Origin of the sequence: Streptomyces sp. NPDC059169 (assembly GCF_042755225.1) — a bacterium.
Classification (GTDB): domain Bacteria; phylum Actinomycetota; class Actinomycetes; order Streptomycetales; family Streptomycetaceae; genus Streptomyces.
The window spans coordinates 262,841-320,511 of the sequence record NZ_JBHZCF010000003.1 but is presented as its reverse complement, the minus strand read 5'-3'; the positions used below and the strand labels follow the sequence as shown (position 1 = coordinate 320,511).

46 protein-coding genes and 2 pseudogenes (1 of these 48 cut by a window edge) are annotated in these 57,671 nt (G+C 71.2%); 26 read left to right on the top strand and 22 right to left on the bottom strand.

The features are described from left to right. From ACFXOM_RS07620 to ACFXOM_RS07605, 4 genes and pseudogenes are all read left to right on the top strand, one after another. Window positions 1-43, top strand: partial view of an NAD(P)H-dependent flavin oxidoreductase gene (locus tag ACFXOM_RS07620; protein WP_384944871.1) — the end only. It extends 1,067 nt beyond the left edge of the window; only the last 43 of its 1,110 coding nucleotides appear in the window; its start codon lies off the left edge, out of view; the stop codon is at window positions 41-43. After that, entirely contained in the window at window positions 40-1,617 is a 1,578-nt protein-coding gene (locus ACFXOM_RS07615; protein WP_385037329.1) for an acyl-CoA synthetase, read from the top strand. The genes ACFXOM_RS07620 and ACFXOM_RS07615 overlap by 4 nt, the downstream gene beginning before the upstream one ends. A 55-nt stretch (window positions 1,618-1,672) precedes the next feature. Next, window positions 1,673-1,771 (top strand): annotated as a pseudogene (locus ACFXOM_RS07610) (ion transporter permease); the annotation flags it as partial. Between the two features lie 465 nt (window positions 1,772-2,236). Next, a complete protein-coding gene (locus tag ACFXOM_RS07605; protein ID WP_385037326.1) occupies window positions 2,237-3,742 on the top strand; it encodes a fatty acyl-CoA synthetase in 1,506 nt (501 codons plus the stop codon). 99 nt (window positions 3,743-3,841) lie between these two features. Here the strand turns inward: ACFXOM_RS07605 and ACFXOM_RS07600 are convergent, their stop codons facing one another. Both ACFXOM_RS07600 and paaK read right to left on the bottom strand, forming a co-directional pair. After that, the gene (locus ACFXOM_RS07600) at window positions 3,842-6,187 is read right to left on the bottom strand and encodes a bifunctional serine/threonine-protein kinase/ABC transporter substrate-binding protein (protein WP_385037323.1); all 2,346 of its coding nucleotides are present in this window, start codon (window positions 6,185-6,187) and stop codon (window positions 3,842-3,844) included. A 234-nt stretch (window positions 6,188-6,421) separates the two neighbouring features. Further along, complete coding sequence (paaK, locus tag ACFXOM_RS07595) at window positions 6,422-7,729, bottom strand: phenylacetate--CoA ligase PaaK (protein WP_384928320.1); 1,308 nt, start codon at window positions 7,727-7,729, stop codon at window positions 6,422-6,424. Between the two features lie 197 nt (window positions 7,730-7,926). Between paaK and ACFXOM_RS07590 the strand changes: the two genes are divergently transcribed. The 4 genes from ACFXOM_RS07590 to ACFXOM_RS07575 all read left to right on the top strand — a co-directional run bounded on the left by ACFXOM_RS07590 (window position 7,927) and on the right by ACFXOM_RS07575 (window position 12,300). Beyond that, window positions 7,927-8,796, top strand: a complete 870-nt coding sequence (locus tag ACFXOM_RS07590; RefSeq protein ID WP_384944881.1) for an alpha/beta fold hydrolase — start codon at window positions 7,927-7,929, stop codon at window positions 8,794-8,796. A gap of 302 nt (window positions 8,797-9,098) precedes the next feature. Next, window positions 9,099-10,127, top strand: coding sequence for an L-threonine 3-dehydrogenase (tdh, locus tag ACFXOM_RS07585; RefSeq protein ID WP_384928314.1), 1,029 nt, complete (start codon window positions 9,099-9,101; stop codon window positions 10,125-10,127). 62 nt (window positions 10,128-10,189) lie between these two features. Then, window positions 10,190-11,389, top strand: a complete 1,200-nt coding sequence (locus ACFXOM_RS07580; protein ID WP_384944882.1) for a glycine C-acetyltransferase — start codon at window positions 10,190-10,192, stop codon at window positions 11,387-11,389. Further along, a complete protein-coding gene (locus ACFXOM_RS07575; RefSeq protein WP_384944884.1) occupies window positions 11,386-12,300 on the top strand; it encodes a LysR family transcriptional regulator in 915 nt (304 codons plus the stop codon). Before ACFXOM_RS07580 ends, ACFXOM_RS07575 begins: the two co-directional genes overlap by 4 nt. Before the next feature lie 125 nt (window positions 12,301-12,425). On the opposite strand, the gene ACFXOM_RS07570 is transcribed toward ACFXOM_RS07575, so the two are convergent. The 4 genes from ACFXOM_RS07570 to ACFXOM_RS07555 form a co-directional block, all read right to left on the bottom strand. Continuing rightward, complete coding sequence (locus ACFXOM_RS07570) at window positions 12,426-13,817, bottom strand: pyridoxal phosphate-dependent aminotransferase (protein ID WP_385037320.1); 1,392 nt, start codon at window positions 13,815-13,817, stop codon at window positions 12,426-12,428. 289 nt (window positions 13,818-14,106) lie between these two features. Then, window positions 14,107-15,630 (bottom strand): amino acid permease, encoded by a 1,524-nt coding sequence (locus ACFXOM_RS07565; protein WP_384928301.1) that lies wholly within the window; start codon window positions 15,628-15,630, stop codon window positions 14,107-14,109. 193 nt (window positions 15,631-15,823) lie between these two features. Beyond that, window positions 15,824-16,771, bottom strand: a complete 948-nt coding sequence (locus tag ACFXOM_RS07560; RefSeq protein ID WP_384928298.1) for a hypothetical protein — start codon at window positions 16,769-16,771, stop codon at window positions 15,824-15,826. Between the two features lie 839 nt (window positions 16,772-17,610). Beyond that, the gene (locus tag ACFXOM_RS07555; protein WP_384944891.1) at window positions 17,611-19,323 is read right to left on the bottom strand and encodes an acyl-CoA synthetase; all 1,713 of its coding nucleotides are present in this window, start codon (window positions 19,321-19,323) and stop codon (window positions 17,611-17,613) included. Window positions 19,324-19,497: 174 nt separating this feature from the next. Here ACFXOM_RS07555 and ACFXOM_RS07550 point away from each other — a divergent pair, with 174 nt between their 5' ends. The 7 genes from ACFXOM_RS07550 to ACFXOM_RS07520 all read left to right on the top strand — a co-directional run bounded on the left by ACFXOM_RS07550 (window position 19,498) and on the right by ACFXOM_RS07520 (window position 25,041). After that, window positions 19,498-20,298 (top strand): crotonase/enoyl-CoA hydratase family protein, encoded by an 801-nt coding sequence (locus ACFXOM_RS07550; RefSeq protein ID WP_385037317.1) that lies wholly within the window; start codon window positions 19,498-19,500, stop codon window positions 20,296-20,298. Window positions 20,299-20,331: 33 nt separating this feature from the next. Continuing rightward, window positions 20,332-21,297, top strand: a complete 966-nt coding sequence (locus tag ACFXOM_RS07545) for a Zn-ribbon domain-containing OB-fold protein (protein WP_384928290.1) — start codon at window positions 20,332-20,334, stop codon at window positions 21,295-21,297. Between the two features lie 2 nt (window positions 21,298-21,299). After that, window positions 21,300-22,352: a thiolase domain-containing protein gene (locus ACFXOM_RS07540; protein ID WP_385037314.1), complete on the top strand. Its 1,053-nt coding sequence runs from the start codon at window positions 21,300-21,302 to the stop codon at window positions 22,350-22,352. Beyond that, the gene (locus ACFXOM_RS07535) at window positions 22,345-23,511 is read left to right on the top strand and encodes a thiolase domain-containing protein (RefSeq protein WP_385037312.1); all 1,167 of its coding nucleotides are present in this window, start codon (window positions 22,345-22,347) and stop codon (window positions 23,509-23,511) included. The genes ACFXOM_RS07540 and ACFXOM_RS07535 overlap by 8 nt, the downstream gene beginning before the upstream one ends. 109 nt (window positions 23,512-23,620) lie before the next feature. Continuing rightward, complete coding sequence (locus tag ACFXOM_RS07530) at window positions 23,621-23,863, top strand: DUF397 domain-containing protein (RefSeq protein WP_384928280.1); 243 nt, start codon at window positions 23,621-23,623, stop codon at window positions 23,861-23,863. A 191-nt stretch (window positions 23,864-24,054) separates the two neighbouring features. After that, window positions 24,055-24,453 carry an ACT domain-containing protein gene (locus ACFXOM_RS07525; protein ID WP_384928278.1) on the top strand — a complete coding sequence of 133 codons (399 nt, stop codon included), beginning with the start codon at window positions 24,055-24,057 and terminating at the stop codon, window positions 24,451-24,453. Window positions 24,454-24,540: 87 nt separating this feature from the next. Continuing rightward, the gene (locus tag ACFXOM_RS07520) at window positions 24,541-25,041 is read left to right on the top strand and encodes a hypothetical protein (protein ID WP_384928275.1); all 501 of its coding nucleotides are present in this window, start codon (window positions 24,541-24,543) and stop codon (window positions 25,039-25,041) included. A 213-nt stretch (window positions 25,042-25,254) separates the two neighbouring features. Here ACFXOM_RS07520 and ACFXOM_RS07515 read toward each other — a convergent pair whose 3' ends face one another. After that, entirely contained in the window at window positions 25,255-27,474 is a 2,220-nt protein-coding gene (locus tag ACFXOM_RS07515; RefSeq protein WP_385037309.1) for a germacradienol/geosmin synthase, read from the bottom strand. 475 nt (window positions 27,475-27,949) lie between these two features. On the opposite strand from ACFXOM_RS07515, the pseudogene ACFXOM_RS07510 reads away from it, so the two are divergent. Then, window positions 27,950-28,300: pseudogene (locus ACFXOM_RS07510) on the top strand (N-acetyltransferase); the annotation flags it as partial. Between the two features lie 358 nt (window positions 28,301-28,658). Here the strand turns inward: ACFXOM_RS07510 and ACFXOM_RS07505 are convergent. After that, window positions 28,659-29,774, bottom strand: a complete 1,116-nt coding sequence (locus ACFXOM_RS07505) for an aminoglycoside phosphotransferase family protein (protein ID WP_384928266.1) — start codon at window positions 29,772-29,774, stop codon at window positions 28,659-28,661. A gap of 232 nt (window positions 29,775-30,006) precedes the next feature. Here ACFXOM_RS07505 and ACFXOM_RS07500 point away from each other — a divergent pair, with 232 nt between their 5' ends. Beyond that, a complete protein-coding gene (locus tag ACFXOM_RS07500) occupies window positions 30,007-31,497 on the top strand; it encodes a hypothetical protein (RefSeq protein ID WP_385037306.1) in 1,491 nt (496 codons plus the stop codon). A gap of 232 nt (window positions 31,498-31,729) precedes the next feature. On the opposite strand, the gene ACFXOM_RS07495 is transcribed toward ACFXOM_RS07500, so the two are convergent. From ACFXOM_RS07495 to ACFXOM_RS07485, 3 genes are all read right to left on the bottom strand, one after another. Next, window positions 31,730-33,178, bottom strand: a complete 1,449-nt coding sequence (locus tag ACFXOM_RS07495; RefSeq protein ID WP_384928260.1) for a PP2C family protein-serine/threonine phosphatase — start codon at window positions 33,176-33,178, stop codon at window positions 31,730-31,732. Window positions 33,179-33,603: 425 nt separating this feature from the next. Then, the gene (locus ACFXOM_RS07490; RefSeq protein WP_385037304.1) at window positions 33,604-34,983 is read right to left on the bottom strand and encodes a cytochrome P450; all 1,380 of its coding nucleotides are present in this window, start codon (window positions 34,981-34,983) and stop codon (window positions 33,604-33,606) included. Window positions 34,984-35,562: 579 nt separating this feature from the next. After that, window positions 35,563-36,090 (bottom strand): hypothetical protein, encoded by a 528-nt coding sequence (locus ACFXOM_RS07485; RefSeq protein ID WP_385037301.1) that lies wholly within the window; start codon window positions 36,088-36,090, stop codon window positions 35,563-35,565. Window positions 36,091-36,156: 66 nt separating this feature from the next. On the opposite strand from ACFXOM_RS07485, the gene ACFXOM_RS07480 reads away from it, so the two are divergent. Both ACFXOM_RS07480 and ACFXOM_RS07475 read left to right on the top strand, forming a co-directional pair. Beyond that, the gene (locus tag ACFXOM_RS07480; protein ID WP_384944901.1) at window positions 36,157-36,351 is read left to right on the top strand and encodes a hypothetical protein; all 195 of its coding nucleotides are present in this window, start codon (window positions 36,157-36,159) and stop codon (window positions 36,349-36,351) included. 9 nt (window positions 36,352-36,360) lie between these two features. Next, window positions 36,361-37,341, top strand: coding sequence for a phosphotransferase family protein (locus ACFXOM_RS07475; RefSeq protein WP_385037298.1), 981 nt, complete (start codon window positions 36,361-36,363; stop codon window positions 37,339-37,341). 19 nt (window positions 37,342-37,360) lie between these two features. Here ACFXOM_RS07475 and ACFXOM_RS07470 read toward each other — a convergent pair whose 3' ends face one another. The 8 genes from ACFXOM_RS07470 to ACFXOM_RS07435 all read right to left on the bottom strand — a co-directional run bounded on the left by ACFXOM_RS07470 (window position 37,361) and on the right by ACFXOM_RS07435 (window position 45,629). Then, window positions 37,361-37,972 (bottom strand): TetR/AcrR family transcriptional regulator, encoded by a 612-nt coding sequence (locus ACFXOM_RS07470; protein ID WP_384928248.1) that lies wholly within the window; start codon window positions 37,970-37,972, stop codon window positions 37,361-37,363. A 131-nt stretch (window positions 37,973-38,103) separates the two neighbouring features. Further along, a complete protein-coding gene (locus ACFXOM_RS07465) occupies window positions 38,104-38,964 on the bottom strand; it encodes a 3-hydroxybutyryl-CoA dehydrogenase (protein ID WP_384928246.1) in 861 nt (286 codons plus the stop codon). A 77-nt stretch (window positions 38,965-39,041) separates the two neighbouring features. Next, the gene (locus ACFXOM_RS07460) at window positions 39,042-40,214 is read right to left on the bottom strand and encodes an acyl-CoA dehydrogenase family protein (protein WP_384928243.1); all 1,173 of its coding nucleotides are present in this window, start codon (window positions 40,212-40,214) and stop codon (window positions 39,042-39,044) included. Between the two features lie 45 nt (window positions 40,215-40,259). Then, window positions 40,260-41,435 carry an acyl-CoA dehydrogenase family protein gene (locus tag ACFXOM_RS07455; protein WP_384928240.1) on the bottom strand — a complete coding sequence of 392 codons (1,176 nt, stop codon included), beginning with the start codon at window positions 41,433-41,435 and terminating at the stop codon, window positions 40,260-40,262. A gap of 73 nt (window positions 41,436-41,508) precedes the next feature. Beyond that, on the bottom strand, window positions 41,509-43,569 hold the full coding sequence (locus ACFXOM_RS07450) for an acetate--CoA ligase family protein (RefSeq protein ID WP_385037295.1): 2,061 nt from the start codon (window positions 43,567-43,569) through the stop codon (window positions 41,509-41,511). A 1-nt stretch (window position 43,570) separates the two neighbouring features. Next, on the bottom strand, window positions 43,571-43,762 hold the full coding sequence (locus ACFXOM_RS07445) for a ferredoxin (protein ID WP_384928234.1): 192 nt from the start codon (window positions 43,760-43,762) through the stop codon (window positions 43,571-43,573). Next, complete coding sequence (locus ACFXOM_RS07440; protein WP_385037293.1) at window positions 43,759-45,189, bottom strand: NADH-ubiquinone oxidoreductase-F iron-sulfur binding region domain-containing protein; 1,431 nt, start codon at window positions 45,187-45,189, stop codon at window positions 43,759-43,761. The genes ACFXOM_RS07445 and ACFXOM_RS07440 overlap by 4 nt, the downstream gene beginning before the upstream one ends. Beyond that, entirely contained in the window at window positions 45,186-45,629 is a 444-nt protein-coding gene (locus tag ACFXOM_RS07435; RefSeq protein WP_385037290.1) for a hypothetical protein, read from the bottom strand. Before ACFXOM_RS07435 ends, ACFXOM_RS07440 begins: the two co-directional genes overlap by 4 nt. 391 nt (window positions 45,630-46,020) lie before the next feature. Between ACFXOM_RS07435 and ACFXOM_RS07430 the strand changes: the two genes are divergently transcribed. From ACFXOM_RS07430 to ACFXOM_RS07400, 7 genes are all read left to right on the top strand, one after another. Beyond that, window positions 46,021-47,253 (top strand): aromatic ring-hydroxylating dioxygenase subunit alpha, encoded by a 1,233-nt coding sequence (locus tag ACFXOM_RS07430; protein ID WP_385037287.1) that lies wholly within the window; start codon window positions 46,021-46,023, stop codon window positions 47,251-47,253. 263 nt (window positions 47,254-47,516) lie between these two features. Then, window positions 47,517-48,653 carry a spermidine/putrescine ABC transporter substrate-binding protein gene (locus ACFXOM_RS07425; protein ID WP_384928221.1) on the top strand — a complete coding sequence of 379 codons (1,137 nt, stop codon included), beginning with the start codon at window positions 47,517-47,519 and terminating at the stop codon, window positions 48,651-48,653. A 1-nt stretch (window position 48,654) separates the two neighbouring features. Next, a complete protein-coding gene (locus ACFXOM_RS07420) occupies window positions 48,655-49,557 on the top strand; it encodes an ABC transporter permease (protein ID WP_384928218.1) in 903 nt (300 codons plus the stop codon). Further along, the gene (locus ACFXOM_RS07415) at window positions 49,554-50,477 is read left to right on the top strand and encodes an ABC transporter permease (protein ID WP_385037284.1); all 924 of its coding nucleotides are present in this window, start codon (window positions 49,554-49,556) and stop codon (window positions 50,475-50,477) included. The genes ACFXOM_RS07420 and ACFXOM_RS07415 overlap by 4 nt, the downstream gene beginning before the upstream one ends. After that, on the top strand, window positions 50,474-51,586 hold the full coding sequence (locus ACFXOM_RS07410) for an ABC transporter ATP-binding protein (protein WP_384928212.1): 1,113 nt from the start codon (window positions 50,474-50,476) through the stop codon (window positions 51,584-51,586). The genes ACFXOM_RS07415 and ACFXOM_RS07410 overlap by 4 nt, the downstream gene beginning before the upstream one ends. Before the next feature lie 35 nt (window positions 51,587-51,621). Continuing rightward, entirely contained in the window at window positions 51,622-52,953 is a 1,332-nt protein-coding gene (locus ACFXOM_RS07405) for a flavin monoamine oxidase family protein (protein WP_384944912.1), read from the top strand. Further along, on the top strand, window positions 52,946-54,355 hold the full coding sequence (locus ACFXOM_RS07400; RefSeq protein ID WP_385037281.1) for an aminobutyraldehyde dehydrogenase: 1,410 nt from the start codon (window positions 52,946-52,948) through the stop codon (window positions 54,353-54,355). Before ACFXOM_RS07405 ends, ACFXOM_RS07400 begins: the two co-directional genes overlap by 8 nt. Before the next feature lie 340 nt (window positions 54,356-54,695). Here ACFXOM_RS07400 and ACFXOM_RS07395 read toward each other — a convergent pair whose 3' ends face one another. The 3 genes from ACFXOM_RS07395 to ACFXOM_RS07385 form a co-directional block, all read right to left on the bottom strand. After that, window positions 54,696-55,610: a hypothetical protein gene (locus ACFXOM_RS07395; protein ID WP_384928204.1), complete on the bottom strand. Its 915-nt coding sequence runs from the start codon at window positions 55,608-55,610 to the stop codon at window positions 54,696-54,698. A 118-nt stretch (window positions 55,611-55,728) separates the two neighbouring features. Continuing rightward, the gene (locus tag ACFXOM_RS07390; protein WP_384928202.1) at window positions 55,729-56,238 is read right to left on the bottom strand and encodes a DUF664 domain-containing protein; all 510 of its coding nucleotides are present in this window, start codon (window positions 56,236-56,238) and stop codon (window positions 55,729-55,731) included. 199 nt (window positions 56,239-56,437) lie between these two features. Continuing rightward, window positions 56,438-57,391, bottom strand: a complete 954-nt coding sequence (locus ACFXOM_RS07385) for a YihY/virulence factor BrkB family protein (protein WP_384928200.1) — start codon at window positions 57,389-57,391, stop codon at window positions 56,438-56,440. Window positions 57,392-57,671: the final 280 nt, after the last annotated feature.

The window sequence follows — 57,671 nt, the reverse complement described above, 5'->3', positions numbered from 1 at the left end:
GGTGGACCGCGTCAACCGCATCGCCGGGAGGAGCCGGTCGTGAGCGCACAACCAGGGGCCTCCACCCGGGTGGAGTCGGCGAAGGGGTTCTGGGCACAGGCAGCAGCCGACCCGGACCGCACGGTCCTGATCGCACCGGGAGGCGAGGAGTGGACCGCCGGCCGGCTGCACGCCGACGTCAACCGTCTGGTCCACGGGCTGCGTGCCGCGGGGCTCGAACGGGGTGACGCCTTCGCCGTCGTCCTGCCGAACGGCGTCGAGTTCTTCACCGCCTATCTGGCGGCCACCCAGGCGGGGTTCTACCTCGTGCCGGTCAACCACCACCTCGTCGGCCCCGAGATCGCCTGGATCGTCGCCGACTCCGGGGCCAAGGTACTCGTCGCCCACGAACGGTACGCGTCGGCCGCCGTCGCTGCGGCCGACGCGTCCCGCCTTCCGGCGAGCCACCGCTACGCGGTCGGTGACGTGCCCGGCTTCCGACGGTACGCGGAACTCCTCGACGGGCAGCCCATCGTCCCGCCCGGCGGCCGCACCCTCGGCTGGGTGATGAACTACACCTCCGGCACGACGGGCCGCCCGCGCGGCATCCGCCGCCCGCTGCCGGGCACGCTGCCCGAAGAGACCCACCTCGGTGGATTCCTCGGCATCTTCGGCATCACACCGTTCGACGGCAACGTCCACCTTGTCTGCTCGCCGCTGTACCACACCGCGGTGCTCCAGTTCGCGGGGGCGTCCTTGCACATCGGCCACCGGATCGTGTTGATGGACAAGTGGTCACCCGAGGAGATGCTGCGCCTGATCGACCGGCACGCCTGCACGCACACCCACATGGTGCCCACCCAGTTCCACCGGCTGCTCTCGCTGCCGGACGGTGTGCGAAGCCGCTACGACGTGACATCGATGCAGCACGCCATCCACGGTGCCGCCCCCTGCCCCGACCACGTCAAGCGCGCGATGATCGAGTGGTGGGGGAACTGCGTCGAGGAGTACTACGCGGCCAGCGAGGGCGGAGGAGCCTTCGCCACCGCCGAGGACTGGCTCAAGAAGCCCGGCACGGTGGGCAGGGCCTGGCCCATCAGCGAACTCGCGGTGTTCGACGAGGAAGGGCATCGACTTCCGCCCGGGGAACTCGGCACCGTCTACATGAAGATGTCCACGGGAGGATTCAGCTATCACAAGGACGAGGACAAGACCCGGAAGAACCGGATCGGCGACTTCTTCACCGTCGGCGACCTCGGCTTCCTCGACGAGGAAGGCTACCTCTTCCTCCGCGACCGCAAGATCGACATGATCATTTCCGGTGGGGTCAACATCTATCCCGCCGAGATCGAGGCGGCGCTTCTGGCGCACCCGTCCGTCGCTGACGCGGCGGCCTTCGGGATTCCGCACGCCGACTGGGGCGAGGAGGTCAAGGCCGTCGTGGAGCCGGCCGAGGGCAGCGAACCGGGCCCCGAGCTCGCGGCGGAGATCCTCGCCCACTGCGAGCGGCAACTCGCCGGGTACAAACGTCCGAAGACGATCGACTTCATCGCCGCGATGCCGCGGGACCCCAACGGCAAGCTCTACAAGCGGCGCCTGCGGGATCCCTACTGGGAAGGGCGTGAGCGCCCGCTCTGACCAGCGGCCGGTTGCGGACCGGTGTGCGGGTGTGCGCCTCCGCGCAGAGGCGGACGGGGTGGAGTCGGCGGGACTCTCCGAGGCGGCCGTCGGGGTCGTCATCGCCCTCGTGGTCCTCATGCCCGAGACGCTGGCCGCGGTGCGGACCGCCCGGCCCCCGACCACCCCACGGGCGAGCGGCACGGTCCGAGCGTCGGGGCCCGCGCCGGGCAGCCGGCCCGCAGAGGGGCGGGCTGCCCGGCCTCCATCGGCCGTTCGGCGGCTTTGAGCCGCTCGCGCCACGGCCTCATGTCGGTCAGCGCTCACCCCGGGGTTGCGGAGTGCGTTGCTCCGTACGCCCGCGAAGGCGGTGCCGGGAAGGGATCCCGGAGGCCGCTGCGGGTGGTACCGGTGTGGTGGTGACGACCGGGTCCAGCGGGGCGACGAGCAGACGTTCGGCCCGGGCGCCGGGGCGCGGTCGCCACGAGCGCGCAGGAACAGGACGCGGACAGGGTACGAGCCGCCCAAAGTGCCGATGACGTACGAACGTTGGTTCCCGCGCCGGCAGGGACCGGCCCCGCCGACATCGCTTCCGGCACCGGTGCTTGACCCTCGCTCCCCGGCCGCCCAGGATCCAGACATGGCAGCCACGGAGCGTCTCCTCAGCAGCACCGTCGACGGCGTCCTGCGCCTCAGTGCCCGTCGCACCCCCGACCGCACCGCGGTCCGGTACGCCGACCGGAGCTGGACCTACGCCGAACTCGACCGCGCCGTCTCGACGGCAGCCGCCGTCCTCACCGACCGCGGCCTCGGTGGTTCGGCGCGCGTGGCGGCCTACGGGCACAACTCCGATGCCTACCTCATCGCCTTCCTGGCCTGTGCACGGGCCGGACTCGTCCACGTTCCGGTGAACCACCACCTCACGGGGGACGACCTCGACTACATCCTGCGGCAGTCGGGCAGTTCACTGGTCCTGGCGGACCCAGGCCTCGCGGACCGCGTTCCCCCGGACATCCCCGTGACGGCGCTGCGCGATGCGGAGGGTTCGCTCCTCGCCGCCCTGGCCCAACCACGGACCCACGACGCCGACCACGACGCCGGGGACGTGGTCCAACTGCTGTACACCTCGGGAACCACCGCGCTGCCGAAAGGCGCGATGATGACGCACCGGGCGCTCGTCCACGAGTACGCCAGCGCCATCGAAGCGCTCGACCTGGACGGGGCTGACCGGCCGGTGCACTCGCTGCCGCTCTACCACTCGGCCCAGATGCATGTGTTCCTGCTGCCGTACCTGGCCGTCGGGGCGGAGAACACACTCCTCGACGCCCCCGACGCCGAGGAGATCTTCGACCTGGTGGAAGAGGGGCGCGCGGACAGCCTGTTCGCGCCGCCGACCGTGTGGATCGCGCTCGCGCAGCACCCGCAGTTCTCCACGCGGGACCTGGGCGCCCTCCGCAAGGCGTACTACGGTGCGTCGATCATGCCGGTGCCCGTGTTGGAGCGGCTCCGTGAGCGGCTCCCCGACCTCGCGTTCTACAACTGCTTCGGGCAGAGCGAGATCGGGCCGCTCGCCACCGTCCTGCGGCCCGACGAGCACGAGGGCCGGATGGACTCCTGCGGCCGGACCGTGAGGTACGTGGAGGCGAAGGTCGTCGACGAGGACGGGAAGGACGTCCCGGACGGTACGCACGGCGAGATCGTCTACCGCTCGCCCCAACTGTGCCGGGGCTACTGGGCCAAGCCCGAGGAAACGGAAGCGGCCTTCCGCGACGGGTGGTTCCGCTCGGGCGACCTCGCCGTGCGCGACGGCGATGGGTACTACACGATCGTCGACCGGGTCAAGGACGTCATCAACTCCGGGGGAGTGCTGGTGGCTTCACGTCAGGTCGAGGACGTCCTCTACACGCATCCGTCCGTCGCCGAAGCGGCCGTGATCGGCCTCCCCGACGACCGGTGGATCGAAGCGGTCACCGCCGTCGTCGTCCGCCGCGACGAGGTGACCGAAGACCGACTCCTCGACCACGCACGGCAGCGACTCGCCGGCTTCAAGGCACCGAAGCGCATCCACTTCGTGGACTCCTTGCCCCGCAACGCCAGCGGGAAGATCCTCAAGCGGGAACTGCGCGACCGGTTCGCGACGGGATAGGTCCCGAGCGGAGATCCCGGGCGCCTCCCCGCACCACCGGCCGGGTGCCCGCCGAACGGGAGCGGGAGCCCGTGCCACCCGTCCGTCGGCCGAGTACGACTAGCCGAAGGTGTTGATGGTGAGCCGCGCGCCCTTGGCCCATCCGCGGGACACGTCCGAGGGGTGGAAGAACTCGAGGTCCCCGCTGGCAGCGGCGACCCGGTTGGCTCCGTGCAGATTGATGATCTGGTTGTACAGGTCCTGCGGGCCGGGTACGGCACCGCCGTTCTGGTTGGCGAAGGACTCGGCGGCCCAGGCCACCGTCAGTACCGCGTCGTGATTCATCATGGCGTAGCCGTCGCCCAGGCGACGATCGGTGTAGCCCAGCGCCTGGAAGCTTTCGTGGAACGGTGCGAACCCCGGCGGGACGGTGCTGCCGCGGTTCCAGTCCTCGGGGCTCAGCACGGACGCGTCGAGCACGGTGATCTTCGCCTTGCGCAGCTCCTTCTGCCGTTCCGGGTTGCGGCTGTACGCGGAACGGCCCGACCAGCAGGTCACGACCGTGAGCGGACGCAGCCCGCCGTCGGGACTGCACCGCCCCCGGTTGGCCAGGGCGGAGATGAGGGCAGGGAAGTCGTTGTCGCGTCCCGCGTAGAAGACGACGTCCGCTTTGGTGTAGCAGATGTCCTGGACGGCGGGACCGTAGAGGCGGGGGACGGCTGCGTCGTCCGTCGAACCCGCGAATCCGGCCCTGCGCTGCCCGATGCTCGGCGCGAACTCCAGGTCGAAGGCTTCCCGTAGCGACTGTACGTAGAGGTCCTCGTTGGTGTCGAACACCAGGAACCCGCGGCGCTCAGCCTGACCGGACTCCAGTCGTGCCCGGAGCGCCCGGACGTGTTCCCTGTTGGACGGGGAGGCTTTGAAGAGGTAGGGGGATTCCAGCGTGGTCGCGGTCGGCGGCCCGGCGACGGCCGGGATCTTCAGTTCGGACAGCCGGTCGGCGACCGCTTGCGTCTCCGGAAGGCTGACACCCAGTCCGGAGACCCCCACGACCGGATGGTCGCCCGACGTCATGGTGCCCAACTGGTCGGCGACGGACTTCCACTCCTGCTGGTTCCGCCCCTCGTTGGCCAGGAGGAGCTGCACCTTGGGCACCGTTGCCGGGAGGTGCGTCGCGCCGGCCCCGCGCAGTCCGGGACAGGCGTTCACGCGGCACTGCGCGGCATAGGCGCCCTCGAGGCTCTCCCTGATCGCCTCCCAGGAGAGCGGGCTGCCGCTGTCGGCGCCGTACGGCATGAGGTGGGCGACCCTGACGTACGGCTTCCGCGGGTCCGCGGCAGCCTCGTCGGCGACGCGCTTGTTCTCCCGGACGATCCGCCCCACCACGTCCTTCAGCTCGGGGCCGAAGAGCGAGGCGTCGCTGAGCGGGTCGGCGACCCCGACACACTCGTCGGTGACCGTGCGGTGGAGTCCGGCCGAGCAGGTGTTCGATGATGTGTGCAGCCATGTGTAAGCCGTGACAGCCACCACGGCCAGTGTCGCCGCGGCCACGGCCGCCGTCAGCCGTCGCCTCCGCGGACGCTTCGGCGTGTCCGTGGAGGCGGATGCGCCGGGGTGCGCCGCGCCGGTCGGCTCGGTGCGCGGTGCGGTGGCCCAATCGGCTCTGCGCAGGGCGTTCACCAACTCCCTGCTCGACGGCCGTCGCCCGGGATCCTTGTCGAGCGCGGAGCTGATCAGCGGCAGCAGGTCATCGGGGATGCCGTCGAGTTCGGGGGCGTCGTACACACACCGGTACTGGATCTCCACGGTGCCGCCCTCGCCGAAGCAGCCCCGGCCGCGGACGGCGTGACCCACGGTCAGGGCCCAGGCGAAGACGTCCGCTTCCGGACCGGCCTGCTGGCGGCCGGTGGCCAGCTCGGGGGCCAGGTACCCCGGCGTCCCCGGGAGGTGTCCCGTCCGGGTGAGGTCGTCGCCGTCGACGAGGCGGGCGATGCCGAAGTCGATGACCTTGGTCCCGTGGGGCCCGAGCAGCACGTTGGACGGTTTGAGGTCCCGGTGCACCACCCCGCGGGCGTGGACGGCCTCGAGCGCCCGGGCGAGGTCCAGTGCCAGTGCCCGGGCCGCCTGCGGGGTCAGCGCCCCCTCCTCGCGCAGCCGGTCCGCCAGGGTGGGGCCGGGAACGTACTCGGTGACGAGGCAGGGGCACCGGGGGTCGGGGAAGGCCGCCAGCACGGAGATGATGTGGGGGTCGCGCAGGGACTGGAGGATCTGTGTCTCCCGGGCGAAGCGCTGCTGGAACTCCTTCTCCGTCGCGTACGTGCCGAGGATGGTCTTGACCGCCACCTCGTCGCCCGCGGCGTCGCGAGCCAGGTACACGACCCCCATTCCGCCCTGGCCGAGCCTGCCGAGCAGTCGGTAGCCGTGGAGTTCGGAGGGGTCGTCTTCCCTGAGTGGCGTCCATGCCATGTGTGCTCCCTTCCCCGGTGCCGTCCAGCTCCCGACGGCCACTCCTGGCTATCACCTCCCGATCAAGTCATCGACGTGTACTTCGATACATGGCAATATCTGCAGGAAAAGGATCGACTTGCGGTCGATTTCTGACTGTTGATCCTGATCATGGGAACCCGTCCCGCACCGCCGGCCTTCCCGGCCGGCGCGCGGGGACACCCGGACGCAGGGGGCGCCCCGAAGGTCCGCCCGCTACCGCAGGTCGACGATCCGCTTGATCTTGCCGACCGAGCGCTCCAGCGTCTCCGGGGCGACCACCTCCACCGCCACCGACACCCCGATGCCGTCCTTCACCGCTGCCGCGATCTGCCGTGCCGCGGCATCCCGCTGCTCCGGCGACATCCCGCCGCGTGTCTCTGCCCGTACCGTCAGCGCGTCCATCCGGCCCTCGCGGGTCAGCCTGAGCTGGAAGTGTGGCGCGACCCCGGGCGTGCGCAGCACGATCTCCTCGATCTGTGTCGGGAAGAGGTTCACACCACGCAGGATGATCATGTCGTCGCTGCGTCCGGTGACCTTCTCCATCCGCCGGAAGACCCGGGCCGTTCCCGGCAGCAGGCGCGTCAGGTCCCGGGTCCGGTACCGGATGACCGGCATCGCCTCCTTGGTGAGCGAGGTGAAGACCAGTTCGCCCTCCTCGCCGTCCGGCAGGACCTCCCCGGTGAACGGATCCACGACCTCCGGGTAGAAGTGGTCCTCCCAGATGTGCAGACCGTCCTTGGTCTCGACGCACTCCTGCGCCACACCCGGGCCCATCACCTCGGACAACCCGTAGATGTCCACCGCGTCGACGGCGAAGCGCTCCTCGATCTCACGCCGCATTTCCTCGGTCCAGGGCTCCGCGCCGAAGATCCCGACCCGGAGCGAGGTCGAGCGGGGATCGAGGCCCTGCCGCTCGAACTCGTCGAGCAGGGTCAGCATGTACGAGGGCGTCACCATGATGATCTCGGGCCGGAAGTCCTGGATCAGCTGCACCTGGCGGGCCGTCATGCCGCCGGAGGCAGGGATGACGGTGCAGCCGAGTCGCTCGGCCCCGTAGTGGGCGCCGAGCCCACCCGTGAAGAGGCCGTAGCCGTAGGCCACGTGGACCTTCTGCCCGGGCCTTCCCCCGGCCGCGCGGATCGACCGGGCCACCACATCGGCCCAGGTGTCCAGATCGCGTTCGGTGTAGCCGACGACCGTCGGCCGCCCCGTCGTCCCGCTGGAGGCGTGAATGCGCCGCACCTGCGACTGCTCCACCGCGAACATCCCGAACGGGTACTGGTCGCGCAGGTTGGTCTTCGCGGTGAAGGGGAAGCGGGCCAGGTCCTCGATCGAGCGGCAGTCCTCGGGGCGCAGCCCCGCCGCGTCGAACGACTGCCGGTAGAAGCCGACGTTCTCGTACGCGTGCTCCAGCGTGGCCCGCAGCCGCTCCAGTTGGAGGGCCCGCAGCTCCTCCCGGCCGAGTCGCTCTCCGGCGTCCCACAGCTCCGTCCCGTTCGTCCGGCGCGTCCGGTCCGTCATGCCGAGGCCTCCCCAGTCAGGCTCACACATCGGACGACCGATCATTCGGTCGAGCCGTTCGGGATCAGTAATTCAGCCCCCCGGCCGGCCGTCAAGGGAGCTGTCCGGTCCGGGGCGACGGTTCCGCGTCCGGTGGCAGCGGATGCGGAACCCTGAATGCGTTGGCGGGATCGCGCTCGCCCGGAGAGGATCGCGGTATGCCGGTGTTCAGCGCCCACGACGGCACCACGCTCGCCTACCACCTGGAGGGTGAGGGCGAGCCGCTGGTCTGCCTTCCCGGCGGGCCGATGCGTGCTTCCGCGTACCTGGGTGACCTCGGAGGGCTCACGGCCCACCGCACCCTCGTGCGGCTGGACCTGCGGGGCACCGGGGACTCTGCGGTCCCGGACGACCCGGCCACCTACCGCTGCGACCGGCTCGTCGACGACGTGGAAGCGCTGCGCGAGCACCTTGGACGGGAGGACGTCGACATCCTCGCCCACTCGGCCGCTGGCAACCTCGCCGTGCTGTACGCCGCCGCGCACCCCGCCCGGGTGCGTTCCCTGACCCTCGTCACCCCCGGCGGCGGCGCCCTCGGGACCGGCGCCTCGGAGCAGGACTGGCGCGAGGCGGTCGCACGGCGCGAGGGCGAGCCCTGGTACGCGACCGGCCGCGCCGCATGGGAGCGGTTCTGGGCCGGGAGCGACCCCGACGACCTCTGGCCCGACATCGTCCCGTTCCTCTACGGGCGCTGGGACGCCGCCGCCCGGGAGCACGCGGCCGACGACGCGCACCAGGCCAACCAACAGGCGCGGCGCGCCTACTACGCGGACGGCGCCTTCGACCCCGCCGCCACCATCGCCGCGGTCGCGGACCTGCGGGCACCCGTGCTCGTCCTCGCGGGCGAGTACGACGGAGGCCCCAGCCCGTCGCGCGCGACCCGGATGGCGGCACTGTTCCCGCACGGGACGACGCAGGTGCTGCCGGGGGCGGCCCACTACCCGTGGCTCGACGATCCCGACGCCTTCAGCGCCGCCGTCGCAGCCTTCCTGGACTCGGTGCCGCCGAACCTGCGCACGGAGCGCTGAGACGCCGGCGACGGTGAGCGACGTACACCCGACCGGGCGTACGCGCCCCGACTGTTCGTCGGCGCCGCCGCGGGCACCGCACCCCCCCGGCGAGTGCGGGCAACTCGGCTCCGCGCCAACGCAGTTGCGGTCAGATCCGGGTGTGACGGGTGGGGCGGCCCGGACGGGCGTGAAGCTCTGCTGTTGCCCCGCTTAAGAAATCCTCGATGGACTGAACGGTTCGTCGTCGGCAGATTGGTACGGGTCCACGATCAAGCATCACGCCTGGTCAGCACCTCCTTGCACAGCTGGAGCACCATCCCATGAAGGCACTCGTCAAGCAGCACGCCGAGCCCGGGCTGTGGCTCGTGGACGTCCCCGAGCCCGAGTACGGCCCCGGTGAGGTGCTGATCAAGGTGCTGCGTACCGGGATCTGCGGGACCGACCTGCACATCCGCTCCTGGGACGGCTGGGCCCAGCAGTCCATCGCCACTCCGCTGGTCGTCGGACACGAGTTCGTCGGCGAGGTCGCCGCGGTCGGTGCCGACGTCGAGGACCTCGCGATCGGGTCCCTGGTGAGCGGTGAGGGGCACCTCGTGTGCGGCAAGTGCCGCAACTGCCTGGCGGGCCGCCGCCACCTGTGCCGCAGCACCGTCGGGCTGGGCGTCGGCCGCGACGGCGCGTTCGCCGAGTACGTCGTCCTGCCCGCGTCCAACGTCTGGGTGCACCGTACCGAGGTCGACCTGGACGTCGCCGCGATCTTCGACCCGTTCGGCAACGCCGTGCACACCGCCCTGTCCTTCCCGCTGGTCGGAGAGGACGTCCTGATCACCGGAGCGGGTCCCATCGGCGTCATGGCGGCGGCCGTGGCCCGCCACGCCGGCGCCCGCAACGTGGTGATCACCGACGTCAGCGAGCCCCGCCTGGAGCTGGCCCGGAAGGCCGGAGCCACCCTCGCGGTGAACGTCGCCGAGACCTCCATCGCCGATGCGCAGCGCACCCTCGGCCTGAAGGAGGGCTTCGACATCGGCCTGGAGATGTCCGGCCGCCCGGAAGCCGTCCGCGGCATGCTCGACAACATGACCCACGGTGGCCGCATCGCGATGCTCGGCCTCCCCTCGCAGGAGTTCCCGGTCGACTGGTCGAAGATCGTCACGTCGATGATCACCATCAAGGGGATCTACGGTCGTGAGATGTTCGAGACCTGGTACGCGATGACCGTCCTCCTGGAGGGCGGGCTGGACCTCAGCCCCGTGATCACCGGTACCTACGGCTACGAGGACTTCGACGCGGCCTTCGACGAGGCCGCCACCGCCCGCAGCGGCAAGATCATCCTCAACTGGGACGCCTGATCCCCGGGCAGCTCGCCCGTCCGCTCGCCCCGCACACCCGGTCACCCAAGGAGCACCCCCTCATGTACGCGTCCGTACGCGATGACCTGCGCACCACCCTCGACGAGATCCGCGCCGCGGGGCTCCACAAGCCCGAGCGCGTGATCGGCACCCCGCAGTCGGCGTCCGTGGCCGTCACGGCCGGCGGCACGGCCGGTGACGTGCTGAACTTCTGCGCCAACAACTACCTCGGCCTCGCCGACCACCCCGAGGTCATCGCCGCGGGCAAGGAGGCGCTGGACCGCTGGGGGTACGGCATGGCCTCGGTCCGCTTCATCTGCGGAACCCAGGAGGTCCACAAGGAGCTGGAGCGCCGCGTTTCGGCATTCCTCGGTCAGGAGGACACGATCCTCTACTCCTCCTGCTTCGACGCGAACGGCGGCGTCTTCGAGACCCTGCTGGGCCCCGAGGACGCCGTCATCTCCGACGCCCTGAACCACGCCAGCATCATCGACGGCATCCGGCTGTCCAAGGCTCGCCGCTACCGCTACGCCAACCGCGACATGGCCGAGCTGGAGGCCCGCCTCAAGGAGGCGGCCGAGGGCGGCGCCCGCCGCAAGCTCGTGGTCACCGACGGCGTGTTCTCCATGGACGGTTACGTCGCCCCGCTGCCCGAGATCTGCGACCTGGCGGACCGGTACGACGCCATGGTCATGGTCGATGACTCGCACGCCGTCGGGTTCGTGGGTCCCGGTGGCCGCGGCACCCCCGAGCTGCACGGCGTCATGGACCGCGTCGACATCATCACCGGCACGTTGGGCAAGGCCCTCGGCGGCGCCTCCGGCGGCTACGTGGCCGCCCGCGCCGAGATCGTGGAGCTGCTGCGCCAGCGGTCCCGTCCTTACCTGTTCTCCAACTCCCTCGCCCCGGTGATCGCCGCTGCCTCCCTCAAGGTCCTCGACCTGCTGGAGTCCGCCGGTGACCTGAGGGAGAAGCTCGCCGCCAATACCGCGCTCTTCCGCACGAGGATGACCGAGGCGGGCTTCGAGATCCTCCCCGGCGACCACCCCATCGCCCCGGTGATGATCGGCGACGCGGCAGAGGCGGGCCGCATGGCCGAGCTGCTGCTGGAGCGGGGCGTGTACGTGATCGGCTTCTCCTACCCCGTCGTGCCGATGGGCCAGGCCCGTATCCGGGTCCAGCTGTCCGCCGCACACTCCACCGAGGACGTGGAGCGGGCAGTGGCGGCGTTCGTCGACGCCCGCGCGACAATGGCTGGGTGATCGACCCTCGCAGACTGCGCATCCTGCGAGCCGTGGCGGACCACCGTACGGTGACCGCCGCGGCCGCGGCGCTGTACCTGACCCCGTCCGCCGTCTCCCAGCAGCTCGCCGCGCTGGAGCAGGAGAGCGGTCACACGCTGCTCATCCGCACCGGCCGCGGGGTCCGGCTCACCGCGGCGGGCGAGATCCTGCTGGCGCACGCCCACACCGTGCTCGCGCAGCTGGAGCGGGCCGAGGCGGAGCTCGCCGCCCATGCGGGCGGAGTGACCGGTGAGGTCACCGTCGCGGCCTTCGCCACCGGCATCGCCGAAGTCCTCGCCCCGGCCATCGTGCGGCTCGCCGAGGAGCGTCCCGGGATCAGGGTGCGCGTCAGGGACGCCGAGGGCGACGAGAGCCTGCCGATGGTCCTGGACGGCGAAGCGGATCTGGCCCTGGCCGTCGAATACCGGGGAGCACCCCGCGAGGACGACCGGCGCCTCGCTCGCGTCCCCCTGTACGCGGAGCCGTTCGACGCGGTCCTCCCCGCGGCTCACCCACTGGCCGACACAGGCCGGGTGGAACTCGCCGAGCTGGCGGACAGCGACTGGATCGGTCCCCACCCGGGCAACCCCTGCCATGACGTCATGCTCCTGGCCTGCGAACTCGCCGGCTTCCCGCTGCGGCTCGTGCACACCTCCGACGACTTCCGCGCCGTTGTGGCCCTCGCCGGCGCAGGCGCCGGCGTGGCACTCGTCCCGCGTTCGGCCCTCCTGGGCATGGAGCTCAAGAACACGGTGGTCGTGCCCGTTGCGGGGCCGGCAGCCACCCGCCGCGTCTTCGCGGCGGTCCGGCGCGGGGCGGAGACCCACCCCCTCCTCAGCCCGGTGCTCGAGGCTCTGGCCCGGGCGGCGGACGGGCTGTCCACGGGCTGATCCGGCCCGGGGTGCGGACGCCGCCAGACCTTGCCGACCGGTCGGACCCACGGACTCACCCCGCCGGCACCGCACGCTGCGCCGGGCCGTCCGATGTCGGGCCGCGCACGCCCGCGGTGCCCCGGTCAGGCCCCCCGAACCAGCCGGTCCACCGCGGCGGTGCCGGATCCGTACGGGAGGACGTACGCGGGCATCGGGCCGGGGGCCTGGGCCAGTGCCGGCGTCAGGGCGGGGGCCGACGCGGCGACCGCGGCGGGCCGGGACACCGGGACCGGCGGCGCCTGTGGTATCGGCACCGTCCGTTGCACGGCGAACTGCGGCACGGGAGCCTGTGCCACGGGCGTCTGCTGCGCCGGGGCCTGTGGCACGGGCTGCTGCTGGCCGTAGGGAACCTGCTGGCCGTAGAGGGTCCGGTGCAGCCCTTCGACCAGCCGTTCCACGTCCGCCTGGGGGCGCACGACCAGCCGGAGGAAGCGGCTGGAACTGCCGATCTTGTTGCCGCACTCCCGGACGAGGAGGCCGTGCTCATCCAGCAGCCGGTTGCGCAAGACAGCTCCGTCAACGCCGTCCGGCAGCCGCACGTAGGCGAAGTTGCCCTGTGACGGGTAGACGGTGAGCCCGGGCAACCGGCTCAGCTGCCAGATCATCTCCTGCCGGTCGCGTTGCACCAGGCGCAGGCTGTGCTGGTACTCCGGACGGTGCTCCTTCAGCATGAACACCACGGTCTCGGCGAAGGAGTTGAGGTTCCACTTGGGCAGTGCGTCCCGCACCCGTGCCGCCAGGCCGGGATTGGCGACGAGGTAGCCGAACCGTACGCCGTGGAGTCCGAAGTTCTTCCCCAGGCTGCGCAGCACGATCGTGTTGGGACGCAGCACCGCGTCCGCGACGACGCTCGTCTCCGCCTCGGCGTCCGCGAACTCGAGGAAGGACTCGTCCACGACGACCAGGTCGAGGTCCTGGAGCGCGTCGAGGAGGGCGAGGACGCCGTGGCGCGGCAGCAGGCCGCCGTCCGGATTGTTCGGGTTGCAGATCACCGCCGCGCGGGACCCGCGCATCCGGATGAACTCCACGAAGGAGGCGGGGTCGAGGGCGAACCCCGACGCCTCGGGGAGTGGGAACATGTCCACCCGCTTGCCCGTCTCCATGGGTTGGTCGGTCCACCTGCCGAAGGTGGGCACCGGCACGGCCAGGGAGTCGCGCACCAGCAGGTGGTCGATCCAGGTGATCAGCTCGGTCGAGCCGTTGCCCATGGCGACCGTCTGCGGGTTGAGGCCGAGGACGGAGCACAGCTCGGCGGTGATGGTGTCGGCGCTGCTCGGGTAGTACGTGAGGATGTCGCGCAGCCGTCCGCCCAACTCCTCGAACATCTCGGGCGTCGGGTAGTACGGGTTGCAGGGGATGCAGAAGTCGGTGATCTTCTGCTGCCCCCCTGCTGCCCGGCTCAGTGCCGCGTACGACGGACTGTGCGCCGTCGACGCGCGGAAGAGCTCGGTGACGTTGCTGCCCGCTTCGGCCATGTGGGTCCTCCGGAGGTGCCTGGCTTCTGCCTGCCGGGGAATACGTATGCGCGCACGACCTTGCTCAACGGGACGCGGCGGGAAGCGGCGAGCGGCCGCGCCGCGCTACCGGACGGCCGTCGACACGCGGCCGCACCAGCGGGGGCTTGCCGTGGAAGGCCAGTCGGCCATGAACGAGGACCACCGGGACCTCCGGGGAGGGTGGGGTCGGTGAACTCCACCACGCCCGGAGGTCCTTCCACGATCAACGATCGACACCCCGCGTCACGGGCCCGCCGGCCGAGTGCATCTAGTACCACGCCTCTTGTGACACGGGCGCCGCGTGCCGGTGCCTCGGATGGTCCGGCTGCAGGAACCACCGCCTGGCGGAGACGAGCCACCACGTGCCGGAGAAGACGAGCACCACACCGACGGCGACGGGAGCGTAGTTGAAGGTTTCTGCGGTCACCGGACCGACCTGGGGCAGCATGAAGAGCAGGGTGATGAACGCGACCCAGGCCACCGCGATCACACCGACCGGCCTGGACCAGCGGCCAAGGTGCCACGGGCCGTGGCGGAACGCGTCGCCCTGGCGCAGTCGGAGAAGGGTCGGGATGACGTAGGCGATGTAGAGGCCGATCGTCGCGATGGACGTGACGGCTGCGTAGGCGGTGACGTTGACCAGGTAGGGCAGGCCCAGGACGAAGGCGCCGCCGGAGGCCAGCCAGACGGCGTTGGTCGGGGTGCGCGTCCCGGGGTTGAGCCTGTGCCACACCTGGGAGAACGGCAACGCGCCGTCACGTGAGAAGGCGTAGATCATCCTGCTGTTGGCGGTCACCGAGGCCATACCGCAGAACAGTTGGGCTCCGATGACGATGAGCAGCATCATCTTGCCGGTGCTCGCGCCGAGGGCGTCCATGAAGATCTGGGCCGGAGGTACACCGGTCTCGGACGAGAGGGCGCCGCTGTAGGACTGGATGGCGAAAGTCAGGCCGAACAACAGTACGAAGCCTGCTACCCATGAGACGAGGATGGAGCGGACGATGCCCCTCGGCCCCTCCACGGACGCGTTCTTCGTCTCCTCCGTCATATGAGCGGACGCATCGTAGCCGGTGAAGGTGTACTGGGCCATCAGCAGGCCGATCAGAGCGACGTAGACGGCCGAGCCCCATCCCGTGTTGTTGACGAACTCGGTGAACACGAAGGTCGGGGACTGGTGCTGGTCGGGGATGAGCAGCAGCGCGCCGACGATCACGACGACGCCGATCAGGTGCCACCAGACGCTCAGCGTGTTGAAGAAGCCCACGACGCGCACCCGGAACGTGTTCACGAGGGCGTGCAGCACGAGGATGATGCCGAAGAGCAGGATGGTGTGCTCCGGCGTCGCGGCGTAGCCGAACTGGAGGTTCAGGTAGGCGTTCAGGAACGAGGCGGCGCCGAAGTCGATGCCTGCGGTGACGGCCACCTGTCCCAGGGTGTTGAACCAGCCGGTGAACCAGGCCCATGCGGGCGCGGACTTGCGGGGGGCGAGCTTGTGGGCCCAGAAGTAGAGTCCGGCGCTCGTCGGGTAGCTGGAGCAGACCTCCGCCATGGCCAGCCCGACGAACAGTGTCATCAGGCCGACGATGACCCAGCCCCACATGATCAGCGCCGGCCCGCCGGTGTTCATACCGAAGCCGTACATGGTCAGGCAGCCGGAGAGGATGCTGATGATGGTGAACGAGACGGCGAAGTTCTGACGCCCTGACATGGAGCGGTCCAGGGTCTGGGTGATGCCGAGTTCTGCGAGGCGCTCTTCTTCCGAAGAAGAAACGCTCGGTATGTCCAGGGGCATGGGGACGACCTCTTCATCAAGGTGAGCGGTGGGGGCGCCCGGAGCGGATGGATCGGTTGGAGCAGGCGGATCGGGTCGGCGATGGGTCGGGTTGGGCGGTGGGTTGGGGAGAGGGATGGGTGGATTGAGCGGTGGGTTGGGGAGAGGGGGTTCCGTGGCTTGGGTGCCGATCGTGGTCGGCGCGCCGAGGCGGCTATCGCGAGGAGGCTTCCGCGGCCCAGGTGCGGTGGCGGTTGAACAGCGTGGGTGCGTCCCCGCAGTAGCTCCATGGCACGTCGGTCGCGTACGGGCCGATGGCGTCGAACACCCAGGCTGCCTCGCTGCGCCGGCCGGCGAACGACAGGGCGTGGGCCAGATAGTTGGCGTCCTCGTGGAAGGCGGCGTGAGGGCGCTGCGGATCCCGGAAGGCCCACCAGTTCTCCCAGGCGTGCCAGGTCGACGGGTTGTCCGTCCAGGGGTGGACGGTGAGCCCGTATTTGTTCCCGTCCGCTTCCATCCGCTGCCGGTGCGACTCCGCGAGCGCGACCAGCGGCAGGACGTGCAGCGGTAGCCCGGCAGGCACCTTGGTGCACTCCTCGTGCACCCAGTGGAACATGTCGCCCCCGGTGCCGTGCCAGGACGGGAACAGGTAGGTGAGGAGCTCGTGGTGCGCCTCCCGGTTCCATGGGTCGCGCTGTTTCACCTGCAGCCACAACTGCCGCATCGTCGAACGCCATTCACGATCCCGGGGCGGTGAATGGAACCGGGTCAAGGCGAGCATGACGACATACGGTGCGGGGTCGTTCGGCATCGCCTCCGAGGCGGCGTCACAGGTGGCCCACGCTTCCGTCAGGTCCTCGCTGCTGCCGCGACCCCGGCCGTTGGCCATGGACCGCAGCGCCCGGACGTTCGCGAGCAGGGCGAGTGCGTGTGGAGACCGCGGCTCCGCCTGGCCCCAGGTGTCTGCGAACGTCAGCCGGGCGCCGACGCGGGCGAGCACCTGGAGACGGAAGATGCGACGGTCCCAGTCCGTTCCCGTGGAGGTCAGCAGTTCCCGGGCGCCTTCCCAGCGACCCATCGCTGCGTCCTCCAGAACGGTGCGCAGACGGGCGTCGTCGCGGGCCGGATGCCGGTCGAGCGCCGCATCTCCGTGGCTACTCACGGCGACCCCGCTCGGGCGCGGCCGGTGGGGCAGCGGTCCGCGTATCCGTCGTGAGGCCCAGGGGTTGTGCCAACCGTACTGATGAGGCCGAGGACACCTTTGACTCCGTGGATGAGTTCGTCGACAGCAACGCATACGACCCCGCGGCTAACGGAGCGTGTCGCGGGAGCCACAAGACTGATGGAAAAACTCTGGGTTCACACCTGCCGCAAGTGAATCGATAGAGTGACGTCGGTCACATCAGACTCGTCTGAAGTCCGTCGGGCCGGGCCGGAATTGCCGGCCTTCCAGGGCCGACCAGCAGCGGAACCGGACCGGTTGACGGCCGGGGCCGGAGGCGATGTACCGGCCCGGAAAGCGCCCGACGTCCCTCCGGGCCGGGGGCGAGACGGGCGCGACCGGCCGGGGACACCCTCAACGGGGGCGTGGGGGGTGTCCCCGCAGGGGGCAACCGGGCGGCGGCCCGGGTTGCCGATCGCGCCGTCGTACCGGCGACCGGGCGCACTCCGTCCGGGAGCACCGGGGCCTGCCCGTCGCCCTCACGTTGCTGCGCCGCCGACGAATCCCTGTGACGTCCGGGCGGCACGGGCCTACGCGTACGCGGGCGGGGGATCCGGCCGCTCCGCCATCACGGAGGTGACCAGGAACTCGGCGCGGGGACGGCGGGTCCGGGAGCGGGCCGGACCGGTGAAGACTGCGGGCGCGCCGACTTCGACCTTGAAGCCGGCCGAACCGCCTCGGCGGGGTACCTGTGCATGACGGCCCAGTCCCCGTGGGGCCACGGCCTTCCGCAGTCCGCCATGAGGGTGTCGCCGCAGGTCAAGGGCTCGTGTACGCCCTCAGGGTCGCTGGCCTTGGGTCCCGCCAGGCGGCTGGCCCCGGCGGCCGGGGTCGGACCGCCGGGGCGATCCGTCCCCCGCGGCCAGTGCGCGGGCCCAGCGGTAGTCGGCCTTGCCGCTGGGCGAGCGCTGGATCTCCGTCGCCAGCACGAGCTGCCGGGGGATCTTGTACCCGGCCAGGCTGCTGCGGCAATGGGCCCGGACCGCTTCCAGGTCCAGGGGTTGAGCGCCGTCCCGAAGCTGCACGACCGCCGCTACGTGATTGCCCCACGTGGTGTCGGGGACCCCTGCCACCAGGGCGTCGTACACGTCGGGGTGTGCTTTGAGGACTTGCTCGACCTCCTCCGGGTAGACTTTCTCCCCGCCCGTGTTGATGCACTGCGATCCGCGGCCGAGGACGGTGACGACGCCTTCTTCGTCGACCGTCGCCATGTCGCCGAGGAGCACCCAGCGTTCGCGGCCCTTCCGGAAGAAGGTCTCTGCTGTCTTCTTCGGGTCGTTGTAGTAGCCCAGCGGCACGTGGCCGCGCTGGGCGATGCGGCCGGGCACCCCGGGCGGGACGGGTTCGCGGGTGATCGGATCGACCACCTGGGTGCGTGAGTTGACGCGCAGGCGGAATCCGTTGGCGTGTCCGGAGTCGTCCGTGGCCGTCCCGTTGAAACCGGACTCCGAGGAACCGAAGTTGTTCAGGACGATCGCGTGCGGTGCCAGCGACGCGAGCTGGTCGCGCACCGTCTCGGACATGATGGCGCCCGAGGAGGAGATGCTGAACACCGAAGAGAGGTCGGTTCCCTTGAGGGGCCCGTTGAGTGCGTCGATCAGCGGGCGCAGCATCGCGTCCCCGACCAGTGACACGGAGGTCACCCGCTCGCGTTCGATCGTGCGGAGCACCTCCTCGGGTACGTACTTGCGGTGCAGCACCACCCGCTGGCCATAGTTGAGGCCGACGAACGTGGTGAGCGTGGACGTGCCGTGCATCAGCGGGGGAGTGGGGAAGAAGGTGATGCCCTCACCGCCGGCGGCGGCCCGCTCGGCCAGCTCCTGCGGACGCCGGACGGGATCCCCCGTCGGTGCGCCGCCGCCGAGCCCCGCGAAGAAGAGATCCTCCTGCCGCCACATCACGCCCTTGGGCATCCCCGTGGTGCCGCCGGTGTAGATGATGAACTGGTCGTCGGCGGAGCGCGGTCCGAAGCCTCGTTCCGGTGATCCCGCCGCCTCGGCGTCGGTGAACTCCGTGCAGTCCGGCACCGGCCGGCCACCGGCTTGCGCGGGAGCCCACCGGGTGGGGTGCCCGGGGCGTCCCACCCGGATCAGATGGCGCAGCTTCTCGGCTCGGGCGGCGGCTGCCGCGACCCGGTCGGTGAACTCCGCGTCGAAGACGAGGGCGGTGAGATCGGCGTCGCGGTAGAGGTAGACCAGTTCTTCTTCCACGTAGCGGTAGTTGACGTTCACCGGGACGATGCGCGCCTTCAGGCAGCCGAGGAGCGTCTGGAGGTACTCGACCCCGTTGTAGAGGTGGAGGCCCAGGTGTTCTCCCGGTCGTAGCCCGGAGTCGATCAGGTGGTGGCCGATGCGGTTGGCGGCGCCGTCCAGGTCGGCGTACGTGAGTCGGCGCTCCGCACCCGTACCGGGATGGTCGACGTAGACGAGCGCCTCGCGCCCGGGAACCACGTCCACGACCGACTCGAACAGGTCGGCAAGGTTGTACTCCACCGTTCCTCCTGACCGCGTCCGTGCGTACGACTGCCCCCGGAGCGGTCATTAGAGCGCCGTCGGATCCAACAGGGAAGGGCCGCGCCCAAGAAATCTGACTGACTGTCAGAAACCTATTGAACTGGACCCCCGCCTCCTGCAACCTGTTCTAGGTCGTGAGACAGGAGGACGGTCATGGCGGGTACGGAACACCTCGGCGTGCACCGCGAAGGCGCCACGCTGGTACTGACCCTGAACAGGCCCGAAGCGAAGAACGCACTGTCGCTGCCGATGCTCGTCGGGCTGCACGACGGATGGCGGGAGGCTGACGAGGACGACGGCATCCGCTCCGTCGTCCTCACCGGCGCCGGCGGTTCGTTCTGTGCCGGGATGGACCTGAAGGCCCTCGCCGGGAACGGGATGGAGGGACGACGGTACCGGGAGCGGCTGGACGCCGATCCCGACCTCCACTGGAAGGCGATGCTGCGCCACCACCGTCCGCGCAAACCGGTCATCGCAGCCGTCGAAGGCCACTGCGTGGCCGGCGGCACGGAGATCCTGCAGGGCACCGACATCAGGGTCGCTGGGGAGAGCGCCACCTTCGGGCTCTTCGAGGTGAAGCGCGGCCTCTTCCCGATCGGCGGCTCCACCGTGCGCCTGCAGCGCCAGATCCCCCGCACCCACGCCCTGGAGATGCTGCTCACCGGGCGTCCCTACACCGCGGCCGAAGCCGCGCGCATCGGGCTCGTCGGCCGCGTCGTCACCGACGGCACCGCCCTCGACGAGGCGCTCGCCATCGCTGCACGGATCAACGCCTGCGGCCCGCTCGCCGTGGAGGCCGTCAAGGCGTCCGTCTACGAGACCGCCGAGATGACGGAGACCGAGGGGCTCGCGGCCGAACTGAAGCGCGGTTGGCCGATCTTCGACACGGCCGACGCGAAGGAGGGCGCACGGGCCTTCGCGGAGAAGCGCCCCCCGGTGTTCCGCCGCTCCTGATCCCCCTTCCCCGCCGCGCAGAAAGGCAGGCCCATGTCAGCCGACCCCGCACTCGAGGTGCTGCGCGCACCCCTGGTCCTCGAGTTCCCGTTCACCCGCTCGCTCGGCCCCGTCCAGTCGGCCTTCCTCAGCGGCCTGCGCGAACGCACCGTCCTCGGCGTGCGGACCACGGGCGGCCGGGTCCTCGTCCCGCCCGTCGAGTACGACCCGGACACCGCCGAGGAGATACGGCACCTCGTCGAGGTCGCCCCCACCGGCACCGTCACCACCTGGGCGTGGAACCCCCGGCCCCGTCGCGGCCAGCCCCTGGAGCGCCCCTTCGCCTGGGTGCTGGTGAGGCTCGACGGCGCGGACACCTCCCTCCTCCACGTGTTGGACGCGACCGGCCCCGATGCCGTACGCACCGGAATGCGCGTCCGCGTCCGCTGGGCCGCCGAACGCACCGGCGCCATCACGGACATCGCCTGCTTCGAGCCGTGCACGGCCGACTCCACCGCGACCGCGCCCGTGCGGAACCACGACGGGCGGTTCGAGAACCCCGTCACGGGCATCGTCGCCCCGGCCCGGCTCGACTACGCCTACAGCCCCGGCCGCGCCCAGACCCGCTACATCGGTGCACTCGCCGCACGGCGGACCACGGGGGAGCGCTGCCCGTCCTGCCACAAGGTGTACGTCCCGCCCCGCGGGGCCTGCCCCACCTGTGGTGTCGCCACCTCCGAGCAGGTCGAGGTGGGACCGCGCGGCACGGTCACCACCTACTGCATCGTCAACATCAAGGCGAAGAACGCCACGATCGACGTGCCCTACGTCTACGCGCACATCGCCCTCGACGGCGCCGACCTCGCCCTGCACGGCCGCATCGGCGGCATCCCCTACGACCAGGTGCGCATGGGGTTGCGCGTGGAACCGGTGTGGACCGAGGACGCCCGGTACCCCGACCACTACCGGCCCACCGGCGAGCCGGACGCGGACTACGAGACGTACAAGGAGCTGCTGTAGCCATGCGAGACGTCGCCATCGTCGCCTTCTCCCAGACCGACACCCGGCGCAGCACCGACGAGCTCTCCGAGGTGGAGATGCTCATGCCGGTCCTCCACGACGTCCTCGACACGACCGGACTGCGAACCGCCGACATCGGATTCACCTGCTCGGGGTCCTCCGACTACCTCGCCGGCCGCGCGTTCTCCTTCACCATGGCCCTCGACGGCGTCGGCGCCTGGCCGCCCATCTCCGAGTCCCACGTCGAGATGGACGGCGCCTGGGCCCTGTACGAGGCATGGGTGAAGCTCCTCACCGGCGACGCCGACACCGCCCTCGTCTACTCCTACGGCAAGTCCTCGCCCGGTTCGCTCCGGGACGTCCTGACGCGTCAGCTCGACCCCTACTACGCCGCCCCGCTCTGGCCGGACTCCGTCGCCGTCGCCGCGCTCCAGGCACAGGCCCTCATCGACGCGGGCCGCACCACCGAACGCGAACTCGCCGGCATCGCCGCGCGCAGCCGCGCCGCGGCCGACTCCCACCCGCACGCCCAACTGCGCGGAGACGTGCCCGCCGGGGAGTACCTCGTCCGTCCGCTGCGCACCGGTGACTGCCCACCGATCGGCGACGGCGCGGCCGCCGTGGTCCTCGCGGCCGGTGACCGCGTGCGGGAGCTGTGCGCACGGCCCGCCTGGATCCGGGGCATGGACCACCGCATCGAGCCCCACGGGCTCGGCGTGCGCGACCTCACGGACTCGCCGTCCACCCGACTCGCCGCCGAGCGGGCCGGGGCGTTCGAACGACCCGCGGACACCGTGGAACTGCACGCCCCCTTCACCTCCCAGGAGGTCGTGCTCCGCCGGGCCCTCGCTCTCGAGGAGACGGTGAGGGTCAACCCGTCCGGCGGAGCACTCGCGGCGAACCCGGTCATGGCCGCCGGACTCATCCGCCTCGGCGAGGCCGCTGCAGCCATCCACCGCGGAGACTCCGACCGGGCCCTGGCCCACGCCACCTCCGGCCCCTGCCTGCAGCAGAACCTGGTCGCCGTCCTCGAAGGAGAGCCATCCCATGCCTAAGGAGCCCGTGGCCGTCGTCGGCATCGGCCAGACCAAGCACGTCGCGGCACGCCACGACGTCTCGATCGCCGGGCTCGTCCGGGAGGCGGCCCGCCGCGCGCTGGACGATGCCCAGCTCACCTGGGCCGACGTCGACGCCGTCGTCATCGGCAAGGCGCCCGACTTCTTCGAGGGCGTGATGATGCCGGAGCTGTACCTCGCCGATGCGCTGGGCGCCGTCGGCAAGCCGATGCTGCGGGTCCACACGGCCGGGTCGGTAGGCGGCTCCACGGCACTCGTCGCAGCCAACCTCGTCGCGGCGCGCGTCCACCGGACCGTACTGACCCTCGCCTTCGAGAAGCAGTCCGAGTCCAACGCGATGTGGGGGTTGTCGCTGCCCATCCCGTTCCAGCAGCCGCTGCTCGCGGGTGCCGGCGGCTTCTTCGCCCCCCACGTGCGTGCCTACATGCGCCGGAGCGCGGCACCCGACACCGTCGGCGCGCTGGTCGCGTACAAGGACCGGCGCAACGCGCTGAAGAACCCCTACGCGCACCTCCACGAGCACGACATCACCCTCGAGAAGGTGCAGGCGTCGCCCATGCTGTGGGACCCGATCCGCTACTCGGAGACCTGCCCGTCCTCCGACGGGGCCTGCGCCATGGTCCTCACCGACCGCTGGGGGGCGGCCCGCGCGCCCCATCCCCCCGCCTGGGTCCACGGCGGGGCCATGCGGAGCGAACCCACCCTCTTCGCGGGCAAGGACTTCGTCTCCCCGCAGGCGGGCAGGGACTGTGCGGCCGACGTCTACCGCCAGTCCGGCATCGCCGACCCGCGCCGCGAGGTCGACGTGGTCGAGATGTACGTACCGTTCTCCTGGTACGAGCCGATGTGGCTGGAGAACCTCGGATTCGCCGCGGAGGGGGAGGGGTGGAAGCTCACCGAGTCCGGCGTCACGGAACTCGACGGTGACCTGCCGGTGAATCCGTCAGGAGGCGTGCTCTCCACCAATCCCATCGGTGCCTCCGGGATGATCCGCTTCGCCGAGGCGGCGCTCCAGGTGCGCGGGCGGGCGGGGGAGCACCAGGTGGACGGGGTCCGCAGGGCACTCGGGCACGCCTACGGAGGAGGTTCGCAGTTCTTCTCCATGTGGCTCGTCGGTGTGCAACCCCCTTCGAACTGACCTGCGCCACCACGGGGATCGGGAGCGCGACGCTCCGCCCTGCGACCTGTGCGTGTCCCGCGGTGCTCGCTAGTCTGTGCGCGGACGACGAACCGGGAGGAGTACGGACGTGGCCGAGAGCATCACCACGCACCAGCCGCTGACGGGGTGGAACAAGCCGGAACTCGATCTCAGCAAGGCGGACTGGCAATCGGGCAGCCAGGGAACGGGTGACGTCCAGATCGCCTTCGTCGAGGGTTTCATCGCCATGCGGAACGGAGGCCGTCCCGAGGGCCCGTCGCTGATCTTCACCCCGGCCGAGTGGCGTGCGTTCGTCATCAATGCCCGCGAGGGGGAGTTCGACCTCACCTGACGCGACCGGAACGCTCCCGGCGGTACGGCCGGGAGCGTACGGGAACGGGAACCGAGCCCGGGGAGGCTTTGCCCGGGTACGCGAGCACCGAAAATGCCACCGAATCGTTCCTTGATGGGTGAGATGGCCTTCGCTTCCATGGCTGGAGGGGGTCCTGATTCTGAATCCCCCATGGGGCTAGAGTGGCGATCATGACTGCGGAGACCGACCTCGGCCGCCTGCTCAGCGGTATGCGACCCGAACTCAACCAGGGCCCCTACGTCTTCACCTCCGTGAGCGGTCCCGTCCCGCCGGGCGTCCGGCCGGTCGTCACCGTGGCCGAGGAGGAGGGCCTCACCCTCGTCGTACGCCAGCCGGACGCCGATGCCACCGGACTGGCCTACGACTACGTGGCCGGCTGGATCACCCTCCGCGTCCACTCCGCTCTGGAGGCCGTCGGACTGACCGCCGCCGTGGCCCGTGCCCTCGCCGATGCAGAGCTGAGCTGCAACGTCGTCGCGGGCTTCCACCACGACCACCTGTTCGTCCCCTACGAGCGGGCCGAGGAAGCGGTCGCCCTCCTGCGGGAGCTCGCCGAAGGGCCCCACTGAGGACGGCGCCGGTGACCACAGGAGGACGCCCGCGACGGTGGGGCGCCCGGTCGGCGGGAGCGCCCACCTGACACGTACCATGGCGGCATGTCCTTCCTCCGCCGCCGTAGTGCCGCCACCCCCGCCGGCCCGGATTTCGACGTCCTCGCCATGGACCCGGGCGACTGGCCCGGCAACCTGGGCGCGGGGTTGCTCCCCGCTCCCGACGGCAGCTGCCAGGGCGTCTTCCTGCGGTACGACCTGTTCGGCGGCCGTGGCCCGGCAATGATCATCGGCAACCTCCCGGAGGGCTCGCCGGCGCGGGAGCTCGAAGACGGCCAGGTCCCCTTCGAGGTTGCCCAGCTCCTCGCGGCGCTGGAGAACGACGAGGACGTCACCGTGGTCGACACCGAGGACGTTCCCGTGATGCAGGGGGACAACCTGCTGATCGTCCGGCGGATCAAGCTGTCAGAAAGCCGCATCTCCTGCGTCCAGTTCGACCGCAGCGACAACATCCTCGTCACCATCGCCAGCTGGGACCGCCCGATCACCGACGACCTGTACGCGCTGCTGAAGCCGCTTCCCGCAGAGCTCTTCCAGCAGGGCTGAACCGCCTCGGGGCCGGTACTCCTCACAGCCCCGCTGCACCGGGGCGCGCCGCACTGCGCCCCGCCGCGCCCCGCATCGAACCCCCGGGGACGCGCGGCCCACGGGGCGCGTCCGCTCCCGGGCACCGGCGGGTCCACCCGCCCCCGAAGGCCCCCGACTGTTCGCGGCGCAGGGCCGGCCCGTGCCAGGTCTCACCCCGGCCTCACCCGGAGGCTAGGACCGGCCCTGAGACACGAGGAGGGAAGCGATACGCGTCGAGGCGGTACCCGGTCCCGTCGGCCGGTCCGGCAACAGCGGTCGACCCGGGAGGAGCGGTGCACTCCCCGGGCGGTGCAGGTCCTCCTCTCCGTAACGGCGCACTCCGCGGTGCCAGTTCAGGATTCCCGCCAGCCAGTCCTCCAGTTCGCGGACGTAGGCGTCGAGAGCTGCCCTGCCATCTCCGTCCAGGTCGAACTCCTCATACAGCAGAGGAAGTTCGTGCTCCTTCACATGCAGGAACTGGCGCAGCCGTGAACGCATCAGGTCGTCCACGATCGCCACCGCGGCGGGATAGTCGCAGCCGAAGAAGTTCTGCACCACGAGGGCGATGTTGTGCAGCTCGCCCTCGACCTCGATCTCCTTCTGGTAGGAGAAGAGGTCATTCAGGAAGCACGCGTAGTCGGCCGCGGAGTTCTCCAGGCTGCGAACAGCTCCCGTGTGGTAGATCCCGGGAGGCAACGAACCCCCGTGGCGCAGTCGGCACAGCCCCATCGTCAGGTCCGAACCGAAGGTGAGTCGACGCATCTCGATGTAGTCCACGGGATCCGGAACCCGGTGCTGCGCCTGGTTGTGCAACTCCCACAGCCAACTCTCCAGCATCGTCTCCACGGACCTGCGGAAGACGGCACGCGCTGGCGGCTCCATGGGCCCTGCCGTGCGCGCCCACAGGTCGGCGAGCCCCCGCTCCATCGGACTCTCCGCGAGCGCCGCGCCCGCCCCGGGGTCATCGACGGGCATGCAGGCCACAAGCCGTTCGTGGCAGGCCTTCGCCCCGATGAGGTTGCGCGGGCGGCCGAACACGACCGGGTAGTAGTCGTCCCCGTACGTGCCCCACGTCAGCCATTCCGCGCTGAGTTCCAGCTCTTCGGGTGTGGCGTCCGGATCCAGCCCCGCCGAACAGAGGGCGAAGTCGAAGCCGTACAGCGTCGTCTCGTCCCAGATGTCCGAGAGGAGCCCCATCCGCTGCGCCCACGCGACGGACTTGCGCTTGGCGTCCTGCCAGTGCGGGCTGATCGTCAGGGGGAAGGGCAGGTCGAACGCGGGGAGCAGGGACGGGCCCGTCGGGTGGTGCGGAACGCGGGTGAGACCGCGTAGACGGGCCGCGGCAGGACGGCCGAACAGCGTCGTGACGTCCATGGCCGACGTGCCGAGCACCCCACTGACGAGGGTAGGTCCGGTCGTGACGCCCTTGTTCATGTAGCGACTCGAGCGCATGTGCCACTCGTGCCCTCCCGACTGCCAGTCCTGCAGGCCCTTCGTGTACGCCGCGATCGCCGCGCACTCCTCCGGGGTCAGACCCGCGGTGACGCAGAGCGCCGGTACTTCGCTCAGCGCCGTGTTCTCGAACTGTTGCAGCCGCGAGGTCAGCAGGTCGTTCACGGTCTCGGCCGCTTCCTGGGTCGTACAGCCCAGGAAGGTCTCCATGACCAGGACGCCGTTGCTGTTCTCGCCCTCGTCGCGAACCTCCCGTTCGTAGGAGAACAGGTCGTTGCGCAGGTGGACGGCGTCCGCGAAGGCGTCACGCAGGACACGCAGCGGCCGGGAGTCCGCTGCCGCAGCCGGTACCTCCGCAGCAGCGGCGTACTCGACCAGTCCGGCGGACCAGGGGGCGCCGCCGACTTTGCGGCGCATCTCGATGTACTCGACCGGGTTCGCGATCCGCCCCTCGTTGATGTTGCCGAGCTCCCACAGCGACTCGTTCAGCAGGTGCTCCGTCGCCTCCGCGAAGCGCGCCCGCCACGCCGCGGACATGGCCGGAACGGTCCGTGCCCACAGATCGGCAAGACCCGCCTCGACCTGGTTCGTCGGCTCGGGAGTGCCGTGGGCCGGATCCAGCGGCATGAACGCGGGCAGCCGCTCCAGGTACGCCTTGCCTCCCGCCATGTCCCCCGACCGCTTGAAGACCTCCAGGAAGTGGTCGTCGAAGAAGAACACCCACACGTACCAGTCCGTCACCAACGCGAGCGCCTCGGCCGAACAGTCCGGGTGGGTGTACGCGCAGAGCAGGGCGTAGTCGTGTGCCTCCAGGTCCTCCAGCTCCCAGATCCCCGACCCCTCGAGCATGCCCATGCGGCGCGCCCAGTCGCGGGTGTGCTGCCGTGCCGCGTCGACATGGGGGTTGAGGCGTGCCGGATACGGTACGTAGAAGTCCGGCAGTTGGAAGGGCTGTGCCATGCGTGCCCGGCCTTTCGGTGAGCGTCCGCGCGGCTGACGCGCGGACCGGTCGGCGTACGGGCCAGCCCTACCCTTCGGCGGTCCGCGGCACGCGGCGCCGGTGATCACCCGTCCGGATGAACCGTCGTGGCCTTCCCTCCCGCCGAGACGGGACACCTCGAACGGCGCTCGCACGAGACGGTGTTGACCTGCCACCAGGACGGGCGCCCCACCGCTCGCACCTCCTGGCCGTACGAGCGGTCTGCCCGGCCCGCCCGGAGAGGATCCTCGTGGTTTGCGACAGCGGATCCCGCGACCTCCCGGCGGCAACTTCGTTCGGTAGTGTCGAATGTGCGAAGCGTAATCGAATTGGCGAGAACCCCACTTGAGACGACCGCCGCCAGGGCAAAAGACTTCTCCTGTGCCCGAGGCGGGCAGCCCCGATCGGGCTGCTGCGGCGTGCCCACCCCCTTCGCAGTTGTGAGGAGACCTCAGCATGCCCGACGCCGGCCATCGAGGCATCGCATACCCGATCACCCTGACTGACGGGACCACCACCCGGACCCGTGAGGTGACCCCGGCCGATCTCGGCCCCGTCCAGGCGCTGCACCGCCGCTGCTCCCCTGGCAGCAGGGCCTTGCGCTACCACACCGGCAAACCCGAGCTCTCGACCGCGGGGTGGCGTCTCCTGTCCGACCCCGAACGCGGCACCACCTTGGTCACCACGACGGTCGGTCACACGGACCGCATCATCGCCATGACCAACGTCATGCGCACCGATCGCCAAGGGGTGGGAGAACTGGGCCTGTTGGTGGAGGACGCGTGGCAGTGCAAGGGCCTCGGGACCGCCCTGACCGCGCACGCGGCCGACGTGGCCCGTAGGGACGGTCACCACACCCTCACCGCCGCGGGGCGGTCGCCGCGGTCAACACCCCCATGCTCCACGTCCTCGAAACCCTCGACGCACCCCCCGCGCGCACCTCGGGGTCCATCCTGGCCATCCACATACCGCTCTAGCGGGCGGGGTGTCACACGGTCGTTCCCGGGGACGCTCGGCCGGCGGCCCTCACCACGTCCCTATTGGCGTGGAGTTTCGACCCGCCGGACATCCTCGGGCAGCCAACACCCGTGCGCACGGCAGCAGAACGCTGCGCGTCCGGTGTGTCGGCACGGGACGCGCAGCGTTCTTCCCCCTCGCTATCCGGTCAGCGCGTGCCGACCGCAGCGCGCACGGCCCGCCGTGCCAGTGCGCAGTCATCGTGCAGTCGCCTCAAGAGGAGCCGCTGCTCTTCTCCCGTGGAGATCCCGCCGTGCTGCACCACGGTCCCGGCCGGAGCGGCTTCGCGCATCGTCCGTTGCACCGCCGTCTCGTACGTCCGGATCTCCCGGGTCAGCACCAGCATCAAGTTCACCAGGAACGCGTCCCGCGCGGCGGGTCCGGACTGCTGGGCCAGCTGGCTGATGTGGCGCCGCGCCGCCGGTGCATCACCGAGCACCGTCCACAGCGTGGCGAGGTCGTACCCCGGCAGATACCAGCCCGCGTGCTCCCAGTCCACGAGCACCGGACCCGTAGGGGCCAGGAGGATGTTGGACAGCAACGCGTCGCCGTGGCAGAACTGACCGAGACCCTGTCGACCGCCCGCATGGGCCAACCCGTGCAACAGCTTCTGCAGGTCGCCCAGATCCCGGTCGGTGAAGAGCCCCAACTCGTGGTAGCGGGCGATACGGGACGCGTAGTCCAGTGGGGCGTCGAACATCCCGGCAGGCGGACGCCACGAGTTCAGCCGAGAGATCGCACCGACCGCAGCGCGTACGTCGGCGCGGGGCGGAGCTTCGGACGGGTGGCGGGTGAGGGCGGCCGGGCGGCCGGGCATCCGCTCGATGACCAGTGTGCAGTTGTCCGGGTCCGCGGCGATGAGCCGCGGCGCCCGCACCGGCGGACGGTGCCGGACGAACGCACGATATGCCGTTATTTCGTGCCTGAAGTGCTCCGCCCAGACCGGTGACTGGTCCAGTAAGCACTTGGCGACGGCCGTCATGCGCCCCGTCGTGCCGACCAGCAGTACCGAACGGCCGCTCCTGCGCAGCACCTGGACGGGATTGAACTCCGGGCAGATGCGGTGCACCGACGTGATCGCCATCCGGAGCTGCGCACCCTGGGGGCCGGACAAGTCGATCCTCCCGCTGAGCGGTTGGCCGACCGTTCCGGGCCACCGCCGTGTCCGCGCGACGGGGGAGGGGTCGAGCAGTGGCCCGCCGCCGGCCTGCATCGGGCGCAGCGGCCGGGGCGGGGCGGACACGGGGGACGATGCTGTGTACATGGGCGAACAGATCCCTTCGTGTGCCGGCAAGTCGCGTGCGCAGCCCCGCCCCGGATGCCTTCGGCACCCTGGGGAATGCTGTTGGACTCCCGGGCCGGGGTGGCGCGTTCCTACCTGACACCGGGGCGTGGGTGGCACACCATCTGGCGGACCCTGGCGAACCCTGGCGAATAGTCGCCACGCATGTGGCAGGGGGTTAGTGTCAAGTCAGCCGAGAACCTGGGGGCTTGACGTGACCGGAGAACCCAACACCCGCCTGGCAGACCTGTTCGGCCTCACCGGCTGGTCCAAGGGCGAACTCGCCAGGCTGGTCAACCGGCAGGCGGCGGCCATGGGCCACCCGCAGCTGGCGACCGACACCTCGCGGGTGCGGCGTTGGATCGACATGGGGGAGATCCCGCGCGATCCCGTGCCCAGAGTGCTGGCAGCTCTGTTCACCGAGCGACTCGGCCGTGTCGTGACCATCGAGGACCTCGGCCTCGTACGGCACGGGCGCACGGGGAAACGGCGCGACGTCAGCGGGTCGAAGAACCCCGACGGCCTGCCCTGGGCGCCCGAACGTACGGCGGCGGTCCTCACCGAATTCACGGGAATGGACCTCATGCTCAACCGACGCGGCTTGGTGGGCGCGGGCGCCGCGCTCGCCGCAGGCTCCGCACTCAGCAACGCCATGCACGACTGGCTGCACACCGACCCCGCATTCAGTTCCGACTCCGCCACCCGCAATTCCCTGCACGCCGACCCCGCCGGGTTCGACCGCTACGAGGCCGCCCCCATCGGGTCGCAGGAGATCGACGCACTGGAGCGCTCCGTCGAGGTGTTCCGCGCCTGGGACGCCGCCCGTGGCGGCGGTCTCCAGCGCAAGGCCGTCGTGGGTCAGCTCAACGAGGTGGGCGGCATGCTCGCCTATCGGCACCCCGACCACCTCCAGCGACGCCTGTGGGGCGTTGCGGCCAACCTCGCCGTGCTCGCCGGCTGGATGTCCCATGACGTCGGCCTCGAGCCCACCGCACAGAAGTACTTCGTCATCGCCGCACACGCGGCTCGCGAAGGCGGCGACCGCCCCCGGGCCGGCGAGGCGCTGTCCCGTGCGGCACGCCAGATGGTGCACCTCGGCCGCCCGGACGACGCCCTCGACTTGATGAAGCTCGCCAAGTCCGGCTCGGGCGACGAGACGCTGCCCCGCACGCACGCCATGCTCCGCACCATCGAGGCGTGGGCGCAGGCGTCCATGGGCCGGGGACAAGCCATGCGTCGCACGCTGGGTGAGGCGGAGGAACTCTTCGTATCCGACAAGGGCGACGTACCGGCGCCGAGTTGGATGCAGATGTTCGACGAGGCCGACATGCACGGGATGCAGGCCCTCGCCTACCGCACGCTGGCCGAGCACGAACCGGGGGCCGCCAGGACGGCACAGCGACACGCCAAGCAGGCCCTCGAGCTGAGGGAGGGCGGCCGTCAGCGGTCGAAGATCTTCGACTACATCTCGCTCGCCTCCGCCTGCTTCATCGCGGACGACCCGGAGCAAGCCGACCGGTACGCCCGGCTCGCGCTGGTGTCGATGGGGGAGACCTCCTCGCACCGCACCTGGGACCGACTGCGCGAGATGTACCGGCTCACGGGACAGTACGCGGGCTACGCGAAGATCCAGGATCTTCGGGAGGAAATCCAACTCGCCCTGCCCACCAGCTCGTCGAAGCGCGCGAGGAGCGTGGAGGTCTAGTCACGCCGGGCGCGTGGGCCTCCGGGGCGCGCGGGATGTTCCGGAGCTTCCGGAGCATCGGCAAACGCGGTCGACTCGACGAGTGTCCTGTGGCCGTTTCCTCCGACCGCGCTGTGCTGTCCTCCGCCCATCCGTTCCGGATACCGACACGGGACGACGCCCCTCTACACCGGGCTCACCCCATCGATACCGGCTCAGGTACCCCGGTGCAGGCCGCTGCTCCCTGACGTTCCTATCCGCTGATCCGCACGACCATCACACAGGCGTCGTCCTGGCGCTCCCCGTCCCCGAACTCCTCGACGATCAACCGGATGCACTCCTGGGCGTTCAGGCCGTCGAATCGGGGAGCAAGGGCGAGGAGCCGGTCCACTCCCGATCCGTCCCGGGCATCCGCGCCGCGGGTCAGTCCGTCCGTGTGCAACACCAGGAGATCTCCCGGGAGCAGTGCAGCCTGGGCCTGCTCGTACGCTGCTGCGGACGCGGCGCCGAGCAGCATCCCGTCGGGCTGTGCCATGGTGCGCCCCGTCCCTCCACGGAAGTGCAGCGGGGCGGGGTGCTCCGCCTGCGCCCATGACAGCACACGACTCGCCGGGTCATAGTGACAGCAGAGGGCGCTGCCGAGTGCGGGTTGGCCCGATGAGTCCAGTACCTCGTTGAGGTGGCCCATGAGGGGGCCGGGTCGGATCCCGGCCAGCGCCATGCCTCGGAGCGCGCCGAGGAGCATCGCCATCGACGATGTGGCGCTCACTCCGTGGCCGGTGAGGTCGCCGGTGCTCAACAACATCTGTTGGGAGGGGAGTTGGAGAGCATCGAACCAGTTCCCCCCGATCAGCGTGCTGTCGGTGGCGGGAAGACGGTGTCCGGCCACATCGAGGGCCGCCGGACCGCGCTCCGGGTAGGCGAGCGCGCCGTTCCACGGTGGCAGGACCGTCTCCTGCATCTCCTTGGCGATCCGACGCTCCGTCAGGTCGAGGTGCTGTCGGCGGGCGAGCGTGTCCCGGGAGTCGTGAACGGCGCGCTGCGATCTGCGGAGTTCGCTGACGTCCCGTAACACCGCCCACATCGAGGCGGTGCAGCCGTCGGGGTCGAGGACGGGCTCGCCCATCATGTGCAGGGTCCGCACCCGGCCGTCCGGCCGAACGATGCGGAACTCCCCGTCGATCGGCTTCCCGTCGACGAGGCACTCCGTCACCATCGTGGTGAGGTGGCCCTGATCCTCGGTGAGCACGATGGCGGGCAGCTCGTCCAGCGACATCGGTCCGCCCTGCACGGTGCGGCCGAAGATGTCGAACAGCTCCTCCGACCAGTTGATGTCGTCGGTCAGGAGGTTCCACTCGGCGCTTCCCACGCGACTGAGGAGCGAACCGGTGTGCGGGGCCGGGTCCTCGTAGGGGAACGATCCGAAACCCTCCCCGGTCGCGGTCGAAGGCTCACCCGGCTGGGCCGGTACGCCTTCCCTGAGCTGGTCCAAGTGCGAGCCGAGGTCGTCGAGATGGTGGACGGCCAGATCGCACAGCGCACGCTGCCAGCGTCCTTGGGGGTCGTCCTCGTCCAACGCGGCGTCACGGCGGACCGCGGCGACGTCACCCCGCAGCCGTCGGGTCTGCGAGATCAACTCGTCCACCGTGCCGCGCGGGGACGGCTGATGGGCGGGACGGTCCGCGAAGAGGTGGGACGGCATGTGGTACTCCGATGCAGGCGCGGCGCGGTCGGTCTGACGACCGGGTCAGTTACGACTGTTGCACAGGGAGCAAGGACGCGTAAGGGATTCGGCAACACTCGATACGGTGGTGCTTCTGGCATATGTCTCAGGCCCTGGGGTGCGAGTGCCGGCGGCCGGCGGTCCCAAGGATCCGGTGGCCACGGCCCGGGCCGCTGCGCGCGGCCGTCGAACCGCCCGCGCGCCCCGTTCCGCGGCCCTCCCGACGGTCGTCGAACGCCGCCCCCTTCCCGCGGGTGCGCCCACCCGGGCCCCCTGGTGTGCTCCCGGATTCCCCGGTGGCTCCGGGATTCCGCCCTCGACCAGCAAGCGTTCCGTCGGGCGGCCGCGCTCCCCAGCCGGTCACGCCGGCCGTCCCCGCCCGCCCGTGGCCCCGGTACGTCCGGTCATCCGGACGCCGCGGTGCCGTGGTCCACCGCGGGGAGCAGCCGCCCACGTACCGGGGACCCCGGCTGGAGCGTCAGACCCGTCCTCGGCGCCACCTCGTCGGGGCCCGTGTCCACGTGGACGTGCTGCGCGAGCGTGGCCAGTACCAGGACCGCCTCGACCATGGCGAACCGCGCGCCGAGGCAGGCCCGGGCGCCTCCGCCGAACGGGAACCACGCGTGGTCGGGCGCCGCCGGCCCGACTGCCGGGTCCCAGCGCTCCGGCCGAAAGGCCTCAGGGTCGGGGAACCAGCGTGGATCGCGGTGCGCGCTCCACTGGCTGGACCACACGACCGTCCCCGCCGGCAGGGGAAGTCCGCCGATCGTCGAGCCCTCCTTCGCCACGCCGGTCATCAGCCACACGGGCGGGTACAGCCGCAGGGTCTCCTTGACCACCTGTTCGGTGAACGGCAGCCGGCGCAGGTCGTCGAATTCCGGTGTGCGGCCCGCGAGGACGGTCCGCAACTCCCCGTCGAGCCGAGCCCGCGCCCCGGGGTTCCGCGAGAGCAGGTACCAGACCCAGGTGAGCGTAGTGCCCGTCGTTTCGTGCCCGCCGATGTACAGGGTGACCGCCTCGTCGCGCACCTCCCGGTCGGACAGCGGCTTCCCGTCGTCGTCACGAGCCGCCAGCAGCCGGCTCAGCAGGTCGTCCCGGTCCCCGGTGGCGCGCCGTCGTTCGTGCGTCACCCGGGCGACCTCGGCGTCGATGACCTCCACGGCCCGGCGCAGTCGGCGGCGTCCAGGGGTGGGTACCCACGACGGCAGGAACAGCGTGAGGCCGCGGAACTCGTCGCCGATCGCGCGCTGGGCCACGTCCATGGCCGACCCGATCACGTCTTCGCGCCCGGTGCTGTCGGTGCCGAAGAGCGTCCGCACGGCGATCCGCTGGGTGAGCGCCAGCATCTCGCGCCGTACGTCCACGATCCGACCGGGCTGCCACGCGGCCGCCAGCTGCGCGGCGCACTCGGTCATCGTCGCGGCGTACGAGCGCACTTGACGGGGGCGTACCGCCGGCTGGACGAGTGCCCGCTTCCGCCGCCAGGCAGCTCCCTCGGACGTCACCACACCGTCCCCGAGCACCAGCTTGAGGGCCCAGCCCAGCTCGGGGTGGCGGAAGACGGTCTCGATTCCCGTGAGCAGCTCGCCGATGTGCTCCGGACGCGAGACGAACAGGGCCCGCTGGGGGCCGAGTCGCCATTCCACGAGATCTCCGCCGACCCTGAGCCGTTCGAAGAATCCGAGCGGATCGCGCGCGAACGCGGGCAGATTACCGAGGCCCGGCAGCCGTCGCGGACCGGGTACGACGAGGTCCCTTCCGCGAACGGTCGTTTCACTGGCCATCCCCATGCCTCCCGGAGGTGCCCGCCACCGGACGGCCCGGTGGCGCCACGTACGACATGTGCACGACCAGTCTGGACGATCCTGACGTCGCGGCGCACCGGGTTCCGCGTCCGCCTCCTCTGCCGGCCGTGATGCACGCCACGTGCGCCGTCTGAACGGCGGGTCTGCATGATCCGTAATGGAATGCGACGGGCGTGAGGTCGACGACCGGACTCCTCCGGTGCCGCTGGATCCCCACGTCCTCGGCAGGGGTGGCGGAGGACGGGCGGCGGGTGCGTGTACCGGGGGCACGCATCCGCCGCCCCGCCCGCCCACCGGTGTGCGTTCGGCAGGCCGACGACGGCCGGGCCAGGGGCCCCGCCACTGTCCTTGTGCCCTGCGGGGCCGGCCGCCCCTCAGTCAGGCCCCGCGTCCTGCGCCGCGGTTGGGCTCCGCCCGCTCGCGCGCCGCGGGTGTGCGGCGGCTCCGCGTGCCGGTCGTGGCGTACCGCCATTGCGGCGAGCGGGCCGCGAGCGCGTCGCCGGGAGCGACGGCCGGAGCCGGCGCAGTCCACAGCGAACGGCGGATCGAGCTCGCGCCTCAGGCCCGGCAGGCGGTGGACGGATGCCGGACGTCGAGCACGAAGCGTTCCGGAGAGTGCATCCTCGCTGTCCTGAACACGGGCTTGGCGTCGAAGGCCGCCCCGAAGGTCACCGCGCCCTCGAAGTCGCCCGTCAGGGCGAGCCCCTTGAGCGCGGGCAGCCAGATCCTGACGGTTTTCGGGCCCCGGTAGACGGAACGTCCCCTGTCGTCGTGGGCGGCGGCGGGGGAGAGCTTGATCTCCAGGAAGTATTTCCCGGCGAGCGGGACCCTGCTCCCCGAGCCGTCATGGCGCAGCGTCCTCACCGGGCGCACGGTAACCGGCGGCAGTGTGCCGCGGACGTCGATCACGAGCCGGTCGAAGGAGCGGTGACCGCCCCAGCGGGCGTTGGTGACACGTGCCGCGGCGAGAGTGGGCGCCGCTGCCGCGGACCCGGGCGCAACGGCGGAAGCGGGGATCGTCGCGCCGACCCCGGCGATGAGGAAGATGCCGGCGGCGATGGCCGCCAGGCGCGGAGGGCGAAGCATGGCGTCCCCCATTTCTCCTGATTCGGGGGCAGTGGTGTCATCAAGGGAGACACTCGTGCAAACCAAATGGTTGCACGGCCGTTCGCCGGATTCGTCCCCGCCGCCGAGCCGGCCGTCGACGCCCGCCCGTCGCGCCGGTTCCTGCGCGCCGCACCGGCCGACCGGATTCCCCCGACCGCGGACGCCCTCCCCAACCAACCCAACCCACCGGGGAGTTCGGCCGCAACCGGCGTCGATCCGGGGCTGCCGACCCACGGGTAGGGTGCGGGGATGACCAAGGAAGCGGATCACGACACCCCTGGTACAAGCGGCGACGACGGCTGGTCCGCGACCCGCGCATGGGTCGAGAAGACCCTCGGCGGGCAGGTCGAGTCAGCCACCCGGTTGCGGGGCGGCTGGACGTCCCGGATGCTGCGGCTGACCGTCACCGGAGCGGAGGGCAGCCGGCCGGTTGTCCTGCGGTCGTTCGTGGAGCCCTTCTACCTCCGCCATGCGGAAGGACTGCTCACCCGGGAGGCGGATGTGCTGCGCCTGCTCGGGGACACCGGCGTGCCCGCGGCCCAGCCGCTCGGCGTCGACGCCACGGCAGGACAATGCGACCACCCCTCGCTGCTGATGTCCCTGCTGCCCGGCACCGTGCGCCTCGACGACGAGCACGCCGGACGGAGGTCCCGGCTCCTCGCCCGCCAACTGGTCGACATCCACCGCCTGGACGTCCCGGACGGCGCCCGGCCCCGTAGGTACCAGCCGTGGGCCTCCGCCGACCACGTCCGGGTGCCCACGGCGACGGCCAGGCCGCAGCTGTGGGACCGAGCCGTGGACGTCATCCGCCAGGAACCGCCGCCATGGGCCGGGTGTTTCCTCCACCGGGACTTCCACCCCGGGAACGTGCTGTTCACGGGCGACGGTGACGATCTGGTCGTCTCCGGCGTGGTCGACTGGGTGGAGACGTCCTGGGGGCCGGCCGACCTCGACGTGGCCCACTGCGCGACCAACCTCGCCCTGCTCCACGGACCCCGGGCCGCCGCCGAGCTGGTCGACCACTACCTGGCCGCGGGCGGCAGCCTCGACGAGGATCCCGCCGCCCACCTGTACTGGCGGCTCCTGGATGCGCTCGGCTTCGCCCCGGACGCCGAGAAGGTCGCCGTCCCGTGGCGCGAGCTCGGCCGGCACGACCTCCTTCCCGAAGTGGTCGCCGCCCGGCTGGAGGATTACGTCGCGGACCTCCTCGTACGCTACGGACGGGGCTGAGCCGTCCCTGCGCGCCGCATCAGACGGCGGGGAACCCCGGCGCCACGCCGAGCGCCCCCGCCACGGCACCCCAGATCGCGTTCTGCGCCGTTTCCAGGTCCACCTTGGGATCGTCCAACATCAGGCGGATCCCGAAGCCGTCGCACAGGGCGAGCAGCAGCGTGCTCGTCGCGTCGACGTCGCAGGGGGCGAACTCGCCCGAGTCGACGCCCCGCTGCAGGGCGTTCCCGACCCACTCGTGCAACTGCTCGTAGAGGTCGACCGCCAGGTGCTGCGCCGTGTCGTCGCGCAGGGCCCGCACCCAGAGTTCCTGCCACAGCCGCCAGTCCTGCCGGAGCTCCGGGTCGGTCGGGAGCAGGGCCCGCAGGATCCGCGCCAGGATCACCGCCGCGGACACCGAGTCGGCATCCCGCTCGAGCTCCGTGCCCGTCTGCGCGAAGGAATGCGTCATCGCCTCGGTGAACAGCTTCTCGCGCGTCTCGAAGTGGTAGTGCAGCAGGGCCGTGGACACCCCGGCGCGCTCCGCGACCATCCGCATGCGGATCTTCTCGAAGCCGACCTCGGCGATCACCTGGCACGCGGCGGCGAGGATCCGCTCACGCGTCTCGCGAGTGCGTTCGGCCTTGGTCACGTGGATGCTCCCGGTGTGGTCGGTTCCGGCGCTGCTCGGCGGACTTCCGTCCTGCCGCGTTCCATCTTGGCGCATCTTCGCCGTCCCCGGGCCCCGGGCCCCACGATCCCCGGGGCCAACGGTGCGACGGCTCACGGGTAGGTGTGGAAGCCGCGGCCCGACTTGCGTCCGAGCCAGCCCGCGTCGACCATCCGCGCCAGCAGCGGCGGCGGAGCGTACTGCGCCTCGCGGAACTCCTCGTACATCGACTCGGCGATCGCCCGGGTGGTGTCGAGCCCGATGAGGTCGACGAGTGCCAGTGGACCCAGCGGGTGCGCGCAGCCGAGGACCATGCCCCGGTCGACGTCCTCCACCGACGCGGTGCCCGACTCGACCATCCTGACTGCGGCCAGCAGGTAGGGCACCAGCAGAGCGTTCACGACGAAGCCGGCCCGGTCCCGGGTGCGGACGACCTCCTTGCCGAGCACCTCCGACGCGAACGCCTCCACGCGTGACGTCGTGGCCTCGCCGGTCAGCAGCGACGGCACCAGCTCCACCAACGGGAGGACCGGCACGGGGTTGAAGAAGTGGAGCCCCACCACCTGCTGCGGCCGGGAGGTGGCGGCGGACAGCCGGATGACCGGGATGGACGAGGTGTTGGTCGCCAGGATCGCGTCAGGACGCCGCACGGTCCGGTCGAGCCGCGCGAACACGTCCGTTTTCGCCGCCTCCTGCTCGGCGACGGCCTCCACGACGAGGTCCCGGTCGGCCAGCCCTTCGAATTCCGCGGTCACCGTGATCCGGGCGAGGGCACCGTCCCGTTCGTCGGCGGACAGCTTCCCCGCGGTCGTCGCCCGGTCCAACGACGCGGTGATCCGTTTCCGGCCGGCGGCCGCCGCGCCGTCAGTGGCCTCGACCACCACGACGTCCAGGCCCGCACGCGCACACACCTCTGCGATCCCGGACCCCATCAGGCCGCAGCCCACGACCCCGATCCGTTCGACACCCGTCATCGGTACTCCTGTTCTCGGTGGTAGCGCAGAACCGGCCCGGGGCCCGGCGGCGTGCCGGTCCCCGGGCCGCAGCGGACTCAGTCGGCCGCGGGCATCTGCAGCACGCCGGTGCCGCGCTTGATCAGTTCGCCCGCGATGATCAGGCGCTGGATCTCGGAGGTGCCTTCCCAGATGCGGTCGACGCGCAGTTCGCGGTAGAGGCGTTCGACGGGGTAGGAGCGGTCGTAGCCGCGTCCGCCGAAGATCTGCACGCAGCGGTCGATGACCCGGCCGGCTGCTTCGCTGGCCGAGAGCTTGGCGATGGCTGCTTTGGCGTGGAGGGTCTTGCGGTCGCAGGTTCCCGCGTCGACTTCCCAGGCGACCTGGTGGGTGTAGGCGCGGTTGACGGCGATGTCGGCGGCGCAGTCGGCGAGCATGCCCTGGACGAGTTGGAAGTCGGCGATGCGGGTGCCGAACTGGCGGCGTTCGACGGCCCAGTCCCGGGCCAGTTCCAGCGCCCGTTCGGCGGCCCCGATCGTCCGGGCCGCGATCATTAGCCGCTCTTCGGTGAACCAGGAGCGGGTGATGTCGTAGCCGTTGCCGATGCCGCCGAGCACCGCGTCGTCATCGACGTGCACGTCGGTGTACGTGAACTCCGGGTGCTCGTAGACGAACGTGTGCATGAAGCGCGGTACCCGCGTCATGTCGATCCCCGGTGTGTCCTTGTCCACCAGGAACAGGGTCGGTGCGCGGTCCTCGCCCGCGGCGGCCAGCACGATCATGAAGTCGGCGTGGTCGCCGACCGTGACGAACCACTTCTCGCCGTTCAGCACCCAGCCCCCGGTGGTGCGCGTCGCGGTGGTCTGGATGCTCTGCGGATCGGAGCCTGCCTCCGGCTCGGTGACCGCGTAGCAGTCGCGCCGCTGACCCCGGATGACCGGGACGAGGTAGCGCTCGCGCTGGTCGGGGGTGCAGAAGCGCAAGGCGTTCGCCGGACGCCAGACCATGTCCCACAACGCACCGGTCAATCGGCCCAGTTCCTCCTGGACGACGGCTTGTTCCAGGATCGTCAGCCCGGCGCCGCCCCACTCCTGGGGCATGTTGACGGCCTGGAGCCCGCTGGCCAGCACGGCGTCGCGGACGTCGGCGTGCGCCTGGGGCGGCAGGCCGTTGTTCTCCTCGCAGTCGAGCTCGTACTTCATGATGAACTCGGTGAGCCCGCGCGCGGAGCTCTTGAGCTCCTCCTGACGGGCGGTGAGACGGAAGTCCATGTCAGTCCTCGGGGTCTTGGGTGGCCGGTGCTTGGGACGTGGGGTTCAGGAGGAGGTGGGCAGGGAGAGCGCCCGGGTGCCGCGCTTGATCAGCTCGTTGGCGATGATCAGGCGCTGGATCTCGGAGGTGCCTTCCCAGATGCGGTCGACGCGCAGTTCGCGGTAGAGGCGTTCGACGGGGTAGGAGCGGTCGTAGCCGCGTCCGCCGAAGATCTGCACGCAGCGGTCGATGACCCGGCCCGCGGCCTCGCTGGCCGCGAGCTTCGCCGTCGAGGCCTTCGCGTGCAGCGCCTTGCGGTCGGTGTGCGGCTGGTCGGCTTCCCAGGCGACCTGGTGGGTGTAGGCGCGGTTGACGGCGATGTCGGCGGCGCAGTCGGCGAGCATGCCCTGGACGAGTTGGAAGTCGGCGATGCGGGTGCCGAACTGGCGGCGTTCGACGGCCCAGTCCCGGGCCAGTTCCAGCGCCCGTTCGGCGGCCCCGACGGTCCGGGCCGCGATCATCAGCCGCTCGTCCGTGAACCACTCCTTCGTCAGTTCGTAGCCGTTGCCGACACCGCCGAGCACGTCCTCGTCGGGCACGAACACATCGGTGAACGTGAATTCCGGGTGCCCGTTGACCGCGGAGTGCATGAAGCGCGGCACCCGGGTCATCTCCACCCCCGTCGCCTGCTTGTCGACGAAGAAGAGGGTGGCGGCGCGATCCGGGCCCGCGTCGGCCTGGACGAGCAGGAAGTCGGCGATGTCCCCGCAGGTCACGAACCACTTCTCGCCGTTCAGCAACCACCCGCCGTCGACGCGGGTCGCGGTGCTGGTGCCGGAGGACGGGTCCGAGCCGGCACCCGGTTCCGTCACCGCGAAGGCGTCGAAGCGCTCCCCGCGGATGACGGGCAGCAGGTACTTCTCGCGCTGTGCCCCGGTGCCGTACGCCAGGACGTTCGCAGGCCGCCAGGGGATGTCCCACAGGCAGTTGGTGACCTTCCCGAACTCCTCCTCGACGATGACCTGGTCGAGCAGGGACAGGCCGGCGCCGCCCCACTCGGCCGGCATGTTGATGGCGTACACGCCGGCGTCGATCGCGGCGCGGGTCAGTTCGCGGACGGTGTCGGCGGGCAGCGGGCCGCCGGCTTCCTCGGACTCCTCCTCGTGGTCCATCAGTAGCCGGGTGTACGCGGCGGCCCGGCTCTTGAGGGCGGCCTGCTCGGGTGTGTAGCGGAAGTCCATCGTGCTCTCCGGGCCTTTCTGTCGGGTACGGGGAGGGGCGGGGTGGTGGCGGCGCACGGACGCGCACGGGCGATCAGGCCGGTACGGCGCGGCAGTCCAGGGCGAGCACGCCGTCCGGGCGGACCAGCAGCGGATTGACCTCGAGCTCGGCGATCTCCGGATGCGCGGCGGCGAGGGTGGTGAGGCGTTCGATGACGTCCGCGGCGGCCGCCACGTCGACGGGGGGACGACCGCGTACCCCGGTCAGCAGGCCGGCGGTCCGCAGGCCACGCAGCAGCCGTGCGGCACGCGCGGCGGGAAGCGGAGCCAGCGCGAAGGCCACGTCGTGCAGGGCCTCGGTCAGCACGCCGCCGAGGCCGACCATGGCGACGGGACCGAACCGTGGATCGCGGTTGACGCCGACGATGAGCTCCACCCCGTCGCTGAGGTCCGCCATCGCCTCGACCGAGTAGGACGGCGCGTGGAGCCGCGCGTGCATCTCCCGGTAGGCAGTGAGGAGGGCGTCCCGATCGGCGAGTCGCAGGGCGACCCCGCCCGCGTCGGACTTGTGCAGGACGTGCAGTGCCTTGAGGACGTACGGCCCTTCGAACTCGGCTGCTGCAGAGAGGAGTTCGGCCTCACAGGTGATCTCGCGGGCCTCGGGGAACGGTACGCCGGCCGCGGTCAGCAGCCGCCGGACGCCGTGGTACCCGGCGTCCCGCAGCGGCTCGGCCGGCGGGGGGAGCGGGGCGATCCCGAGCGGACCCCCGGTGCCCGTCGCCGTCATCGAAGCCAGGGCGCGGGCGGCGTCCTCCGTCGCCGAGAACACCGGGACGCCTGCGTCCGCCAGGATGCGGCAGCTCGGTGACTGCGGGTACATCGACTGCACGACCAGGGGCTTGAGCGTGCCCCGCCAGTGTGCGACGACCCGTCGCGCGGCTTCCTCCTCGCCCGTGGCGAGGCTCGCACCACCGCCCCCGAGCCCACTACCGGAGGCCGCGTACCCGCCGAAGTAGCCCGTCATCAGGACGGCGTCGACTTCGTCCGCGTCGAGTAGCCCGCCGACGGTGTCGGCGTAGCTGCGGGGGTCCTGCTCGCCCATTCCGGCGAGGTCGACCGGGTTGCCGACCGCGGACTGCTCCCACAGCACGGTACGCAGCCGCTGCTGCGTACCGGCACCGAGCTCGGGCACCTCGAGGCCCGCGGTCTCCGCCGCGTCGGCGGCGATCACCCCGTGCCCACCACCGTCCGTGAACACCGCGGTGCGCCGGCCGCAGGCGCGTGATCCTGCGCTCCGTGCGGCGAGGACCACCGCCATCTCGCGCGGTGTGGCGACCAGTTCCACGCCCGCGTCCCGACATGCGGCGACCACGACGTCGGACGAGGTGGTGAGGGCCCCGGTGTGGGACTGGGCGCTGCGCGCGGAGGCGGTGCCGCGGCCCGCGGTGAGCAGGACGACCGGCTTGCCCGCCGCCGCGGCAGCCTGCGCGAAGGCGCGGCCGTCGCCGAAGTCCTCGGCGTACACGGCGATCGCGGAGGTGTCCGCGTGCCGCGCGCAGTCCTCGACGAGGTCGACGAGGGTGACGTCGGCCTGGTTGCCGAGGGAGACGAAGCGGGAGAAGCCGAGGCCGTGCTGCGCCGTGCGGAGCTGGAGTTCGAGGGCCAGGTTGCCGCTCTGGCTCAGCAGGGCCACACCGCCGTGCGCGAAGGTGTCCGAGGCGAGGTACAGCTCGGTGGTGTTGTCGGCGATGCCGAGGCAGTTGGGACCCACGAGCACCGCGCCCGCTTCCCGGACCCGGGCGGCGACGGCCTGCTGGCGGGCCAGCCCGGCCGCACCGGTCTCGGCGAAGCCCGCGGTGATGCCGACGATGGCGCGGGCCCCGCAGGCCAACGCTTCGTCGACGGCGGCTTCGAAGCCCGCGGCGGGTACCGAGACCACCACGAGCTCCACGGGCTCGCCGACGGCACCGAGGCTCGTGGCCGCCGGGCGACCGAGCACGGTCCCACCACGACGGTTCACCAGGTGCACGGGGCGCCGACCGGGCGCGCGCAGAGCTTGCGCGGCCACGGCGTGACCGTACTTCGCCGGGTCGTCGCTGGCGCCGACCACGGCCACGGACTTGGGGTCGAACAGTGGTGTCAGATCGCGTCCCACGTCACTTCTCCCACCGCAGCGCCGAGTTGGGGCAGCTCTCGACGCAGGCGCGGGCCGCCTCCTCCTGCCCGGGCGGCACGTCGGCGGCGAGCACCGACGCGTACCCCCATTCATCGAGTTCGATCAGGTCCGGGGCGTGCTCCTGGCAGAGCCCGTAGCCCTGGCAGCGCGTGGAGTCCAGGAAGAGTTTCACGGTGTTCCTTTCGGCGGGAACGGGTGGGGGACGGGCTGGCTGACGGGAGTGGTGTCCGCCACGTGCGGCACGGGTACGACGAGCCGGCCGCCGTCCGTGGGCGGGACGGAGGCACAGGTCGGGCACGTGGCGTCGAGGTGGCTGCGGACGAGCCCGGGGAAGGCACGCAGGATGCTTCCGGCCGTGCTGGCGGCGGCGTCGAGGAGCCCGCACGCCCCGCGGCCCGGCAGCCGGGCGGACCAGCGTTCCAGCCGTTCGGCCGTGTCGGGTTCTGCGGTACCGGTGGTCAGCTGCCGGAGCGCGTCGCGGATCGCGGTGGTGCCCGACACGCAGACACCGCACTGCCGAGCGCTACCGGCGGCGAGGGTGTCCACCGCGTCGGCAGCGGTGGACACCGGGCAGGCGCCGGGCGCGAGGAAGCGGATCGCCCCGCAACCGAGCGCCGTCCCCGCCGCGGAGAGCGCGGAGGGCTCGACCCCGAGGGAGGACCAGCCCCGTCCGACGAGGCCGCCGAAGAGACCGCCCATGAGGGCCCCGGACGCGTCGGCGGCGTCCGCTTCCTCGGCGAGCGCACCCAGGGTGGTGCCGTACCGGGCCTCGGCGAGCAGCGCCGTGCCGTTGGCGGCGGCAGCGGTGCCCCGGTCGGCGGACAGGGTGAGCAGGGTGCTGCGGGCGATCCGGTGGCGCAGGTCCGGGTGGGCGGCGACGAGGGCGATTCGCGCGAGCGTCTCGACGTTGGACACCAGGGTGGGCCGGTCGGCGACCCCGCGCTGGTACGGGCGCGGCGGCTTGGCCGTCGGCAGGGCGGGTCCCCCGTTGATGCGCCGGACCACGGCGGTCTCCTCGCCCGCCACGTAACTGTGATCGGTCTCGACGACGTCGATGGGCAGCGGCGCCGGGTGCTCGGCCAGGGCCCGGCGGACGCGGGCGGCCGCAAGCGGGTCGGACAGGTAGACGTAGCCCTGCTCGGCCCCGGTGATCGCCGCGGCCCTGGCGAGCCCGTCCAGGACCAGGTGCGGCCGGGCGCTGAGCAGCCAGCGGTCCTTGACCGACCCGGGCTCTCCCTCCTCGCCGTTTGCCACCACGACGGGCACTCCGTCGGCGTCCCGCACGGCCGCCAGCTTCACCGCGGCGGGGAACCCGGCTCCGCCGCGGCCCAGCAGTCCGGCGTCGCCGATCAGCCGGAGAAGCTCCGCGGGCCGGTCCGGGTTCCGGTAGCCCCCTGATTCGAGGTACGCCGCGGAGCCCTCCGTGACGCCGGGGTCCCGGCCGAGCAGTGTTCCCGGGCTGCCGGGGTCGAGGGACCGGACCCGGGTGGCCTTCGCGGTCGCAGAGGGGGCCGCACCCGCGGCCTCCTCCGGCGCCGTGCCGGGACCGGCCTGCCGGCCGTCCAGGGTCCCGGATCCCGGTCGTGCGTTCGCGGTCATCCTTGTCCTCCGTCCTTCCGCGCGGGCCGGCTCGGCCCCGTCCCCGTGCCCTCGGCGTTCCGCAGGGCCTCCACCGCGTGCTCCAGGGCCCTGCGCTCGTGGGTGGTGCGGTCGTATCCGGACCCCGGGAGGCCGATGAGCATCCGGTGGTGCTCCAGGACGACTTCGCCGGCCAGGAGTGCAGCGGCGCGGTCCCCAGGGGCGGAGCCGTCCGCTACGGCGGTCACCAGGTCGGTGACCTCGGAGAGGTAGCGCAGCCAGGTGCGCCGGGTGCCGTGCAGGATCAGGCGCCCGATGCGGCGCCGCTCGACGTCCAGGTACCCGGGCGGTCCCGGGGCCGTCACCCGTGAACCGGCGCGCAGAGCGGCTACGGCGGGGGGTAGTTCCCGTTCCGGCTCGGGCGTCAGCCCGAGCCAGACGAGACTCCGACGACCGCTCATGCGTGCCTCCGTGAAGGAAGAGGAGGGGCGGGGGACAGGAGAGGGGAAGCCGCGCCGCGAGGGGAGGGAGAATGGCGGGCTGCGGCTGCTGCAGTCGATCCAGTGCTCGGTGCGCCGGGGGAAGTGCGGGCGGTACGAGCCGGGCGGGAAGCCCGGGAGCCGCTGGCGTCCCGTCTCCCACGCCATGCCGTGGGTCGCGGGTGGCTCCGATGCGTCATACGCTAACTAATCAATTAGTCAGTCCACAAGTCTTGACACTGCGGCAACCTGTCAGCAATCTGACTGACCAATTAGTCAGTGCGGAAGGTGTCGGGCCCCACGAAGCCCCGCCGACCGCCCCTGGGCCGCCTCAGCACCGATCGCCGCACGCGCGGCATTGAGGAGTCACCCGATGCAGCCCGAAGCCCAAGCCCCAGCTACTGACACGGCGCAGCCCGTGCGGCGCCGGCGCCCGCCATCGGAGGACACCGCCCATACCGGGCCACCGGGCCGGGCACCAGACCCGCAGGACGACCCCGGAAGGGCACTGTCCGCACGGCTCTACACCGACCCGGACATCGCGGCCGCCGAGACCCGGCACATCTTCGCCAGGTCCTGGCAGCTCGTCTGCCACGAGTCCGACCTGCCCGAGCCCGGGGCCAGGCTGGCCGCCACCGTCGCCGACCGGGAGGTCCTGGTGGTGCGGACCGAGGACGGTGGCCTCGCCGCCCACCTCAACGTCTGCCGCCACCGCGGCACCCGGCTGGTCACGAAGCCGGAGCCGTCCGGCAAGGCCATCCGCTGCCCCTACCACGGCTGGACGTACAAGCTCGACGGGCGCCTGGTCGGAGCCCCGGAGGCACGGCAGATCCCCTGCCTCGACAAGCCGAAGCTCGGCCTCTTCGGCGTTCGCGTCGAATCCTTCCTCGGTTTCGTCTTCGTCAACCTGGACCAGGGCGCCACGCCCCTCGCGGAGAGCTGCGCGGGCCTGGTGGAGGCCGTCGGGCGCTACGCCGGAACCGACCTCGTGCCCATCGGCCGCAGCCGCATCCACGACCTGCACGGCGCCGAGGTGCAGAACGCCAACTGGAAGGTCGCCGTCGACAACTACCTCGAGGGCTACCACGTGCCCGTCGCCCACCCCGGGCTGATGCGCCTGCTCGACTACCAGGGGTACACCAGCGAGATCAACGAGGCGTACACGCTGTTCGCCTCGCCCCTGCGCGAGAAGCCGTCCTCGAACTGGGCCGAGCGCCTCTACCAGCGCCTCGCCGCACCGATGCCGGGGCTGACCGAGGCCGACCGCCGGGTCTGGCGCTACGCCGTGATCTACCCCAACACGCTTATCGACTTCTACCCCGACCATGTGCTTGCCTGGACCGCGATCCCGACGGCGGTCGACCGCGTTGCCGTACCCGGTGCGTTCTACACCCGCCGTGGCACCGGACTGCGCACCTGGCTGGCCCGGCGGCTGAACATCCACATCGGCTGGATCACGAACGACGAGGACGCCGAACTGGTGGCCCGTGTGCAGAAAGGACTCACGACCCCGGGCTTCGAGCCGGGACCGCTGTCCCGGCGTGAGGCTGCGGTCGGCTGGTTCGCCAACCGCGTCCGCGCCGACCTCGACGACGCGGTGCCCTGATCGCCGCCGGAGCGGCGAGCCGTCCGAGCCGTGGTGCCGGGGCCCTGAACCCGGCGTCTCGACTCACCGTCCCGTAGGAGCCAGGGCAACCACGCGTGCCCGACCACTCCCCGCAACCAGCGACGTCCAGGCCCCCCGGACCCCGCGGATCCCAGCGCCCCCATCCGGCCCGGACACCGGCCGGCCCGCTGGACCCCGAACCGCCGGACCGCACGGTCCCCGGACCCGCTCATCCCCAACTGCACCGACGGAGAGGACCCCCGATGTCCCCCGAGGCACTCCCGCCATCCCTGTCCCGACGTTCCCTGCTCCGAGCCGGAGGAGCCGCAGCCCTCGGCCTGGCCGCGACCGGCTGCGGTTTCCTCGCCGAGGAGCCCCGCGCCCACCAGGACTCCGAAGAACCGATCAAGGTCAGGCCGGACGGCGACCTGGTCTACTTCAACTGGGCGGACTTCGTCGACCCGTCGATCTTCACGGGATTCCAGAAGGAGTACGGCGTCAAGGTCGTCCAGTCGAACTTCGACTCGATGGAAGGCATGGTCGCCAAGCTCAACGCCGGAAATCGCTACGACATCATCTTCCCCACGGCGAAATGGGCCCAGCGGCTCGCGGCCGGGAACCGGCTCAGGAAGATCGACCACTCCCAGCTGAGGAACGCCGAATCCGTCTTCGGCCGCTACGACTACTTCACCGACCCCTGGTACGACAAGGGCTCCGCACACACCATCCCCTTCACCATGTACAAGACCGGGATCGGCTGGCGGAAGGACAAGGTCGGCGACGATCTGAGCGGCTCCTGGGACGATCTGTGGAACGACCGGGTCAAGGGCAAGGTCTTCGTCCTCGACGACCGCGACGAAGTGCTCGGGATGGCCGCGCTCAAACTCGGGCTCCCCCTCTCCACGACCGACGAGGGCGACCTCAGCCGCATCACCGAGACCCTCCAGTCGCTCCGCCCCCGACTGCGCGGATTCTCCAGTGACAGCTACAACAACCTCCTCAACGGCAACGCGGCCATGACCCAGGCGTGGAGCGGGGACATGGCAGCCATGCTCAACCAGGCCAAGGACCCCTCCGTCCTCGGCTTCGAGGTGGCCAAGGAAGGCGCACCGGTCAACTCCGACTGCTACGCCATCCCCGCCAACGCCCCGCACCCGGGGACGGCGATGCTCTTCATCGACTACATGCTCCGCCCGGAGAACGTGAAGAAGAACATCGAGTACATCGGCTACCCCATGCCGGTGAGCGGCAGCGAGGACACCTACGCGGCGGTCGTCGAACCGTTCCCGCAGTGCCTCGTCCAGGCATCCGACCTCAAGGACGACCTCTTCTTCCGCAACGGCAGCGCGAGTGGCGAGCAGGCCCGTGACACCGCCTGGACCCACGTGAAAGCGGGCTGACATGTCACTGCGCACACACCACGGGGCGTCCCGCGCCCGGGGCGGTCCCTCCGCGGCCGGCGCCCGGCTGTGGACCTGGCTGATGGTGCCCGGCACGCTCTGGATGACGGCGTTCCTCATCGCCTCGCTCGTCCTGGTCGCCGCCCTGGCGTTCGGCACCACCGACCCGCTCGGCAACCCCCGCTTCGGCTTCAACCTCGACAACATCGCGGCGATGGCGGATCCCGCCTACCGGGTGGTCCTCCTTCGCTCCGTCGGCTACGCGCTCCTCACCTGCGTGATCTGCCTGCTGGTCGCCTACCCGGTCGCCTACGCCATCGCACTGCACGGTGGACGGTTCAAGAACCTGCTGATCGCCGCCATCGTCGTCCCGTTCTTCGCCAACTACCTCGTGCGGATGTACGGCTGGTCGGTGGTCCTCTCGGACGACGGTCCCCTCCTCGGAGCCCTGCGTGCCCTCGGGATCGCCGACGGGAACACCAAGATCCTGCAGACCTCGGTCGGAGTGATCGCCGGACTCGTCTACGGTTTCGTCGTCTTCATGATCATCCCGTTGTACGCGGCGATGGAGCGCATGGACACCTCGCTCATCGAGGCCGGACGCGACCTCTACGGGGGTCCGCTGCGGACGTTCCTCTTCGTCACCGTGCCCGCAACGCGACAGGGTGCGGCGGCCGGATGCGTCCTCGTGCTGCTGCCCGCCATGGGCGACTTCGTCAGCGCCCAGCTCATGGGAGGCCCCGACCAGATCATGATCGGCAACCTGATCCAGGACAAGTTCTTCCAGGGCCAGAACTGGCCGCTCGGCTCTGCCCTGACGATGCTGATGATGGCGGTCCTCTTCGTCGGCATGCTCGGTTACCTGCGACGCGCCCGCAAGGACGAGGCGGAGGCGGTCCGATGACGCTGCGCCCCTCCGCCACCACCACCCGCCGGCCCGCCCGCCGCCCGGCAGCCGCCGCACCGTTCCGGCCCCGTCCCGCCCGGGAAAAGCCGGCGCGGCGCCACCGCCGCGGCACCGACCGCAAGCCCCGCTTCGCCATCGCGGTCACCGCCCTGTTCTTCGCCCTCCTCTACCTCCCCATCGGCGTCGTCATCCTCTTCTCCTTCAACTCGCAGAAGTCCCTGACCGTCTTCAAGGACTTCAGCACGCGCTGGTACACGAAGTTCTTCCACGACGACGTGCTCCTGTCCTCGCTCGGCATGAGCCTTCGGGTGTCCCTGGTCGCCATGGTCGGTTCCATGGTCCTCGGCGTGGCCCTCGCCCTCGGTCTGGTGCGCTGCCGGAGCCGCCTCGGCTCACTCGCCGGGCTGATCATGCTCGTACCGCTCATCACACCGGAGATCGTCACCGGCGTCGCCGCGATGCTCCTCTTCAAGGGCATGGGCATCACCCTCTCCAGCACCACCGTGATGCTCGCCGAGATCACCTTCTCCATTTCCTACGTGACGGTCATCCTGCGGTCCCGCATCGCCGCCCTCAACCCCGAGGTCGAAGAGGCCGCGATGGACCTCGGAGCCACCCGCTGGCAGGCCCTGCGCCTGGTCACCCTCCCCGCGCTGCTGCCCAGCATCCTCGCCTCCGCGGTCCTCATCTTCGCCCTGGTCTTCGACGACTTCGTCCTCGCCTACTTCACCACCGGGGTCGACCCGCAGCCCCTGTCGGTCCGCATCTACTCGGCCATCCGGTTCGGCGTCGAACCCACCATCAACGCCGTGGGCACCCTGATGCTCGTCGGGTCCATCGGGCTCATCGCCCTCGCCCTCTTCATCCCGCGCCTCTTCGGCCGCAGAGGCGGCCTCGACCTGCTCTCCGGGAAGTGACACCCGTGACAACCGTGACACCTGGAACACCCACCGACAGCGCCTCCCCGGCGGCCGTTCGGCTCGACGGCATCAGCAAGTCCTACGGCGACTACTACGCCGTCCACGACATCGACCTCGACATCGCGCCCGGCGAGTTCTTCTCCCTCCTCGGCCCGTCCGGCTGCGGCAAGACCACCTCGCTGCGCATGATCGGTGGGTTCACCGACCCCACCGACGGAAGCGTCCTCCTCGGTGGCGAGGACGTCACCGGCCTGCCGCCGGACAAGCGCAACGTCAACACCGTGTTCCAGAGCTACGCGCTCTTCGACCACCTCTCCGTCACCGACAATGTCTCGTTCGGGCTCAAGCGCAAGGGCACCCCCCGCGCCGAGATCCGCGAACGGGTCGGCACCATGCTGGAACGCTGCCAGCTCGACGATCTCGCCGACCGCAAGCCCCGCACCCTCTCCGGCGGCCAGCGCCAGCGCGTCGCGCTCGCCCGCGCCCTCGTGAACCGTCCCCAGGTGCTGCTCCTCGACGAACCCCTGGCAGCGCTCGACCTCAAGCTGCGCCGCCGCATGCAGGTCGAACTCAAGCAGATCCAGCGGGAGGTCGGCATCACCTTCGTCTTCGTCACCCACGACCAGGACGAAGCTCTCACCATGTCGGACCGCATCGCGGTGATGAACGAGGGCCGCGTCGAACAGTGCGGCACCCCCGAAGACGTCTACGAACACCCGGCCAACCGCTTCGTCGCCTCCTTCATGGGCACCTCCAACCTGGTGCCCGGCACCTACCGGGACGGCACGGTCGTCATCGCCGAAGGGCCTTCCCTGCCCGTCGGCACCCGCCCCGGCATCACCGACGGCACCCGCGTCAGCCTCTCCATCCGGCCCGAGAAGATCTGGCTCTCCGACTTCGAACCGGGCATGGCGCTGGCCACCGGCGTCCTCCGGGAAACCGTCTACTCCGGTGCCACCACCACCTACCTCATCGAGCTGGCCCCCGGGATCATCCTGTCGGTCCTGGAGCAGAACACCGCACGCTCCCGTATGGAGGACCGCTGGAGCGGCGGCGAACGCGTCGAGTTCGGCTGGAAGCCCGAGCACTGCCTCGTCCTGGACTGACCTCCCGCCACAGCCGACCCAATCAAGGAACGCTCATGAACCACGACGTGATCGTCCTCGGCGCCGGTCTCGCCGGTCTCGCCGCCGCGCGGGACCTGGCGGCCGGCGGAGCCGACGTCCTTGTCCTGGAGGCCCGTGACCGGGCCGGGGGACGCGTCGAGCAGACGACACTGCCCGACGGCCGGCTCGTCCAACTCGGCGGGGAAGTCGTCGGCAGCGCCCACACCGCCTACCTGGCCCTCGCGGATGAACTCGGCCTGACCCTTGTCCCCAGCTACGTCGCGGAACCGGGACGGATGGTCCGCGCGACCCCCGAAGGGGTTTCCGCCGGAGACCCGCCCCACTGGTTCGGCCCCGGCGACGACGCCTGCCACCGCAAGACCACCGCCGCCTTCACGGCCCTCGCCCGCGGTGTCGACCCCGACGACCCCTGGTCGCACCCCCACGCCGCAGCCCTGGACGCCCTGTCCGTCGCCGAGTGGCTGCGCTCCGAGGGCGCGAGCCCCGCCGTGGTGCGGCTCTGGGAGATCGGTCAGTTGGCGCTGGCGAGCGGGTCGTACGAGCGCACCTCCCTGCTCTCCGCGCTGCGCAAGCACGCGGCGGTCCCCGGCAGCGACGACGCAGAGCCCTGCGAGCCCTACGACTACACCGCCTGGGAGGGGCAGCGGGTCGCGGAGGGTTCCGCGACCGTCGCCCTGCGCATGGCGGACGAGCTCGGGGAGCGCGTGCGGCTGGGCGCACCCGCCCAGGGACTCGCCGTTCGCCCCGGAGGCTGCACCGTGCGGCTCGCCGGAGGGGAAACCCTCACCGCGGATGCGGTCGTCAGCGCACTCCCCGTCGGCCCGCTGCGGCGGTTGGACGTCACCGGGGTCTCCGATGCCCGGCTCGCCTCGTTGCACCGCCAACGGCAGGCGGTCGCCGCCAAGTTCGCCGCCGTCTACGACGAGCCGTTCTGGCGCGGGGCCGACCTGAACGGGCTGTCCGAGTGCGAGGGAGTCCTCGGCAGCACCTGGCCGCAGAACGAGGGGATCCTCTCCGCCCTCGTCCCACCCGAGCGCTACGGAGTCCTCCTCGGCACACCCGATGCACTGCGGGAGCGGGAACTCCTCGCGGACGTCGCACGGCTCTACGGCAAGTCGGCACTCCGCCCGTCGAGCACGTACCTGCGGATGTGGGGCACCGATCCCTGGACCCAGGGCTACGTCACCCAGTGGGTCCCCGGCGACGTGACGGCCGTCGGCCCGCTGCACGGCACCCACGAACCCCCCTTCTACGTCTGTGGATCCGACCAGTGGGTGGCCGGATACATGGAAGGAGCGGTACGCACCGGCCGCGCCGCGGCGGGGGAGGCGCTCGCCCGTGGTTGATGCACGAGACCCCGTCCTCAACCACATCGGCGGCGCGGACCTGCCGGCCGCGTCGGGAGCGGTCACGCAGCTCGTCGACCCGGCCACCGGCCGGACGCACACCACCGCGCCGCTCTCCGCCCGCGTCGACGCCGACACCGCCTGCGCCGCGGCGGCAGCCGCGTACGAACGGTGGTCGACGACCACACCGGCCGAACGCGGGCGTGCACTGCTGCGCATCGCCGACGCCATGGAGGCCCACGCCGACGAGCTGACCGCGGCGGAGTCGGGGGACACGGGCAAACCCCCCGCGCTGTTCCGGGCCGACGAACTGCCGGCGATCACCGACACGTTGCGCTACTTCGCCGGTGCCGCGCGCAACCTTCCCGGTGCCGCCGCGGGCGAGTACGCGGAGGGGCGCACCTCGCTGCTCCGGCGCGAGCCGGTCGGCGTGTGCGCCCAGATCACACCGTGGAACTACCCACTGATGATGGCTGCTTGGAAGATCGGTCCGGCGATTGCCGCCGGGAACACCACGGTGGTCAAGCCCGCGGACACCACACCGTCGTCGACGGCCCTGCTCGCCCGGATCGCCGCCGAGCACCTGCCCCCCGGCGTGTTCAACGTCGTGTGCGGCGACCGTGACACGGGTCGGGCCCTGGTGGCCCACCCGGAAACCCGGTTGGTCGCCGTCACGGGGAGCGTTCGTGCGGGCCGGGAGATCGCCGCCGCAGCCGCCGCCGACATCAAGCGGGTCCATCTGGAACTCGGGGGCAACGCCCCCGTGATCGTTCACGGAGACGTCGACGTGGAGTCGACCGCCTCCCAACTTGCCGCGATCGCCTACTACAACGCGGGTCAGGACTGCACGGCCCCCACCCGGCTGCTCGTGCACGCAGACGTCTATGACGCGTTCGTGGACGCGTTCGCCGCGTACACGGGAGCATTGACTCCGGGGACCGACTTCGGTCCCCTCAACAATGCCTCTCAACTCGCATCGGTCCAGAACTTGTTGAAGCGGCTACCCGGCCACGCCAAGGTTGTTGCGGGTGGTTCGCCGCTGCCGGGACCCGGCTTCTTCCACGAAGCGACGGTCGTCACCGGCGTCCGCCAAGCCGACGAGATCGTCCAGGAGGAGGTCTTCGGTCCGGTCGTGACCGTGCAGTCCTTCACTGACGAGTCCGAGGTTCTCCGGCTTGCCAATGACGTGCGGTACGGCCTGGCGGCGAGCGTGTGGACCAACGATCTCGAGCGCGCGATGCGGGCGACCAGGATGCTGCACACCGGGATCGTATGGGTGAACACCCACGGCACCACCGTCTCCGAGATGCCGCACGGTGGGGTCGGGCACTCCGGCTACGGCAGCGATCTGTCGCTCTCCGGCCTCCTCGACTACACACAGGTCAAGCACGTGATGCTGTAGTCGCGGCCGTCCTGCCGCAGCGCGGGGAGCGGCGGGCGATGACCGCCACGACGGAGGGGGAGGACCACGACATTCGGAGGGCGGTGCGGTGACGGGCCTCTGCCGGCGTCCCGTCACGACGATCGCCGGCGATGCGCGGAGCGAGGAACGCAAGGGCGGAACCGCACCGGTCGGAGCTGCCGCCGGACGTCTCGATCTCGTTCCACAGCCGCCCCGACGAGCACGGTTGACGATGCAGAGCGGTGGGTCACCGGTGACGGCTCGAGGCTCGCCCTCGCCTCGTGCTCCCGGGGCGGTGCCTCCCCTCTCGGGTCCCTGCCCCGCTCGTACGCGCCTCGCCTCACGCTCCCGCGTCCGATGCGATGCGGTCGGCCCTGCCGCGTGCGGCGCGCGCGGAGCGTCGGGCCCGTACGGCCTCTTCCGTGGCCTCCGAGACGCGTGCTGTCGCGTCGTCCAGGGCGCTGCGCGCGGTGTGCTGGAGGTCGTGGACCTTCTTGAGCTCCGCGGCGAGAGCGCGCGCCCGTTCCTCCGCCCGGCGCAGTGCCTCCTCGGCCCGTGCCCGCTCGGACTCGGCCGTGCGCAGCCGATCCGCGCACTCGCGCGCCTGTTCCTCCGCCTCATCGGCGTCCCGAACGGCCGCAGCCAGCAGTCGGCGCTGCTCCTCCGCCCGGCGCCGCTCCGCCTGTTCGCCCCGCGCCGTCGGCGCGGCGTCCCCGCCGGCAGGGGCGGACGGGACGCGAACCGGGGGAGCCGCTCGTCGCCCTGCGCCGGACACGGCCGCGGCAGTGAAACCGACCGGTGGGCTCAACGGTCTGTCCAGGTGACCGGTGGCCCACGCCTCCGCTGCCCGCGGATCTGCCAGGACGGCGCGCAGTGTGCCCTCGACCTCGCGCCGCGCGGGGTCCCCGAGGGCGTGACCCGCGTCGGCCGCCAGCTCCGCCACCTCCCGGGCCAGTGCGCCCACCAGACGGTGCTGTTGGGCGCTGAGCGTGCGCAACTGTTCGCGGTCCAGGCCCTGGTGGGCCTCCCGCAGCCCCTCTCCGAGACGCAGCAGGCCGTTCACCCGGTCCGGCCGGGCACGGACCAGCAGGTTGCTCGCCCATGCCGACAGCGTCGGCCGCCGCAGGGACGAGATCCGGCCGGCGAGTTCACGGTCACCCGCCGTGCGGGCGGCGGCTGCGAGGCGGCCGCGCGCCGCGGTGAACTCCTCGGGGAGCAGTCCGTACAGGTCGTCCTTGACCCTCTGGAGATCCACGGTCCGTTCGCACCTTCCGATTCGAGGGCAGCCACGGTCCCAGGCGGTTCGGCCGGCTCCGGCCGCCGTCCCCGTGGGCTTCGCACCGCGGTGCTGGTGGTCGCCGGTCGCCGGGCCTTCACCGGCGCTCCAGGGCGCCCCGGACGAAGGCCGCCTGGCCTGCGTGCTGGAGGGCGTCGGAGATGACGCTGACCAGCCGGACGCCGAGCGTGACCGGTGGCGACCACGACGCGTCGACGATCCGGTCGAGCGCCTGGCCCTTCAGCCCGCGGACGAATGAGGACGTCTCCTCGTGGACGGCGTCGAAGTACTCGAGCAGCAACTGGCCGGAGTCGACGCGGACGGCCGCCACGTCCTCGCGGGTGTGCCCGTAGCCGGTGACCTCCGGGGCGAAGGGAAGGGCGAACCGGTCCACCCAGCCCTGCGCGAACCACACCTGCTCCCGGCCCGCCGCGTCCGCCACGTGGTCGTCCTGGATCCGCGTGAGGTGCCACACCAGCCACGCGATGGAGTTGGCGTCCGGATCGATCCGGGCGTGGAGGTCCTCGACGGGGAGTCCCCCGACGGCGTCGTGCACCGCCTCCCGGATGCGTCCGAAAGCGTCTGCAAGCACATCTGCGGTGTTCATGGGGGGAGTGAACCGCGCCTCGCACATCACCGTTGTCCCGACACGCTCGGCCGCCGCGGTCGGTCCGCCCGGTGCGTCGGTGACCCGCGCCCCGCGGCGACGGAGGTGGGGCCGGGCTGGTACCGGGCGGCGAGCCGGGACGACCCAGCGGTCGCCGGGTGCCCGGACGTCGGGCCGTGGGCTCGCGGCGCCGATAGGCTCACCGGTCGACCGCAGGGGCGGCGGCGTCCGAGGATTCCGGGCAAGGCTGGATTAGTCCCTCGTCCACCGCCCCGGGCCGGCTCAGCTCGGCGTTGAACTGCGCACCCGTCAACAGGGCGAGATTGGTGAGCCATACCCAGACGAGGAAGACCACCACTCCCGCGAGCGACCCGTACAGACGGCTGTAGCTCGCGACGTGCGTGGCGTACGCCGCGAAACCGGCCGAGGCCGCCAGCCACAACAGAGCGGCGAGCACACCACCGGGCAGCGCCCTGCGCGGCCTGCCCGTGTCCTTCGGCCCGCTGTGGAACAGGACGAGGACCAGGCACGCGGCCAGCGCCAGCATGACGGGCCACTTCACTACCGCCCACGTGGTCGCGCCTGCCTGGCCCATGCCGAGTTCCGCGCCCAGCCGGCGGGCGGGCGGTCCCGAGAGGACGAGCGCGAGTGAGCTGGACATCAGGAGGAACAGCAGCCCGGCCGCGGTCACGACGATGATGTGGGCCTTCCGCAGGGCGGGCCGGGTGTCCGGCACCCCGTGCATGGCGTGCAACGCCCGACGGAACACCGCCAGATAGCTGGACGCGGACCACAGGGCGCTGATCGTGCCCGTTCCGGCCAGCAGCCACACGGCGGTGTGCTCGTGGGCGGCCTCCAGGAGTGAGCTGCGCAGCGCCGTGGCGGAGTCGGCCGGGGCGATCGAGGCGATGTCCGCGATGAAGGAGTCCGTGGCCTGGGCATTGGCTGCTCCGACGAGTGCCACGGTCACCAGGAGGGCCGGCAGCAGCGCCAGGATCGCGTAGTAGGTGAGCGCCGCCGCCCAGTCCGACACGTCGTCGTGCCAGATGGCGATCGGCGTGCGCCGCAGGGCAGCCCGGAAGCGGGCGGCCCGGGGCGACCGTCCGGCCTGCCGGAGGGTGCTGGGCAGCACCCTGGCTGCTGTCTTGCTCAACACGACGGACTCTCCGGTGGCCGTAGGGACAGGGGGACGATGCGGTGCTCCTGGCGAGGAGGTCGCGCAGGAGTCCGCATGCCGACTTGCTCCTGCCCCTGCTCACCCGGGCCGTACACCTGCGATCGGCGGGGCCGTCGCGCGGGCGGCGTCTTCGGTCCGGTGCCCCCGCGCCGGTCGAACCCTTCCCCCGTACGGTTCGGGAAGGCTCCGCGGTCGGGGCGCCCTGGGGCGAAGAGCAGGAGCGTCCCGCAAGTATCCGACGGTGCGGGCGGGCACC

Coding starts and splice junctions, on each gene's coding strand:
- ACFXOM_RS07405 (WP_384944912.1), top strand. CDS start 51,622: ATGAACCACGACGTGATCGTCCTCGGCGCCGGTCTCGCCGGTCTCGCC.
- paaK (WP_384928320.1), bottom strand. CDS start 7,729: ATGACGGACCGGACGCGCCGGACGAACGGGACGGAGCTGTGGGACGCC.
- ACFXOM_RS07480 (WP_384944901.1), top strand. CDS start 36,157: ATGGTTGCACGGCCGTTCGCCGGATTCGTCCCCGCCGCCGAGCCGGCC.
- ACFXOM_RS07430 (WP_385037287.1), top strand. CDS start 46,021: ATGCAGCCCGAAGCCCAAGCCCCAGCTACTGACACGGCGCAGCCCGTG.
- ACFXOM_RS07475 (WP_385037298.1), top strand. CDS start 36,361: ATGACCAAGGAAGCGGATCACGACACCCCTGGTACAAGCGGCGACGAC.
- ACFXOM_RS07485 (WP_385037301.1), bottom strand. CDS start 36,090: ATGCTTCGCCCTCCGCGCCTGGCGGCCATCGCCGCCGGCATCTTCCTC.
- ACFXOM_RS07590 (WP_384944881.1), top strand. CDS start 7,927: ATGCCGGTGTTCAGCGCCCACGACGGCACCACGCTCGCCTACCACCTG.
- ACFXOM_RS07550 (WP_385037317.1), top strand. CDS start 19,498: ATGGCGGGTACGGAACACCTCGGCGTGCACCGCGAAGGCGCCACGCTG.
- ACFXOM_RS07495 (WP_384928260.1), bottom strand. CDS start 33,178: ATGCCGTCCCACCTCTTCGCGGACCGTCCCGCCCATCAGCCGTCCCCG.
- ACFXOM_RS07540 (WP_385037314.1), top strand. CDS start 21,300: ATGCGAGACGTCGCCATCGTCGCCTTCTCCCAGACCGACACCCGGCGC.
- ACFXOM_RS07515 (WP_385037309.1), bottom strand. CDS start 27,474: ATGGCACAGCCCTTCCAACTGCCGGACTTCTACGTACCGTATCCGGCA.
- ACFXOM_RS07580 (WP_384944882.1), top strand. CDS start 10,190: ATGTACGCGTCCGTACGCGATGACCTGCGCACCACCCTCGACGAGATC.
- ACFXOM_RS07490 (WP_385037304.1), bottom strand. CDS start 34,983: ATGGCCAGTGAAACGACCGTTCGCGGAAGGGACCTCGTCGTACCCGGT.
- ACFXOM_RS07525 (WP_384928278.1), top strand. CDS start 24,055: ATGACTGCGGAGACCGACCTCGGCCGCCTGCTCAGCGGTATGCGACCC.
- ACFXOM_RS07460 (WP_384928243.1), bottom strand. CDS start 40,214: ATGGACTTCCGTCTCACCGCCCGTCAGGAGGAGCTCAAGAGCTCCGCG.
- ACFXOM_RS07420 (WP_384928218.1), top strand. CDS start 48,655: ATGTCACTGCGCACACACCACGGGGCGTCCCGCGCCCGGGGCGGTCCC.
- ACFXOM_RS07415 (WP_385037284.1), top strand. CDS start 49,554: ATGACGCTGCGCCCCTCCGCCACCACCACCCGCCGGCCCGCCCGCCGC.
- ACFXOM_RS07535 (WP_385037312.1), top strand. CDS start 22,345: ATGCCTAAGGAGCCCGTGGCCGTCGTCGGCATCGGCCAGACCAAGCAC.
- ACFXOM_RS07565 (WP_384928301.1), bottom strand. CDS start 15,630: ATGCCCCTGGACATACCGAGCGTTTCTTCTTCGGAAGAAGAGCGCCTC.
- ACFXOM_RS07600 (WP_385037323.1), bottom strand. CDS start 6,187: ATGGCATGGACGCCACTCAGGGAAGACGACCCCTCCGAACTCCACGGC.
- ACFXOM_RS07435 (WP_385037290.1), bottom strand. CDS start 45,629: ATGAGCGGTCGTCGGAGTCTCGTCTGGCTCGGGCTGACGCCCGAGCCG.
- ACFXOM_RS07455 (WP_384928240.1), bottom strand. CDS start 41,435: ATGGACTTCCGCTACACACCCGAGCAGGCCGCCCTCAAGAGCCGGGCC.
- ACFXOM_RS07425 (WP_384928221.1), top strand. CDS start 47,517: ATGTCCCCCGAGGCACTCCCGCCATCCCTGTCCCGACGTTCCCTGCTC.
- ACFXOM_RS07570 (WP_385037320.1), bottom strand. CDS start 13,817: ATGGCCGAAGCGGGCAGCAACGTCACCGAGCTCTTCCGCGCGTCGACG.
- ACFXOM_RS07440 (WP_385037293.1), bottom strand. CDS start 45,189: ATGACCGCGAACGCACGACCGGGATCCGGGACCCTGGACGGCCGGCAG.
- ACFXOM_RS07390 (WP_384928202.1), bottom strand. CDS start 56,238: ATGAACACCGCAGATGTGCTTGCAGACGCTTTCGGACGCATCCGGGAG.
- ACFXOM_RS07465 (WP_384928246.1), bottom strand. CDS start 38,964: ATGACGGGTGTCGAACGGATCGGGGTCGTGGGCTGCGGCCTGATGGGG.
- tdh (WP_384928314.1), top strand. CDS start 9,099: ATGAAGGCACTCGTCAAGCAGCACGCCGAGCCCGGGCTGTGGCTCGTG.
- ACFXOM_RS07545 (WP_384928290.1), top strand. CDS start 20,332: ATGTCAGCCGACCCCGCACTCGAGGTGCTGCGCGCACCCCTGGTCCTC.
- ACFXOM_RS07520 (WP_384928275.1), top strand. CDS start 24,541: ATGTCCTTCCTCCGCCGCCGTAGTGCCGCCACCCCCGCCGGCCCGGAT.
- ACFXOM_RS07505 (WP_384928266.1), bottom strand. CDS start 29,774: ATGTACACAGCATCGTCCCCCGTGTCCGCCCCGCCCCGGCCGCTGCGC.
- ACFXOM_RS07605 (WP_385037326.1), top strand. CDS start 2,237: ATGGCAGCCACGGAGCGTCTCCTCAGCAGCACCGTCGACGGCGTCCTG.